Source organism: uncultured Mobiluncus sp. (assembly GCF_947087965.1).
Lineage (GTDB): Bacteria > Actinomycetota > Actinomycetes > Actinomycetales > Actinomycetaceae > Mobiluncus.
Genome location: NZ_CAMUES010000002.1, coordinates 1 through 57671 on the forward strand (window position 1 = coordinate 1; position 57671 = coordinate 57671).

A 57671-nucleotide genomic window follows, 5' to 3' on the forward strand; every position below is an offset into this window, starting at 1 on the left:
CCCGTATAAGAAGCGGAACAAAACCTGGGACACTTCAAAACAGACACACAATTTGACCGACCCCAAAGTTCAGCCAAACCAACTATCAACCCGACTTTAAAGCTCTACCACAACGAAAAACCCGGATAAAAAACACACAATTTGTCCTTTACCCCTCATTCTCGCTTCGCTCGATGCCGTCGCGCAATTTGTTCGATTCCCGTTGGGGGGCATATTTGCGGAGCGGGCGACGGAGTTTTTTTAGGGTATTCCGGCTAAAACGGCACATCGGTGCCGTTTTTTAACGCCTTCACCGTTTTACTCAGCGGCTCATGCGACTGCGTCGCTGCCGTTTTTCTGTTTGGTGTTTCGGTGGCGCAATGCCCACTGGGCATTGCTTTTATGCCGCCTTCACCGTTTTCGCGACGGCTCATTCTCGCTACGCTCTATGCCGTCGCGCAACCCAGTTCGATTCCCGACGTAGTCCGCTAAATGTTGAAGATGCCGAGCAAAAGCTCGGCATCTTCAACAGAGCGGGCGACGGGAATCGAACCCGCGTAATCAGCTTGGAAGGCTGGGGCTCTACCATTGAGCTACGCCCGCGTGTAAATGAGTCTACCGGGTCTGATGGGTTTCCTCCAACTCGAACTTTCCGGTACTATGAACTGTACCTTTCCGGGGTGTAGCGCAGCTTGGTAGCGCGCCTGCTTTGGGAGCAGGATGTCGCAGGTTCAAATCCTGTCACCCCGACGAGCGAGCGCCACATGAAAGTTTACTTTCATGTGGCGCGAGCGAGGAGGGGTATGCAAGGCGAGCGGAGCGAGTCCTTGCTAATCCCCCGACGAGTTGGTGTTGAGTGGTGGGGGGGCAAGGCGAGCGGAGCGAGTCCTTGCTAATCCCCCGACGAGTTGGTGTTGAGTGGTGGGGGGGCAAGGCGAGCGGAGCGAGTCCTTGCTAATCCCCCGACGAATTGGTGTTGAGTGGTGGGGGCAAGGCGAGCGGAGCGAGTCCTTGCTAATCCCCCGACGAAATCGTTTTGAGTGGCGTGTAAGTTTCCTTTCATGTGGCGCGAGCGAGGAGGGGTATGCACGGTGAGCTCAGCGAGTCCGTAACTAAGCCCTAATTCCCCTCTGGCCGCGGCAAAATAAACCATCCGGCTCTAGGCACGCATTCCAAGTTGACCGTCCCGTATCCCAAGCGTTCCCCATCGGCAATAGGAACCAACCCTTCCATCTCTAAGCTGACTTGGCGAGCCTCGTGAAAAGTCACCCCGGGAGCGCCGGCAAATTTCCCCCTCTTGGCAGCCAACAAGGGGCGAAGCACCTTCCGGCGGGGCATTGAGCTCAACGTCGCTATTGAGAAAACCCCGTCGTAGCTGGAGGCTTGCGGAGCCACTACCACGCCGCCGCCGTAGCATTTTCCATTGGCTACGGCGCATAAAGTCAGGTGGTCCTCGCCCCAAACTACCCCGTCGAGACTGAGACGAACCGGGCGGGGACGGAACTTCGCCAGAATAATTAACAAGGACAAGATGTAGCGCAGGGACCCGTGCGGCCAGCGCATTTCCTGGGTTTTATCCGCCACCATTTGGTCAAAGCCTACGCAGGTTATGGTGGACCACCAGCGCTGGCGTTCTTCGCCGTGCAAATCGGTAAAAGTCGCGAGTCCCAGGTCGGTTTGACTAACGAAACCATCCGCGATGATGCCCGCGGATTTACGCGGATTCAGCGGAATCCCATAGTGGCGGGCGTGGTCGTTGCCAGAACCTGCCGGAATAATCCCCAAAGGCTTGTCCGAACCAACCTGCTCCTGCAGGACCAGCGAAAGAATCCCGTCTCCACCGGAAACGACGATGGCGTCCACCGTGGAATCAGCCACAGCCCGGCGGGCTGATTCCCGGGCTTGTGCCGCTGTATCACTTGGAAAATCAACAATCTCCAGACCGCGTTGCTCCAGTACTTTCCGGGCAATGCGAGCAGTTTTGCGGGCGTGGCCTTTGGCGGAGGCCGGGTTCAAAATGAAGGCAATACGGCGGATGTTACGAGTTTCTTGCCGATAGTGCCCCTCCGAGGGCGCGGTTTCGGGACCGTCCAGAGGCCGGTCTTCCGCGTTCGCGCTGTCTGGAGGCCGGTGTTCTGACATGGCTTACTCGCAATTCGGCGTCTTTACCGGAAAATCACGGTGCGGTTGCCGTTCATCAACACGCGATGCTCGGCGTGCCACTTCACAGCTTGAGCCAAGACTCGACGTTCCACGTCCTGACCTTGTTTACGCATATCGATGGCGGTAAACGTGTGATCCACTCGGGAAACGTCCTGTTCAATGATGGGACCTTCATCCAAATCCGCCGTGACATAGTGCGCGGTCGCCCCAATGAGTTTCACGCCCCGGTCGTGGGCCTGGTCGTAAGGCTTTGCACCCTTGAACGACGGCAGGAACGAGTGGTGAATGTTGATGATGCGCCCGCTCATCTCCCGGCACAGTTTGTCGGAAAGAATCTGCATATAGCGCGCCAGCACCACCAGCTCGACCTTTTCCGCGGCGACCAAGTCCAGCAGTTGGCGTTCCGCTTCGGGTTTATTGTCTTTCGTAACCGGCACCAAAATAAACGGCACTTGATAGAACGTTGCGATGGGAGCCAAATCGGGGTGGTTGCCCACGACCGCTTTCGCATCGATTGGAATCGAATGATCACGCACGCGATAGAGCAGGTCGGACAGGCAATGTCCCTCTTTGGAAACCATAATGACGGTGCGTAGCGCCCGCCCAATCTGGTCCAAGTCCCAAGCCATCTGAAAATCGGCAGCTAAAGCCTCCACCCGGGCGTTAATATCGTGAACGCTGGGAACATCCATCTCCACTCGCATAAAGAACAGTCCCGTGTCGGTGTCTGCGAACTGGGCCGATTGGATGATATTGCCCCCCGCGCCGGCTACCATGCCGGATACGGCGTGAACAATTCCGGGTCGGTCGGGGCAGGAGAGGGTGAGCACCAGTTTTATGGTTTCGCTCGACTTCGTTTCCGTCATGGTTCTTAGCATACCTTTTCCGCACGGTTTCGTTTAGGACTGAGCCGACAAGAGGTGTGCTTCAGCGGGCCTTTCACAAGGGTCTGCGGTGAGGCTGGTTTTTCGATTGGTTGTTAAGTTGCCTCTGCCTAAGTGATACCGGTGGCCTTAGACGATAACGGTAGTGAGGTCCAGGGCGGAGACTGGCGAAAAATCTGCCCGGCTGGGGGAATTCGTATCTGCAATTGCCGCTGTGATGGCGGCAATCTGCGCGCCGTTGTCGGTACAGAACTTCAGCGGGGGAATCCGCAGGGTGACGCCAGCACGCGCGCATTCCTCCGTCAGCCATTCGCGCAGTCGGGAATTCGCGGAATATCCACCGCCCACCACCAGGGTTTTTGCATCGAAATCGGTTAGCGCCCGCATAGTCTTGCTGACCAGGGAATCGTTTACGGATTCCGAAAAACCGCGGCAAATATCCGCTACCGGCAACCACGGTTTGCCCTCGCGAGCGGGGGCGAAATCCTCGGTAAAGTCCGGGCGGCTACGAACTTCCGGGGCAGCTTCAATCTGACCCACATAGCGAGCCACCGCAGTTTTCAGCCCGGAGAAAGAAAAATCATAAGGGTGAGTTTTCGCGTATTTTGCTCCGGCCAGACCGCGCGGAAAGTCAATCGCTCCCAGGCTGCCTTCGCGGGCCTGGCGATCCACGTGCGGACCTCCCGGATAGGGCAGTCCCAGCACTCGCCCGACCTTGTCAAAGGCTTCCCCCGAAGCATCGTCAAGGGTGCCGCCCAGTTCCTTGATTCCACCTTCAGCTGCAAAATCAGTGATGAGCAATAGGTTTGTGTGTCCACCGCTGACGACCAGTCCCACCGCCGGTAGTTCCAGTTCGCCGTTGACCAGCTGGTCTACCGCTAGGTGACCGATGACGTGATTGACCCCATAAAGTGGCTTACCAGTAGCGATGGCCAGGGCTTTTGCTCCGGCGATTCCCACTGCCAGCGAACCAATCAACCCCGGACCAGCGGACACGCCAATCTGGTCAATGTCCGCGAGCTTCACGCCCGCCTCGTCTAATGCCTCACTGACCACGGGCAGGAACGACTCCAGATGCGCCCGCGAAGCAATCTCGGGAATGATCCCGCCATAGCGGGCATATTCATCCATCGAGGTCGCGACCACATTAGCCATCAGCTGGGTTTTGCCCGCTACAATGGCGGCTCCAGTTTCATCGCAGGTAGATTCGATTCCTAAAGTCAGTTTTGCACCGTTAAACACGCCTACATTTTAGTTGGTTTTTCCTGGCGTCTAAATTTCCGTGCAGCGCCGACACAGAATAGCCCGGTGCCGGCTCCCCAAGCGCGTGGCGATTAGCGTCAAATCCTCGCCATTCTTCTCGGTTGTGGTTAGCAGTTTTCGGCGCAGCTGGGCGGGGGACACGTCGGCTCCGCGTTTCTTAATTTCCAAAGACCTAAGTGGTCGCGTTTTTAGCGCTGTGCGAATCTTCTTTTCGTCCAAAGGTAGGACTTCCAGAACCTTGAACCAGCCACCTAGTTTCATTTCAGCTACTTCTGGTGCAGAAGTCCTGGTCAGATAGGCGATTTGTCTCGATACCGTTTTCGTGTATGATTTATCTGCAACTTGAGCCAGTAGTCCCGCCCGGATGATTGCGTCATCAGGTTCAAAAATCCATTCCCCCAGTTCGTCTTCGGTCGCGATAGTCTCGCTCAACTTGGCAGGCGCGTTGCACGGGGCAGCGGTTTCATCGTGCAGCACAGTCACAGTCTTGCCGTGTTTATCCATCAACAGAGCCGAGCGTCCCTGTTGGCGAATCAAGTCGCCCAGCCAGATTCCTGCCTCCACAAGCTCGCCTCCCACAGATATCCACTGGGTTTCGCTCTGCGCGGGCAGGGCTTGATAGTTGATTCCGGGCGCAATCTTAACGCCAAGGTTTCCGTGCGGAATCTCGTCTTGCCAAGCGAGAATGCGGGAAAGTGGGGGTTTCCAGGACTCCGGCTGCAGTCGCCTACCTGAGGCATCGCGCCGGGCAGGATCTGCAAACGCGCCGTCCACCCCTTCGGTACGCAACTGCTCCCAATCCAGCTCCAAAATATCTGCCTGCGTGACTTGGGCTTCGGGATAGGCGCGAAGGTTCATCAGAGCCGCCGCCGCGGTGGCTTCATCGAGTTCAAACGCTGTTACCAGCAGCCCCAAACCGGCCAATGCCAAGGACTCAGTCCCTAACCCGCAACCCAAATCAGCGACCTTGTGACAACCGGCGTCCCGAAAACGTCCGGCGTGTACGGCAGCCACCGGTAAACGCGTGGCCTGCTCCAAACCGTCTCGGGTGAACAGCATGCCTTGCGCAAAATCCCCGAATTTGACCCGCGCTGCCTCGCGCAGCTCCAGCTGGGTCAAAATGGCTGCCACCAGTTCCGGCGCGACACCGCGTTTCCGTAAACCGGCGCTCAATTGGTCTGCGAGCGCCGGCGTATAGGGTCCCAGGGTTCCCAAGGATTCCAGCAATTGGAATCCGTCTTTGCTTAACACGGGCACCAGCGAATTTACAGCCATAGTTCAATCCTAAGGGTGATCAGAGCTAAAGCGGGAACCTCACGGGACGGCGCCAAAATAGTGCGACACGAAAGCGACTTAGCACTCGGGTTGCGAGAGTGCTAAATGCGGCATAAAATACAAATCGACTGGCAGGGTGCCACCCGCGACGGCGCTCGGTTGGTGAAATATCATCAGGAACTTAGAGAAAGGGCAATCGCAGTGTCGGTTTGCATTAAACCTTTGGAAGATCGGGTTGTTATCAAGCAGCTGGAAGCGGAAACGGTTACCGCTTCGGGGCTGGTCATCCCGGATATGGCAAAAGAAAAGCCGCAGGAAGGCACCGTCGTGGCGGTAGGCCCCGGTCGCGTTGACGACAAGGGCGTGCGTGTGCCGATGGATGTCAAGGAAGGCGACAAGGTCATTTACGCCAAGTACGGCGGCACCGAAGTCAAGTACCAGGGTGAGGAATACGTTATTCTCTCCGCTCGCGACTTGCTCGCTGTAGTTGAGTAATCGATACACGCTCTTTGAAAAGGCCGGACGTATGTCCGGTCTTTTCTGTTAAGTTATAGATTCACCCGTCCCGGTCCTCCCCAGCGCAGCGACGCCGAAACCGTAGGAATATGAGGGGCACCGGGAGTACCTGTAACGCTTGCTAAACAGCCCAGTTATCTCAGCGCGAAAATCCCTTGACGGGTTTCCGGACCACTACTACGCTGGAAGGTATGACTAGGAAATTAGCATTAGTTCGTCGCCCCAGCCCCAAAATGGCTGATGGCATTGTGACACACATTGAAAAGTCTGCCGTCTCTTATGATCTGGGTTTGCGCCAGTGGGAAGGCTACGTCAAGGCACTCAATGATAACGGGTGGGAAACCGTCGAGGTCGAGCCCGCTCCGGATTGCCCTGATTCGGTATTCATTGAGGATCCTGTTTTCGTCTATGGGGATCTCGCTATCATCACTCGCTCTGGAGCTCCGGAGCGTCGCGCTGAGGTTGCGGGAGTTGAAAAGGCTGTCCGGGACGCTGGGTACCGCGTGGCTTACATCAAAGAACCCGGCACCGTAGACGGGGGAGATATCCTGAAGTTTGACGGTAAAGTCTGGGTCGGGCAAACTCCCGGTGGCCGCACCAACGAAGAAGGGGTGCGCCAGCTTGCCGAGTACTTGAAGGAATTCGATGCGGAAGTCATCCCCGTGGAAATGACCAAAGTGCTCCACCTCAAGAGCGGCGTCACCGCCTTGTACGACGGCACCGTAGTCGGCTACAAACCGCTGGTGGACGACCCGACCGTGTGGGACAAGTTCATGGAAGTTCCCGAAGAACCCGGTTCGCACGTCGTTCTGCTCGAGGATAACAAGATTCTGATGTCCGCTGCCGCGCCCAAGTCCAAGGAACTCTTTGAGAGCATGGGCTACGAGGTGGTCGCGGTAGACATCGGCGAGTACGAAAAGCTCGAAGGTTGTGTGACCTGCCTGTCCGTGCGTCTGCGCGGTGACGTGGGCTAACGGGAAAACTGAACTTTTCGCCACAATCCGGCGCGTCCGAAATATAACGTTTCGGCGGGGCGGGCCAGGCGATTAGGTTTACGGTTATATAGACATTTTGGGGGCTGAGCCAGTGGCTCAGCCCCCAAAATATATGCAATTTCTAGCGGCGGATTCGCCCCCGCCCGGGCTCTACAGGTTTTAAGCGGATTTAGCCTCCCGTTCCTTCCAGTAAGCGGCGCGTTCCTCCTCAGTCATGCCACCCCAGATGCCGTAAGGTTCATGGGCATTCAGAGCGTAACTGCGGCACTGTTCCAATACCGGACAAGTCGCGCAAATCGCTTTGGCCTGCGCGGCACGCCGCCGCCGGGTTCCCCCGCGTTCACCGTCTGGATGGAAGAAAGCCGCCGTCCCCAAATCCTTACAGGCAGCTTCATCCTGCCATTCCCAAGATTCAATAGTCGGAGCGGGGAGATACGTTACATTACTCATTTTCTTCCTTTCCCTCGCGGTGTTTTCTTACTCTTCAAGACTAGGGGGTGTGTCGGCAATCCAGCGTCCTACCACAGGACGATTTAGACTCGCCAGACCGTCCTTCAGTAGTAGTGAACCAACTCCAGAACCCAATCCGAGCGGATCACTGGCAAACCCAACTTGAACTGCGATTCCCACCCTGTCAGCACCGTTAGCGTGAGAGCGTTAGAATAAACATCAACATCGGAAGATTTATTCCCAGGTATTTAAGGAAGGCATATGAGCGAAATCACGAATCCCTTGCAAGACCTTGAAAATGGTGTTGAACCGCGGTTTTTGACCGGTTTGACCTACGATGACGTGCTGTTATTGCCAGAGGTTACAGATGTGATTCCCGCCGAAGTGGACACGTCCACTCGCTTTTCCAAAGAAATCAAGCTGCATATCCCCCTGATTTCCGCCGCTATGGACACCGTGACTGAATCTCGGATGGCGATTGCTATGGCGCGTCAGGGCGGCATCGGGATCTTGCACCGTAACCTTTCCATCGAGAGCCAAGCCCAACAGGTGCGTCAAGTGAAACGCTCCGAGTCGGGCATGGTGACTGATCCTGTAACCATCGGACCCAACGCCACCATTGAACAGCTCGACGAACTGTGCGCCAAGTATCGGGTATCGGGCTTGCCCGTTGTGACTGACGACTACGAATTGCTGGGTATCATTACCAATCGTGACCTGCGTTTCGTGCCCACCACCCAGTGGGGCACCAAGACAGTACAGGAATGCATGACGCCGATGCCGCTGATTACCGGACGTACCGGCATTTCTCGCGAAGAAGCGATGAAGCTGCTGGCGGAAAATCGTATAGAGAAACTGCCTTTGATTGATGAAAACGGTAAGCTAACCGGCCTCATTACGGTCAAAGACTTTGTGAAAACCGAGCAGTTCCCGCACGCTACCAAAGATTCCCAAGGTCGTTTGGTGGTGGGCGCTGCAATCGGCTACTGGGGAGACGCGTGGGAACGCGCTCAGGCCCTGGCCGAGGCAGGCGTCGATGCCCTGATTGTGGATACCGCAAACGGCGGGGCCAAGCTAGCTCTAGAGATGATTACGCGAATCAAGAACGATTCGGGGTTCTCAGGGGTGCAAGTTGTGGGCGGTAACGTCGCCACCAGGGAGGGCGCACAAGCCTTGATTGATGCGGGCGTTGACGGTGTCAAGGTCGGTGTTGGTCCGGGGTCTATTTGTACCACTCGCGTGGTGGCTGGGGTGGGGGTGCCTCAGATTACCGCCATTATGATGGCTGCAGAAGCGTGTGCCCGCGCGGATGTGCCGCTCATTGCCGACGGTGGTTTGCAGTATTCCGGCGATATTGCCAAAGCCTTGGTTGCCGGCGCTCAGACGGTGATGCTGGGTTCCCTGTTGGCTGGCTGCGAGGAATCCCCAGGTGAACTCGTGTTCATGAATGGTAAACAGTGGAAGCACTACCGCGGGATGGGTTCGCTCGGAGCCATGAGTTCGCGCGGGCGCAAGTCCTACTCAAAGGATCGTTATTTCCAAGCCGATGTCTCGAGTGACGACAAGATTGTTCCCGAAGGCATCGAAGGCCAGGTTCCCTACCAAGGTACCCTCGGCTCAGTGGTGTATCAGCTGGTGGGAGGGCTGCACCAGTCGATGTTCTATACCGGGGCGCACACCATTGAGGAGCTGCGCCACCGGGGTCGTTTTGTGCGTATCACCCAGGCAGGCTTGCGGGAATCTCATCCTCATGATGTTGAAGTCACCGTGGAAGCCCCGAACTATCAACGTCACTGAGGTCACAGATTTTCGCCTCTGGGGTGCGTGAGAGACTTTGGCTATGCATGAAATGAACCACATGAATACCCCCTGGCTTCATCAGGAAGTCTTGGGATTCGACACGGAAACGACCGGTGTCTTTACGTCTCGCGACCGTATCGCCACAGTGTCGCTGATACGCAGGATAAACGGCGAGGATTCGCCGCTTTACTGGGTTATCAATCCTGGCGTTCCCATGCCTCCCGCTGCCGGTCGGGTTAATGGTCTGACTGATGAATACTTGCAGGCTAACGGGGTTGAGCCGCGAGTTGGACTCGAGGAAGTTGCGGGTATTATCGCGGAAACTATGCGGCGTGGAGTGCCCGTAGTGGGCTTCAACGTCACCTTTGATTTCGCGATTCTGGAAGCGGAACTGAAACGTCACGGCTTGCAAACCTTGCGCCAGCGCCTGGATGGACAGTTAGAGCCGATAGTTGATCCCTTGGTGTTGGATCGAATCCTGGATCGTTATCGGAAGGGGAAACGTAACTTGGCCTCCGTCTGCACCGCTTACGATTTGCCTTTGCGTGACGATTTTCACAACGCACAAGCCGATGTTGCCGCGACTTTGGATTTGCTTGGTGCTATGTCTGAGCGGTTCCCGGAGTTATTGGAAATGGGTCCGGGGGAGATAATGCAGTTCCAGGCGGAGGGTCACAGCCAATGGGCTCAGAGTTTCAACGAGTTTATGTCGGCGCGGAAACCAGATTTCCGCCCGGTGTCACTGCGCTGGCCACAGTTTTAACGTTGCCGGTTGCTACGTCAGATTAATAGTAAGGGAGAATGAACAGTGAAATCGGTCGAAAGCTCTGTGCCATCGACCTCTCGTCCAGTGGTCAACTTCGTGGCTATGGGCAAGGGACGTTTTTTTGATATTTTCATGACCTTGTTTGTCGCACTGCTGCTAATTTCTAATATTTCCGCGACCAAGCTCATTGGTGGACCCCTGGGGCTGATTTTTGATGGGGGAGCAGTCATGTTCCCCTTCACCTACATCTTGGGAGATATCCTCTCGGAAGTCTATGGATTTCGCGGGGCTCGCCGTGCGGTGCTGACTGGATTCGGGATTTCTATCTTGGCTTCTGGACTGTTTTTCCTGGTCGCTAAAGCACCGCCCGCCAGTGGGGACTTCATTACTCCCGCTTTTTCTCAAGTTTTTGGGTTCGTCCCGCGTATCGTGGCAGCTTCCCTGGTGGGGTATGTACTGGGGCAGTTGCTAAATGCTCTGGTCCTGGTGCGGATCAAGGGCCACACGGGGGAGCGTTTTCTCTGGGTCCGTATGATTGCTTCTACCTTGGTCGGTGAATTGGTAGATACCGTGGCATTTTGCACCATCGCTTTTGCCGGTTTGATTTCAGGTCCGGAATTCCTCAACTACGTATTGACTGGCTACGTGTACAAGTGCGCGTTGGAGATTGTCATGTCGCCAATCAGTATTCAGGTCATAGGATTGGTGAAGCGGGGCGAGAAAAATTATGTACCGATCGATACAGAAACTCTCGCGCAGCGTCCCCTGGTGACAAATAGTTGACCAATCGGTACAGAAACTGTTTCGACTAAATGTTCCTAACCTGGGGTGATGTTTGAATGGGTGAATGCTTTGAGGTTGTGGCTCGTCTGGGTCATTTGGGGCGAGCCGGGGTTATCCACACTCCCCACGGCGATATTCCCACCCCAGCTTTTGTACCTGTTGGTACAAAAGCGACTGTGAAAGCGCTGATTCCAGAGATGATTCGCGAGCTTGGTGCGTCGGCAGTACTGGCAAACGCCTACCATCTGTATTTGCAGCCGGGACCGGAATTGGTCGATAAAGCCGGGGGGCTGGCAGCTTTTATGCATTGGGATGGTCCCACATTCACTGATTCGGGGGGATTCCAAGTCCTCAGCCTGGGGGCGGGATACAAGAAAGTCCTCAGTCAAGAATTTGCCGCTTCGTCTCGAGAGCGTACGGCTTCGCGCGAACACGGCAACCATGAGCGCTCCGGGGATAAACGCAAACTTTTGGAGCAGGCGGAAGAATCCGCCGAGCTAGCCCCTCCCGATAAACGTCAAGCTCACCCCGGTTTAGCGCGGGTTGATGACGACGGCGTTAATTTTCGCTCACACCTGGATGGAACCAAACACCGGTTTACCCCGGAAATCTCGATGCAAATTCAGCACCACCTGGGCGCCGATATTATTTTCGCTTTTGATGAGCTCACCTCCCTGCTGCATTCCTACGACTACCAGGTAGTTTCCCTGGAACGGACCCGAAAATGGGCGGAGCGCTGTCTGGCGGAACACGAGCGGCTCACCATAGAGCGCGCCGACAAGCCTTACCAGATGCTGTTCGGAGTTATCCAAGGAGCACAATGGGAGGATTTGCGCCGCCGCGCCGCACGCGACCTTGGGGGAATGGAAATCTCGGGGCGCCGCTTTGACGGATTTGGCATTGGAGGGGCCTTGGAAAAGGAAAACCTCGGCGTGATTTGTTCCTGGGTGTGTCAGGAGCTGCCCGAGGACCGCCCGCGTCACCTGCTGGGAATCTCCGAACCGGAAGATTTCTTTGCAGGCATTGAAAACGGAGCTGACACTTTTGACTGCGTCTCTCCCTCTCGTGTGGCCCGCACCGGAGCTGCATATTTACCCACCGGCAGGACGAATGTGGCACGGGCAGCTTTCCGAGAGGACTTTGGCCCTCTCCAGGAGGGCTGCGGCTGCTATACCTGCACAAACTACTCTCGTGCCTACCTCCACCACCTGCTAAAGGCCAAGGAAATGCTGGCTTCGACACTGCTGACCATCCACAACGAGTACTACACCGTTCACCTGGTCCACAGCATCCGTCAGGCTATCATCGCTGGTGAGGATGCGTATCGGGACTTTAAACACCGGACGTTAAGCCAGCTGGGGCGGGAGTAATTGTTGCGGCAGGGGAACGCCAGGAACAGGTCTCTGGCGCTGCCAGCCGCCCCCACTCGAGGTGCATTTTGGTAGGCTGAATCCATGAATGAAGAAGTCCAGATTGGGCGCGGTAAGCGGGGACGTCGAGCCTATTCTTTCGATCAAATCGCGGTGGTTCCCTCGCGCCGCACGCGAGATCCTCGCGATGTCTCGCTAGCTTGGCAATTTGACGCTTATTACATGAAAGTTCCGGTCATGGGAGCGCCGATGGATTCGGTGATGAGCCCGCAAAATGCCATCGCCTTGGGAAAGATGGGCGGAGTCGGAGTCCTGGACTTGGAGGGGCTGTGGACCCGATACGTTGACCCTCTGCCCCTATACGAAGAACTGGCAGAACTCGACGAAGGTGGAGCGAAAGCCACCGCTAAGCTGCAGGAAATTTACAACGAGCCCATCAAGCCGGAGTTAATGCGGGCCAGGTTAGAGGAAATCAAAGCTGCTGACGTCATCGTGGCCGGAGCTATGAGCCCGGCCGGCACCCAAAAATTGTGGGAACATGTGGCGGATTCGGAGCTTGATCTGTTCGTGGTACGCGGTTCTACCGTGTCCGCGGATCATGTTTCCTCCCAAGCAGAACCGCTGAATCTCAAGCAATTCGTGCATCAGGTGGACATTCCGGTTATTGTCGGGGGTGTTGCCACCTATACCGGAGCGCTACACCTGATGCGTACTGGTGCGGCCGGAGTGCTGGTGGGATTCGGCGGGGGAGCCGCCTCCACCACTCGCCGCACCATGGGTATCCACGTGCCGATGGCGACGGCGGTAGCGGATGTAGCGGCGGCACGACGGGACTTCTTGGATGAATCCGGTGGCAGGTATGTCCACGTTATCGCTGATGGCGGCATCGGCTTTGCGGGAGACGTGGTGAAAGCCATTGCTTGCGGGGCTGATGCGGTCATGTTGGGTAGCGCTTTGGCCAGGGCTCACGAGGCGCCCGGGCACGGCTGGCACTGGGGAAGTGAGGCGCACCACTCGACCTTGCCGCGCGGTTCCCGGGTCAAAGTCGGCACAGTCGGCACCTTGGAACAGGTTATGTTCGGTCCTGCCGACAACGCCGAAGGGACCCTTAACATGATGGGAGCCCTGCGTCGTACGATGTCCACGACAGGTTATACCGACGTCAAGGAACTCCAGCGAGTCGAAGTGGTCACCAGCTATTGAGCACCTCCCACGTAGTCCCAAAAAAGACAGGTAAACCCCAGTTTGCTACGCTGCAAACTGACGCGGGACGCCGCGCTAATCGCGTGGTGCTCGGGCTGTTTTGGCTCATGACCCTTGGCATGATTACGGTGTTTGTTTCGGCGGGGCAGATTTTGGATTCCTACCTACACCCCGAATGGTCTTTTCCGGCCACCCTTTACTGGGTGCTCGCAATTGTGGGCATCGTCCTGGTATTTGGGGCACACTTTTCGTTGTCACGGCGCTCGACGCGGTCCCAGATATGTGAGGAAAACCACGTCCGAAAAGTTCTTTTGACCCAGAGTTTTCGCACCGGACCCGCGCGGATGAATCAGGAAAGCGCTGGAAGAGTCGTGGCGTTGGCGACCGAATCAGCCGAAAAGTTTACCCGGTATCGTCAAGGGTTCCTGCCCCAGGTGCAAGGCTCTTTCAGCGCACCGGTGCTGATAGTGGCGGCGATGGGGATTTTTGTGCACCCGTTCCTGGCACTGTTACTAGCACTGTGCCTGCCGTTGGCAGCTGGGACGGTGTGGCTGTTTCAAAAACTCTTTCGGCGTTCCTCGGCGAAATCTGCACGGGCACGGGCAGCTTTAGCAGCAAACTACCTGGAAGTATTGCAGGGACTCACAACCCTGCAGCTACTGGGGGTAGCAGACCGGACAGGGGACAAACTGGAGAAGGTGGGCGAAGATAATCGGCGAGCCACCATGAGCCTGCTGCGTTCCAATCAAGTCATTATTTTTGTACTCGATACAGTGTTTTCGCTGTTCGTCATCACGTCTGTGGCTGCTTTGTCAATGTACTTGGTGTCTCTCGGAGAGATGACCTTGGGCAAAATGGTGATGGCGCTGGGTCTGGCGATGTTGCTGTTGGAACCGATTGACCACTTCGGGGCGTTTTTCTATGTAGCGATGGGCGGACGGGGAGCCGGGCGGGCCATCTTAGGATTCATGCACTCGCGGGCCAGCCATTCGGATGCCAGCTGCGAGGATGCCTCCGTAGCTCTTCACGGTTATGCTGAAGTTGCGGGTGAGGACCTTCCCGCGGGAGATGCTGAGATTCCCGCGGCGTATCTGGAAAATGTGGGAGTGCGCTACGGGAATCAGCAGGTCCTCCAAGGGGTGAACCTCAGAGTGTCTCCTGGCGAACGCGTGGCGATTGTGGGGGATTCTGGACAGGGCAAAACCACCTTATTGAACGTAATGAAGGGATTTTTGACTCCATGTGAGGGCCGGGTAGAGGTCGCCGGGAATACCGTTGAATTGGCGCAACGCTCGGCGCTGGTCAGCCAAAATACCTGGTTGTTTACCGGCACCGTGCGGGAAAACCTCCAGATGGCAGCCCCGCAGGCGTCTGATACCGAATTGTGGGATGCTTTGCGAGCGGCGCATCTTGACGCCGAAATCCAACAGATGCCGCTGGGGTTGGACACTGCCTTAGGCGAGAACGGGATGGGGCTTTCGAGCGGACAGAAACAGCGTCTCAGCTTGGCACGGGCCATCGGGAGTGGTCGAAAAATTTTGTTGCTGGATGAAGCGACTTCCCAAGTTGATTTGAATTCTGAGCGAAAAATTTTGGAGGCCCTCCAAGCACTGGGACATGACTATACGCTCATCATGGTGTCACACCGCGGGGCTCTGACCGCGCTGGCAGACCGTGTTTTGCGGGTAGAATGCGGAAGGTTGGTGGAGCGGTGACACCCCTGAACAACGCATCAGACTCAGAGAACGTCGCGCCCTCTCTCACGGCGGAGAACAGGGGCGGTTCCCCGTCCGTAACGCGTCCTTCCGCACCAGCCACGGCGGGACTGCGGACAGTTATTCGCTGGCTGCTATCCGCGACTCGCACAGTGTTGGGGCCGGTAGCCGCTTCCACCCTTGCCAGGCTGGTCGATCAAATCCTGGGCATAGTTCTGTTCACCATACCGGCAGTATTGGTTACGAACCTGGTGATGAGCAGTCTAGACTGCGGTTGTGTCCGCAGCGTGTCCGCCAATGTGGGGGGACTGCTCACGGTGATGGCGGGGACCGCGCTTCTGAAAGGTTTGGCTCGGTATCTGGAACAATACTGGGGCCACTTGGTTGCCTTCAAGGCCTTGGAACTGTTGCGTAGCCAAGCCTACCGTGCCATTTATCCCCAAGCTCCCGCCATCGTGACTGATAATCACAGCGGAGACCTCTTGGCACGGCTCACGAAAGATATAGATCGTATCGAAGTATTCTTTGCCCACACTTTCGCACCCGCGATAACGGCATTTCTGGTTCCCGGCATTGTTACCGCGGTGACATTTGCAGTTACACCCTGGCAATTTGGCGTAGCCGTGGCAGGAATTCTCATCGTAGGACTTCTGATACCTTGGTGCGGTATATTTTCTGGGCACGTGGCGGCGCGCAATAAACTCGCAGCTCGCGGCCATGTCGCTGCGGATGTCACTGACTCGCTGGGAGGTTTGGCGGAAGTCGTGGGATACGGCCTGTGTGAAGCGCGTCTCTCCGGCAGTGAAAAGTTGGGCGAGGAACTGGTTCGAGCCAGCCTGCGCGAGACCAACAAGTCAGCATTCCGCGGCGCGTTCCTCTCCGCGTGGCGAATGGCTGCAGTGCTGATTTTGCTGGCGGTGGGGGTTGTGCTGTATCAGGCAGGCTCACTGGAAATGGCCACCTGGATAGCGATACTGTTTGCGGTTTTGCGTTGCTGGGACGGGTTTAAAGCTGTGGTGGATTTTGGAACCGAACTGAATACCTCCCTGGCTGCGGCGCGACGTGTCTACCAGCTGACCCATGCCGGACTGGAGTTATGTGAGGGGCAGGAAAACGTGCGGCAAACCACCCCTTTGGCCGTGGAATTTTGCCAGGTTAGCTTTCGCTATTCCGAACCAACCAACGCAGCCCCACGGCTTGACGCAGCACCGGGGACCATCGAACAAGTCAACCTCAAGTTAACGCCTGGCTCGTGGACCGCCCTGGTGGGGGCGACAGGCGGCGGAAAGTCGACCCTGGCGCGACTGTTGCTACGTTTCTACGATCCTGATGCGGGAACAATCCTTCTGGACGGGCACAGTTTGAGCGATTATCGACTCGAGTCCCTGCGTAAAGCGGTGTCTCTAGTCAGCGCTGAGTCAACAATTTTCGATATGACTATCGCGGAAAACTTACGTCTGGCTAGCCCGCACGCCAGTGAAAGCCAACTGTGGTGGGCTTTGGCGATGGTAGGAATGGATGCGGAAGTGAAAGCAATGCCGGGGGGACTGCAGCATCGCGTTTCTTCACGAGGGGTGGCACTCAGTGGGGGGCAAGGCCAGCGGCTTTCCCTGGCTCGTGCCCTCCTGCGCCAATCCCCAATCCTCATCTTGGACGAACATACGGCGCACCTGCCTGCACCTTTAGCTTCCCGTATCAACGACAATCTACGCGGCCTCACACCCCGTCCCACCATTTTGGAGATTACGCACAACCTGGATCAGATTGCCCAAGCTGATTGGGTTGCGGTGCTGGATTTGGGCCACATTGTAGAACAGGGGAAACCGCAGATTCTCCTGGCGAATCGGGATTCGGCACTGTGCCGCCTGCGAGGTCAAAGAATGCCGTAACTCTCCGCTCACCCACGCCATTCCAGACCCGGCTGGCGCAGAGAGACCTATTGGGCTAATCCCCCAGGCTAATGCTTCCGAAAGCAATTACTTGATAGGCGCCGGCATTTACGATGTGACCGGAGCTATTGCGGAGAATGATGCTTTCGGATACGCCTCGCACAAAGAGATGAAAGGTCTGCAGCAACGTGATGATTGGCATCACCCACTCGCACGTGGCGCGGGGCGAGGCTAGGCCTCCGAGCTGGGCCAGTGGCGCAGGGAATCGGGCAGGTGTGGGCGGGACTTGATTGGCAGACGTGAGACCACGTTCAGGTAAGATTCCTGAACCAGCACTTTCAACAGTTCCAGGTCGACTTCCGCGCCGGGGTACACGCTGATCCAGCGGTTTTTGTTCATATGCCAGCCGGGGGTGATTTCCGCGTAACGCTGGGTCAGCGCCAAGCCGTCCTCCGGCAGCACGGCCAAGTTCACGACCGGGGTGCCGTGGGCCTCCACCATCACCACGAACCACTTCCCACACACTTTTACGGCCTCCCACTGCGGGGAATACACCCACGGCTCAGCGCCGGGCAGTTCCAACGCCGCTGCCCGAGCCTGATCCCACAACTCCTCGGTTTTCATACGTCCCCCTCGTGACTGGTAGTTGGACTTCAATCTGACGTGCCCAGATGTTTGTCTGGCAGAATGTTCACTCTAAACTGTAGCGTTTTCACAAGTTTTGTGGGTTTCTCTGGCTGGTGAGTGAATTGTTCCAGAGGCCTAACCGGGCGTGGCTACGGGCCGGTTCGTGCAGTAATACCTATTGAAAAACGATATATAAGTATCGATAATCGATATATGAAGTTTTCTCGAGCTTACGTAATTTTGTCGCAAGTTGCCTTGATTGCAGCTCTTCCCGGGGTGTTGTTACTCCAGTTGTTTTGCGTATATGCGGCATGGGAAACGGGAGAGGAATTCCCCGAGGTCCGCCACCTGGTTGTACCCTACGCACTGGCGGCAGTAGCGGCGCTCATTTGTGTGCAGGTACTGATTGTGGCGTTGATGATGCTGGTAAGGGCAGTTAGCAAAGGAGCTTTTTTTACTGCTAAGACCATGAAATGGATTAATTTAGCGCGTCTCATGGTTGCTGTCGGTCCCGGTATCGTCGCGCTAACCGGGGGGCACATGAGCATTTTTGCACCGGCAACCAGACCGGAGCCGCCACTTTTATTCCTCGGCGGAATAGTTTTGGGAGTGGGGCTATTCTCCTTGGTCAGCCTGGCTAAGAGTATTTTTCAAGCCGCACTGGACGATGTAGCAGAATTAGCGGAGGTCATCTAAGTGATTACGGTAAATCTGTCGGTGTTGCTGGCCCAGCGGGGTATGTCGGTTCAGGACTTTGCCCAGGCTGTAGACATTACCGCGGCGAATGTTTCGATATTGAAAAATGGTCACGCCAAGGCAATCCGTTTTTCCACCTTGGACAAAATCTGCCAAGTTTTGGAGTGCCAGCCAGGAGACATTTTGAGCTATACCCCGCAGGGAAAGAATCCGTCCTGACCGTTGGGCTTTTTGAACCTCGGGCAAAACAGTCACCTTGTTTGAGTCCAGAGTAAAAACTGGATAGAGTGGAGTCCGCGTTGAACCGGTCCGGGCTGTTGGGTCCGGGTATCGCCGGGGAGCTTCGGAAAGAACGGTTGCGTGCCGTGCACGCGACTCATTAGACTCCGACGGGCAGGCCCGTAACAGCTGTATTGAGCGGCTCACTTGGCCAACTCAATAGTCTGGCCGCACCGATTGTCGGTACCTTGACTATTGCGGGACCACGTGAGCAAGCGAGGTGGTACCGCGCCCACCGACAGAGTGTCGCAGGCGTCCTCGTGAATGAACGATTCGCGATAAGGACGAAGATGAGCGAGAAAAAACGCGGGTTCTATCCCAAACACCGGGATACTTCCCTGGACGCCAGCCCGAATTTTCCGAGCCTTGAAACTGAAACTCTGGCATTTTGGGCTACGGATCATACTTTCCAGGCTTCTGTAGATGCCCGTCCCGCTGGTCAAGACGGCAGTAACGAGTTCGTGTTCTACGATGGACCGCCCTTTGCCAATGGCTTGCCGCACTATGGCCACCTGTTAACCGGCTACGTGAAAGACATCGTGGGGCGTTACCAGACCATGCGCGGCCACCGCGTGGAGCGGCGCTTTGGGTGGGACACGCACGGTCTGCCCGCCGAGCTGGAAGCGGAACGTATTCTCGGTATCGAGGACAAGGAACAAATCGATGGCCCGGGCGGAATGGGGATTGAGGCCTTTAACCAGGCCTGTCGTGAGTCGGTACTGAAATATACCAAAGAGTGGGAAGAATATGTGACGCGCCAGGCGCGCTGGGTCGACTTTGGAAATGACTACAAGACCCTCGACCCCACTTTTATGGAATCGGTCATTTGGGCGTTTAAGACCCTGTATGACAAGGGGCTCATCTACGAAGGCTTTAAGGTGCTGCCTTACTGCTGGCACGACGGAACGCCCCTGTCGAACCACGAACTTAAGATGGATGACGACATCTATCAAAACCGCACCGACCAAACAGTCACGGTGGGGCTGCGTCTGCGTGACACCGACGAGATGGTGCTGATTTGGACCACGACCCCGTGGACGTTGCCCAGCAACCTAGCGGTCGCCGTTGGGGAGGACATCGACTACGTGCGCGTCACGCCGACCCAGGGGGAACTGCAGGGACAAACCGTCATCCTAGCCCAGGCTCGCTTGGCGGCTTATGAAAAAGAACTTGGGGAAAACCCGCAGGTATCCGCAGCTTTCAAAGGCTCCGAACTGGTCGGCCTGGGGTACTATCCCATTTTTGATTACTTTGAAGATGTGAAAGCCGCCGCCATCGCCGATGGCACGGCAGACCAACCGGGACACGTGGGACCGGGGTCGAAAGCCTGGACCATCATCGGCGCAGACTTCGTGTCCACCGAGGACGGCACCGGGCTGGTGCACCTCGCCCCGGCCTTTGGTGAGGACGATATGAACGTTTGCGCTACCCAGCAAATCGGGGTGGTCATGCCGGTAGACGGAAACGGAGTCATCACCGCGGAAGTTCCAGATTACGCGGGAAAGAACGTTTTTGAGGCAAACCGCTACATCATCGCCGACCTGCGCGACGAAACCGGCCCGGTGGCGACCCGTGAGGCGCGCCAGCGTCCCTACCTGGTGAAGGTCGCCTCTTACGAACATTCCTACCCGCACTGCTGGCGTTGCCGCCAACCGCTCATCTACAAGGCAGTGTCCTCGTGGTTCGTGCGCGTTACTGAGTTCCGCGACCGCATGGTGGAATTGAATCAGCAAATCACCTGGACACCGGAGCATACCAAGAACGGTATCTTTGGTAACTGGCTGGCCGGGGCGCGCGACTGGTCGATTTCGCGCAACCGTTTCTGGGGTTCCCCAATTCCGGTATGGAAGTCGGACAATCCCGCCTATCCGCGCATTGATGTCTACGGCTCTTTTGCGGAACTGGAACGGGACTTTGGGGTCAAGATCGATAACCTCCACCGTCCGTTCATTGACGGGCTAACCCGCCCGAATCCCGATGATCCCAGCGGAAAATCCACGATGCGCCGCGTCCCGGAAGTGTTGGACTGCTGGTTTGAATCCGGGTCTATGCCCTACGCCCAGGTCCACTATCCCTTTGAAAATCGGGAATGGTTCGAGACACATTACCCCGGCGACTTCATCGTGGAGTACATCGGCCAGACCCGTGGCTGGTTCTATACCCTGCACGTATTGGCGACCGCACTGTTCGACCGGCCGGCGTTCTTGAACTGTATCTCGCACGGTATCGTCCTGGGTGATGACGGGCGCAAGATGAGTAAATCGCTGCGCAACTACCCGGACGTTAACGAAGTTTTCGACAAGTACGGTGCGGACGCGATGCGTTGGTTCCTGATGAGCTCCCCGGTGGTCAGCGGGGGCAACCTGATTGTGACCGATAAGGGTATTCGCGACACGGTGCGGCAAACGATTCTGCCGGTGTGGAACGCCTACTACTTCTTTACCCTCTATGCCGGCACCTGTCAGCAGGGCGCGGGCTACGAGGCGAAGCCCGTGGACGTGGATGATGCCGCGAGCGTCAACGCGCTGCCGATGATGGACCGTTATCTGCTGTCTGCCGCGCGCCAGCTGTTCCACGATTTGCGCACGGAGTTGGATAACTTCCACATCCCGGAGGCTTGTGAACACGTCCGCCAATTCACCGAGGTGTTGAACAATTGGTACATTCGCATTTCCCGCCAGCGTTTTTGGGACGAGGACCCGGCTGCCTTTGACGTGCTCTACACCGTGTTAGAGGCGCTGATGCGGGCGATGGCTCCGCTGCTGCCTTTGATTTCAGAAGAAGTCTGGCGGGGGCTGACCGGTGGTCGTTCCGTACACCTGATGGACTACCCGAACTGGGACGATGCTGTCTACGATGGCGCGCTCGTGGACGCTATGAACGAGGTGCGCGATGTGGTGTCCTGCGCTCACGCCTTGCGCAAGGGCGCTAACCTGCGGGTGCGTTTGCCGCTGAGCCGCCTCCAGGTGGTCGCCGCGGATCCGGAGGCTCTGCGTGACTACACGGCGCTCATTGCCTCCGAGGTCAACGTCAAGTCCGTGGAGGTGCTCGGCGTTGCCGAGTCCGGATTGCAATCAAGCCAGGAACTGACGCTCAACCCCAAGGCTTTTGCCCCCGAGGTGCGCAAACTCACTTCTGCGTTGTTCCAGGCGCAAAAGTCCGGTCAGTGGCGCTTGGACGGTGACGCGGTGGTGTTCGACGGGGTGGAACTCGGTGGACAGCCGGTGCGCCTCACGGGTGAACAGTTCGGGCTGGTGACAAAGGTTGCAGCCGAGCCGGGAACCGTCGCCGATGTGCTGGATAGCGGCACTTTTGTGGTGCTGGACACCGAAGTGACCGAGGAACTGGAAGCGGAAGGTTACGCCCGCGATGCGATTCGCGCGGTGCAAGACGCGCGTAAGAACGCGGGTCTGGACGTGGCTGATCGCATTGACCTGACGCTTGGTGTGCCCGCCGATTACCTCGAATGGGTGAAGACTCACGAAGCTCTCATCGCCGGGGAAACCCTGGCCGTGTCCGTGAGGGTCAACTCTTCAAGCGGTAAGGAACTGGAAATCGTGGTCGCCAAACACGTTTAAAAATCTTTTCAGAAAATTTCATAGCGAAGGGCGATAATCTTCCGGATTACCGCCCTTCGACCTATTTACGATTCATTTTCCCTCGTGGTGTCTTGTCTCTTAGGTTAATGTGGGGTAGCGCGGCAACAAGACAGAAATAATACTGAGATGGGTACTGCGGTAAGCCCTACCGACAGTGAGAGTTTCACCGCTCTTTCCGTCTATACTCCAAACGCCACGAAGTCAAGTGTTTGTAAAAAACGCTGAGAATCTGATAGAAATGGATGTAAGAGGAGCCTCATCTAGGTGGAGGCCGGGTCAGAGGAATTCCGGCATTCTGTCTAAAATCCCGAGAGAACGAGGCGAAAACACGCGAAAGTGGCGGAGAGATGCGCAAACTTTTTATACTTTACGGTCCGCAGGGGGCCGGTAAGACGACGTTTGTGCAGGAAAATAAGCTCGATGAGTTTTCCGTCAATGCTGATGAAGTGCGCCGCATGTTTTCCCGCTATGTTCCTGCTCTCGATGGCGACAAGGTCTTAATAGCCGGGGAGCATTTGCAGCGTTTGACTCGCCGCATTGTGCAAGAACAAGCTGATAACCTGATGTTTCTGGGCTCTCCGGTCATTATTGATGCTGTCAACGCCTCGCCCCGCTCACGTTCGCAGTGGGAAGCACTGGCGGATTCGCACGGTTACGATGTCTTAGCGGTGGACTTTACCCAGGTTAGTCGCGAAGAATTGCTGTCCCGTAACCTCAAACGCGGGGGAGACCGGATTCCTGATATCGAGTCATTCTTGGATCGATTCGATTCCGTTCCGCCGCCGCAGACCATCACCCCGGCACAGATGCAGGATTGTTTTAAAACTTGCCAGGTTGACCTGGGAAATCGGCCGGTACGAGTGGTTGGAGATGTACAGTCCTGCGGGGGCGCCTTAGAACAGGCCGTGGCGGAACTGGGCACTCCGGACGCCAAGTGGATTTTCGTGGGCGACCTTTTTGACCGCGGTCCCGATGCCGGAAAAGTCTGGAAAATCCTGCGCTCCGTAGACAACGTGGTGATTACCGGAAACCACGAGAAATCCCTTTTGAACGCCTTGAAAGGACGAGGCACAAAGAGCGCCACCGAGGAATCCATGAAACAATTGCTGACCGCTGGTGCGACCCGCCAACAACTCGAAGATTGGTATCGTTCCACCGTGCCGTTCTATGACTTCCGAGTCGGGGGGACGCCCGCCACGCCCTCAGTTTCCGAGGCTCAGGGAACGAAATCTGGACCGGAGAAACGCCCGGGGGCTCGCGAATATTTTGTATCCCACGGCGGGGTATATCCAGAAACCATCAGAGAAATCCGCCGCACCGGCTACTGTGATTTACCTGATGATTACTTTATCTTCGGAGTGGGGACGCGCGCCAACACCTACCGGCGGCGCTATGAGTTTAAGAACTTCCCCGAAATGGGGGATCGCGAAATCGTCCAACTGCACGGGCACCGCAACGAAAGCCGAGAAAACTTTGTGAACCCCGGGGTCATCGACCTCGAATCCGGCGTAGAAAAGGACGGTTGGCTTTCGGTTTACGCTATCGATGGCGTTACTGGTGAGGGCCAGATTCACAAGTACCACGAGCCGCGGGATCGATGACCGCAACACGTTGGTGATGCCAGTCAAAAGCCCGAGAAACGTTTATTTCGCGCCGTTTACGTGGTCGGGGTGCGATCCGGTGCGGCCCGCCTCGCCCCGATCTAAACTGTCGAGAGCCGCTCGCGCGGGCGCATCAAGTGCAAACTCCAGCACGGCAAAGTTTTCCCGCATCCGCTCAACATGATTCGACTTTGGGATGACCACGTCGCCGCGCTCTAATGCCCAACGCAACACAACTTGAGCCGGTGTCCGCCCCAGACGTTTGGCGGTCTCAATCAAAACCGGGGTGTCAAAGAACCGGCCCCGTGCCAGGGGAGACCAGGCCTCAATGACCCCGCCATGCGCTTTGGTGAATTCCCTAACCGTGTTATTGGCAAACCACGGGTGTACTTCAACCTGGTTGACCTGCGGAAAAATCCCCGTCTCAGTTATTAGTCGCTGCAGATGCGAAACTTCAAAGTTCGACACTCCCACGTGACGGGCTCTCCCATCAGCCACGAACTCCTGCAACACCCGCCACAAACCGGGATAGTCCCCGCCGTAAGCCTCGGGCATCGGCCAGTGAATGAGGAACAAATCCACGTAATCAGTTTGCAGACGCTGCAATGATTCGGCGAAAGCGCGGCGGGCCACATCGGGCTCATGATGGGGATTGTTTAGTTTAGTGGTTATGAAGAACTCGCTGCGCGTGATTCCCGATGCTCGCAGAGCTGCGCCAACTTCCGCTTCGTTGCCATACATTTGCGCGGTGTCAATGTGCCGATATCCCACTTCCACAGCGTTTTCTACGATTTCTTGGGCATTTTCGGGAGCAATTTTATAAGTGCCGAAACCCAGCTGTGGAATTCTCGCCATCGGAGAACCTGACCTGTCCTCCCCGCCTCCGAGGGGAAGCAACGGAACCCCAAAACTATCCACTATGGCTTGTGACTGCGTCATTTTTCCTCCATTCTGGCGGCGGGGCCGCCTGAGGGTATCAAGCCGATTATTCTACGGATTTCACCTTGAAAATCATCGCCCCGCCGATAAGGAACATTACGGCCATAACGCTAAACAGGACTGTGTAACCCACGGAATAGCTGGCTATGAGGGTAATGACCGGAACCCCAAAGATGGGGGCTAACACCTGCGGGACAGTTGCAGAAATATTGAAAACACCTAGGTCACGGCCGGAATCGTCGGTGGGAGGAAGGACTCGGGTGGTGATTGCAAAGCTCACCGCGATGAAAATACCGTGGCCAATCCCAATAAAGATTGCCGCTAAAATCGTCCAGCTCCAAGTTTGCACGAACGCGAGGATGAGGCTGCCAATCGCCATGATGACCGAGGAAATAAAGATGAGCCGGCGGTACTTCATCAGATAATCGGCGACAAAACCGATGATGAAGGCGCAAATCATGGTGAGCACCGCGTAAATCGTGGACAAAATCAGCACGCCGGTGGTTGGACTCGGGTAATGCAACACATCTCCGAGGTAATACAGCAGGTAAAGCGCTATCGTCATGAAAGGCGTGAACATCAGGAGGCGGGAAAGCCAAGTCCAGATGAAATCCGGGTATTTGCGCGGCGGAATCCAGAATCGCTGGAAAAACCTTTTGATCGTGATGGGTTCTCGGCGAGCGCCGAGGAAACGGTCATTAGAGTTCCACAAATAGGGAGCCACACAGATGGTCAGCAGCAACGCTAGAGCGACATAAGCTACCACGATACCCATGTAGTCGTCGATTATGTTCGTACACAGGGTCGCCAAGCCAACCCCTAGCAAAGCACCCAGGTTTTGTCCGGCTCCCAACCAGCCGCCCATTTCTCCGCGGTACTCAACCCTGACTGAATCGTTCGGAATGGCGTTGGTGGCGATAAATGCGGCGTTTAGTGCCGCCTGGGTCAAAACCCATGTTCCCGCCAAAGACGCGGGACACCACGCCAAAGTCAAACCTGCGAGCGCGAAAACTCCACATAAAACCCCGCCCAAAACCCAAGGCGCCCGACGTCCGTATTTTGAGTAAGTCCGGTCAGATAGCGCTCCAAAAATGGGGGTGGCAATCATCGCCATAAATGCCCCGCAGCCGGTGACCACAGAGAGAACAATCTCTTTGTGGTCGTGAGCAATCATCGAGGCTTGCAGGCCGATGAGGAGCTGAATGGGGGCAAATAAACAAGCATAAATCCCGACTTGGGTGAGCAAGAGGGAAAATTTCCACTTGGTTTTGGGGACTTCCAGCGGTTCAATCGTTTCCTTCTTGGCGTGAAAAATGCCGGGTGACCAGGAACGCGGCCACCGACGTGGTCCTTGCGTTGCGGGAGTCAAATCCGAAATATTCACGGGTTAAGCCTAACGTTAAAACAGCTGAATACAGTGCGATTTCGATTAATGCGGGGGTAAAGTTGGCAAATTTTTCAGGGTCAGGAGGTATAACCCCACGGACGCGAGCTGCGAAATGACGGAAACGGTAACCATCGCGGGGATATTGATGTCATAGAGGGCTCCTATCAGCCAAGACCCGAGGAACCAAGCAATTCCGAAGCCGGTTTCAAAAATCCCGAACCCGGTGGCGCGCCAATCCTTGGGTATAATTTTGGCTACCGCGGCTTTCATGATGCTTTCTTGGGCGCCCATTCCCAGCCCCCACAGCACGATGCCAAAGCTGATGAACCAAGGGTTTCCGCTCAGGAATACGAATGCTGAAAACGGTGCCGTCAGAAGGGTTGAGATAATTAGCGCCCGCAAGCCAATACGGTCGAACCAGGTTCCAAAAATGAGCGCGGCGATGGCGTCGACCGCCATTGCCCCCGCGTAGAGCAGCGCTAATGCCGCTTTCGGGAATGCCGCAGTTTTTGCAGCATGCAGAGTAATCAGCGTGAAGTCCGCGAAACCGAAAGCGAACAAGCAGATAGCGGCCATATAGAGGGCAAAAGTTCGGTTGAAACGAAAACCGGGGGTGACAGCGGAAACGGAGGGCAACGCGCTTGTGGGGGTGCCGTTCGTAAGGGTCTCGCCGGTCGGGTCGGGCGCACAAGGTTCTCGGGGCGGGTCAGTCGGGACGTGGGTGTTTTCCGGGAGGGTGGCGGGTTGGTCAAAATTTTCGGGGTGCGGATAGAAGCGCCAAGCTAACACGGTGAACGCGATGGTGATGAGTGCGGGAATGCCCAGGGTGAGAAAGCCGAGGCGGTAAGTCCCGAACAGGTCTTGCGTGCCGATAATCAGACCGACGAGGAACAGCAGCAGGGGACCCAGGAATGCGCCGAGTTGGTCGAGGAATTCCTGCAGCGCGAAGCCCTTACCAGTACCGATTTCGTCCGCCGCAAAGCTGACCAGGGTGTTTTTTGCGGGTTTCTTAATAGCTTTGCCCACGCGTTCCAAAACCACCAGGCTGCAGGCAAAAATCCAGCCATTGTCGGGAACGAGCGCGAGAGCAGGAATGGCCAACACCTGGATGGTGTAGCCAAAAATAATCAAGCCCCAGTAGTGCCTGGTCTTGTCAGCCCAAAAGCCTGAGAGCAGGCGCAACGAGTAGCCGCACAGTTCCCCGAAACCAGAGACAAAACCGATGGCTGCTGCCGATGCCCCGGTCAGGTTCAGATACTCACCCAAAACCGAGCGAGCGCCCTCGTGAGTCATATCCGAGAACATGGACACGATACCCATCAGGACAATAAACGTGAACGCTCCGCGCGAAATAGTCCGCGACCAGCGAGGATTGTTTTGTTGCTCCGAATCCGAGGACACCGCGGTTTCTATGCTAGTAGTTCAGGGGTAATCACGCCCATAGGTTAGACGGGCGTTCAGGGTATAGGTTTCAAAATAGAGTCAGCAGGTAGCCATCGATTAGGGCGATGGCAAAGTACATGATGAACGCCCTGATGAAAGCGGAGATGTGCTTTCGTGGGTCCTGGTAGAGAGCGGGTTGGGGGAGCTTTGAGAATCTGATGCGCGGGGTACGTCGCCACCACAGCAAATCAATGACAATTAGGTCGAAAACGTTCAAGGTTTGTCCGAGAATCAGCAGGGAGAGGAAATTTTGCGCAAAGTTGCTCTGGCGGATAAATATCCCGAAAACAAATAATATGACTAGGAAGAGGAGAAAATTGGCGGTAAAGGTTAGGAAAGGATTCTTATCCTGGAACCGGTGTTGGTATTCCGGGATAGCACGGATCCGGCTTTGCACCGCATCGGGGTAAGAACTGTAGTTCTGTAAGTTTTTAGCATCGGTGCCAGTTCCTAAAATGCAGAGCATGAACAATACCGCGCACAAAACGGCCGTTTCTATAAACAACATACGATTTACTCCCAATCATTTTCGGCCTGAGTGGTAGTTGTCTGGACTTATCCTCCCATAGAGCTTGTTATGTGGCTCAATCACTACCTTGACAGCAATACCAAAGTTTCGAGGTGTGAGGTATGTGGGAACATGTCTACCAGTTTGGCTGCGGTAATTCGGTAGGAACGCATTCGGCGTAGGTCCTCCACCAGGGTTTCCTGGAAACAGGAGGAATAGATGAGGTGGGGGATACCGGAGTGCTCCAGCCAGGAGGATAATTCGGGCCCGAGCCCGCGCCGCGGCGGGTTCACCACCACCAAATCTGGCGGTACAAGTTTTTGATTAGTAGCCCACTTAGTCGCATCGGCGGTAATGAAATGCGGCCTAGCCACAGCGTCACCGCGAGAGATCGCAAGTGTGTTCTCAACGCCCTGCCCCACCGAACCAGCCGCCGTCACACCCGCCATTTCGGCTACGGCCTTCTGCGCGCCAATAATAGCCGGTCCCACGACTTCCACGCCCGTCACCTGCGCAACCCCGGCGGAACTCAGTGCAAAGGCAAATCCGCCGACACCGCAATACAAATCCCAAGCGGTTTTCGGGTGGAGTTCGCGTGCCCAAGCAGCAGCTTGTGTATACATAGCCTGAGATGCGGCGGTATTTGTCTGGAAAAACGCCCCCGGCGCCAGCCATAAATCCGTGCCGATACCGGGCATCGAAATAAACTTTTCCTCCGAAAGGATGATTTCCTCCCGGCCTTCAATGACGGTGGTATGTTCGGGCTGAATATTTACCGAAAACACCCGCAGGTCGGGCAACTCGGCCTGAAGCTCGGACCACGTATTTTCAATCCGATGTAGGGCAGCTTTAGATCGCAACACCAAGCGAACCATCAATTCGCCCGCAGGATTGGCGCTTACCAGCACATATTTGACTTCGCCCTTAGCGGTGGCGATATTGTAGGGGCGAGCTCCGAGGCGCTGTAGCCAAGTCCGAATAGGCGCGAAAGCGGCGCGAATTGCCGGTGCATACAGCGGACACGACTCTAAATCGACGCCAGCGGGAAAATCCTTAGTGGGGGCCAGTCCGAGCACAATCGACTTCTTGGACCCCGACACCACCATCTTTGCCTTATTGCGAAATTCTTTCTGGGGACTGCGGAAGGTTGGCAGCCACTCGCACTGCGACTTCGCAGCGAGTGGCTGAGCGGGATTTCGCCGTGAGGAGGGACGGTCCAGAGAGGCCAAAGCTCGGCGTGAGGCCCGTTCCTTGTCCCGCACCTGCTGGCTGTAAGGCACCCCCATGAGGGGACACGACCGGCAGACCCGCGCCTCAAAGTATTCGCAAAACATGTCTTCAAGTCTAAGGCCAAGCCAAGCTGGTGGCATTAAGCTGAAACACATGAGTGATGAAGTGAAACTGTTGCCGGGACTGAAACTACGTGACATTACTTTGCAAGTGCCGCTGGACCATCTCAATCCAGCCGCGGGAATGATAGAAATATTTGCACGAGTCGTCACCGGTAAGGACGGGGAAAAGCGACCCTACCTGCTGTTCCTACAAGGCGGACCCGGACATGAGGCGGCCCGGCCCGCGTTGTACCCCTCGCCGCAGCCGACCTGGCTGCCCCGCGCTCTGGAGGACTATCAAGTCGTTATGCTCGATCAGCGCGGTACCGGGCGGTCCACTCCGGTTTCGGCAGATCCGGATTTCGGCCCGCTGGCGGGTCTGACCCCATCTGAACAGGCAGAATACCTGACTCACTTGCGTGCCGATGAGATAGTTCGAGATGCCGAAGCCCTGCGCGCTTACCTGGGCGGAAAACGCTGGACGCTGCTGGGGCAGTCATTTGGGGGCTTTACTTCCGTGCGTTATCTCAGCTCCCACCCCGAAGGCCTGTCTGGAGCTATCCTGACCGGCGGACTGACGGCCGTAGGGCATCCTATTGAAGATGTTTACGCCGAAACTTGGCGAATCATGATGGATAAATCCGAAACCTATTATCGACAGTTCTCCGAGGATCGGGACCGAGTGCGCCAGATTTATAACCTGGCTCGGGAGGGGAAAATCATTACGCCCAACGGCGACAAGGTCGGTGCGGATCGTTGGCGCACCGTAGGGATTGTCTTGGGTGCACAAGGCGGGGGTATGAAGTTGCATGAACTGCTGGAAAATGATCCGTTCTCACCTGCATTTCGTCATGATTTAGCGGCGATGCTGCCATTTGAGGGCCGCAATCCGCTCTATGCCATCCTGCACGAGTCGTGTTACGCGGACGGAGTGGCAACACGCTGGGCGGCTAGCCGCACTATGCCCAGGGAAGTAAAACGTGACGGGACGCTGTTCGCGGGAGAGCATCTGCCTCGTGACCTGTTTGAGGAATCATCTGAATTGCGGCCTTTGCGTGAAGCTGCCGACATACTGGCCAATTTTGAATGGACGCAACTCTATTCGACTGAACGCCTGGCCAGTGCAGAAGTACCGGTTGCGGCGGCGGCCTACTATGAAGATGCCTACGTGCCGTTGAAGTTCTCGACCGAAACCGCTGGCATCTTAAAAGATTGCCGTCTGTGGGTTACCAGTGAATATGAACACAACGGTTTGCGTCAAGATGCACGGGTGCTGGATAGGTTAATCGGGCTGCTCAAAGGCCAGATTTTGCAGTAAATTAATATACAGCAGGGGGTATTATTTTTTCGCGAAGCACTTAGAGCACAATCCCGTCAGCTCCACCGTGTGGCTCAAAGCGGAGAACCCCATTTCCCGGCCCATTTCACTCAGGGTTTCCTCCAGCCCTTTCAGATGGAGCTCTTCGGTCTTTCCGCAGCTCCGACACACCAGGTGGTGATGATGCTCGGAACTCTCGCACTCTCGATACAGGGTAGTGCCATCGGTGGACTTGACCGTGTCCAAGACGCCGTCTTCCGCCAGTGCCGCGAGATTGCGGTAAACCGTCGCCAATCCTACGCGGGTGCCGTTTAACTGGAGTTTTGTAAAGATATCTGCTGCTGATTGAAAATCGGTCATTCCTCTGACCACGGAAAGTACCGCTTCTAATTGTCTCGTTTTGCGCTGTCGAGCGGGGCTTTGGGGTATCGATTTACCTGTGGTCATTGGTAGTTTCCCTCCCGTTTTCGCGCGCCTTGCCTAACATTGTGTCTCGTTTTGACAGCGTTTTCCAGTTGAGTGATAATGAGAACGATTCGCAATAAGAACAAAAACTATAACCCCTGAGGGGAAAGGACAATATGAAATTGAAGACTGTCGGCGCCTTGTTCGGTGCCGCCGCACTAGCCGTGAGTATGACCGCCTGCTCGACCGCAAACGACACCCAAAAGAAAGACGCGGCAGGGGACGCTGCTGCGGACAAACCCACGGTGTACGCCTCTACTGACGTATGGGCTTCCGTGGCAAAAGCCGTGGTGGGAGATAACGCAGACGTGATTACGTCCATCGACCAGCCGAACCTGGATCCGCATTCTTATGAAGCCAGCGTGAAAGATAAGAAGCTGGTGAACCAAGCCTCCGTGGTAATAGTGAACGGCGGGGGTTACGACGATTGGGCGCTGCAGCTGGCCAAGTCAGCGGACAACAAACCCACTGTGCTAAATGCGGTGGAGTTGGCTGGTATTGACTGTGGCGACGCGGAAGGTCACGACCACGAGGACGGCCATGAACATGAGGATGCGCATGAACACGAGGACGGCCATGAGCATGAACACGAGGATGCGCATGAAGGCGAGCAGGGACATGAGGGGCACCATCATCACCATTGCTCCGTCAATGAGCACGTGTTCTACGATTTGCACGCGGTGAGCGAAGTCGCCAAGGCAGTTGCTAATACGATGAGCCAGGCTGACGGCGATAATGCTGCGGCTTACCAGGATGCTGCAAAGGCATTCCAAGGCAAGTTGGATGAATTGGAATCGCAGGCAGAGAACATTAAGGCGCGGGGCGAAAAGCATTCCCTGGCGACCGAACCTTTGGCGAACTACCTGTTGGAGGACGCCGGTATCCATGATCTGACTCCTGAAGAATACGTGGAACAGTCCGAAACGGAATCCGGGCCCAGCGTAAAGACGCAGGCTGACACCAAGGCCCTGATTACGGAGGGTAAAGTCGATGTACTTCTGGTTAACTCCCAGACGGAAGACCCGGTGTCCCAGGCGCTGCAGGATGCCGCTGAGACTAAAGGCATTCCGGTGGTGACACTGACCGAGACCTTGGCGGGGGCCAGCGACTATGTCAGCTGGATTGGCGCTGCCTTAGACCAGATAGATAAGGCTTTGAAGTAATACAGGATTAGGGTATATAAAAGTCCGGGCTTCAGAATAGAGCGCAGCTCCTGGAGCCCGGACGAAATCCGTTAAGGTAGATGAAACCAGGAAGTGAACCGGGGGACTGGGGAAGGAATCAGATGGGCGAAGAACCGCTGTTAGAGATGCGGGACCTGACGCTAAAATACGGGACACGACAGGTATTTTCCGGCTTGAACCTGCGGGTTAAACCAGGACAAGTCGTGGGGATTTTGGGACAAAACGGAGCCGGAAAAACGACCCTGTTAAAGTCGGTACTCGGTGACGTGAAACCCGCCGCGGGAACCATTTTTCGACGGGACTCGGCAAAAATTTCTTACCTTCCTCAACACGGGCGTTTCCCGAAATCTGTGCAGATTCGCGGACGAGACGTGGTCTACCTGGGGCTTGACGGAGCGAAACTGGGGTTTTGGACTTCCCCCGGGGCGCGCGAAAAGGTCGAACGCGCGATAGCTCTAGTGGGGGCGCAGAGTTACGCAGATACGCCGATTAGCGGACTGTCCGGGGGAGAGCTGCAGCGTTTACGTATCGCGGCGGCCATTGTGCAACGTCCCGATTTACTGCTGGTCGACGAACCGTTGGCGTCCCTCGACCTCAAGCACCAAACCGACATTGTTAAGATTTTTGGCAATCTGGCAGCGCAGGGCACCGCCATCCTGCTGGTGACGCACGAGTTAAACCCCGTGGATAAACTGCTGGACACCGTGGTGTATATTGCCCTCGGACGGGCCGCGGTGGGTTCGGTGTCAGAAGTCATGTCCAGCGAAACATTGTCAGCTCTCTATGGCGAGGAAGTCCGTGTCGTGAACCTGGGAGGAACGTATTTTGTGGTGGGAGCCCAGAACGGGTCCGAATCCGGCTTTGTGGAGGAAGCCCTGCACGGTCACCATCACGCCAGCCATTTTGAATCAGCAGAGTCACCGCACAATCCCAAGGAGGCGGGACACTAATGGAGGCAATCATCAACTTCCAGGATTTTTGGCAACTGGTACCGCTGGTTCGGGAATCACTGGTCGCCGCGGCAATTCTGGCTGTCGTTTCAGGGATTCTAAGCCCGCTGGTGCAGCTGCGGGACGCGGCTTTTGCGGTTCACGGAACGTCCGAACTGTCTTTCGCAGGAGCATCGGTGGCGTTGTTTCTCGGGGCCAGCGTTACCGGCGGAGCCATCGCGGGATCAATCGTGGCGGCGCTATTGATGTCCGCGACCTACACGCGGCGCTGGGGTACAAATGCTCTCATCGGCGTGCTGCTGCCGTTCGGCTTGGGTATCGGGGTGCTGTTCCTGGCGCTTTACAAAGGGCGTTCCGCCAACAAATTCGGCCTGTTGACGGGTCAAATTGTTTCTGTTGATGAGAACCAACTGGCCGTGTTCGCCGTGGTTGGAACGATGGTTTTGGCCGCCATAGCCCTGTTTGGGCGTCGACTGTATTACGCTGCGGTCGATCCGGTGGTGGCGCTGTCCAAAGGGGTCTCCCCACGAGTGATGAATTTGTGGTTCATGCTTATCCTCGGTTTGGTTGTGGCGCTGGCTGTGCAGATGGTGGGCGCGCTGCTGGTTTTGTCGTTACTGATTACTCCGGGAGCGGCTGCCGCTCGCATTTCTGCCAATCCCTTACGTCAGCACGCCTGGGCGGTGCTGTTCGCGCTGATTGCCGCCGAGGGCGGTATTCTGCTCTCTCTCGGACCCGGATTGCCGATTTCGCCCTATATCACCACAATTTCTTTCCTGATATTCCTGATTTGCTGGGCTGTTGGGGCAGTGCGCAGCCAAACCACCTGGTCAAAGCGGGAACAGGGCCTCTCCTGAACTGTCGAGACGTACTTCAAAACGGTATCGAAACCGAAAGGCACGCCCCCCAACCCTGGTGCGGTGGTGGAAAATAACGTGGGAACCTAAGCCACCACGGGCTCGGCGGGAGCAGACGTCGGGGTATAGTCCGGAGCTACCTCGGTGACAGAGGTCGACGCATCTCGGAACGCTTGAATCTGAGCCTGAGCGATGGCTTGGTCAGGGTGTTCACCCATCTGGACCAGGTGCATCTGATGAATCCAGAACTGGCTTTCTTCGATGCGCTTAGCCCACATCTCAGCTTCCGCTTTCTTGCGTTTTTGCGTGGCCTTATCAGCTTCGCGCAGGTGCATCCACCCTTCTGAAACTTTCTTTTGCGCGATTTCCAGACGCTTACGCTTCGCTTCGGCGGCAGCTTCGCGGGCTTTTTCCATGGCCTTGCGCCGTTCGATTCGTTCCCGGCCTTCTCGCTCAATCTTTTCCTTGCGCTTTTCGGCTTCCTGTCGGCCTAGCTCAGCGGCCTTGGCATACATCTTGTTGGCGTCGCTCACGGCCTGGCGTGCCTTGGCTTCATAGCTCCGCGCGGCTGCATCATCGCCTATTTCCGCGGCGGCACGAGCCCGCATTGTATATGCCACCGCATCGGCCTCATAGCTGCGTGCCAAACGTTTTGCGTGCGCGGAATCAGAGGCAAAACCAATCGACGTGCCCGTCCCGCCTAAGGGGCCGAGACTCTTTGATTTCGCTTTGTTCTGCTTTGCCATCGCGCGGATGCGCGCCTGATCCATCTCAAACCTGTCGAGGGCGTCCAGAGCTCTCTTGTTCTCTTCAGTGAGGGTGCCATTTTCCTTGGCGAAAGAGCGAATTGCGGCGCGCTGAGCCATTCCGGGAACGTACAGACTACGCATCCCGAAATTACGCATGGCAAGCATAGTGGCCATTTCGCCCTCCGTGGCTCATAGACTCCTGTCGCCTTCCTAGCGACAGCCTCCATATCGGCAATTGGTTTAAGAACTTTAGGGAATCGCATGCTGTGTGAGGTTTCTCACACAGGTACTTTTAGTAAAAGAATCGTCAAAAGTTCGGGTTTGCAAAGGGGGCGCCCGTTTTGTCATGTCTTGGTGAGGTGGAAGTGAAGCGAGCAAAAGCGGGTGTAGTGGGGAATTTTTGTGGACGGTCGGCGTGTCGGATGATTCGAACGCATGTTCGATATAGTGTTTTCCACAGATGAGTCGAAAAAGGGCTTTTCCACAAGTAGAGAAACTTTCGATTTTTCGCTTCCGGGGTGGGGCGTAAGTTCATCTTGAGAGCTTCGGAGAGGAGCTCAACAATGACACCCGAACTATTGGGGCGGCGGAGAGCCGCGCAGATGAAAGGAATACGCAATGGCAAAAGACGAGCGCGCGAAAGCGCTACAAACTGCACTAGGTCAGATTGATAAGCAGTTTGGCAAAGGTTCCGTGATGCGGTTGGGCGACTCGGCCGTGAACACGAATGTTTCGGTCATTCCTACAGGGTCAGTAGCCCTGGACGTGGCTTTGGGGATTGGGGGACTCCCACGGGGCCGCATTATTGAGATTTACGGTCCAGAATCTTCCGGTAAGACCACCGTGGCTCTGCACGCGGTGGCGAACGCTCAGAAACAGGGCGGGAACGCGGCTTTCATCGACGCGGAACATGCTCTCGATCCGGTTTACGCACAGAAACTTGGCGTTGATATTGACAATCTGCTGGTCAGCCAGCCCGATACCGGAGAACAGGCGCTAGAGATCGCGGATATGTTGATTCGCAGCGGCGGCCTGGACATCATCGTTATTGACTCGGTCGCGGCTCTGGTACCGAAGGCTGAAATCGAAGGGGACATGGGGGATTCCCACGTGGGTTTGCAGGCTCGGTTGATGAGCCAAGCGCTACGAAAGATTACCGGAGCGCTGTCCGCCACCGGCACCACCGCAATCTTTATTAACCAGCTGCGTGAAAAGATTGGGGTGTTCTTTGGCTCTCCCGAAACCACGACCGGTGGCAAAGCATTGAAGTTCTACGCTTCGGTGCGCATTGACGTGCGCCGGATTGAGACGTTGAAAGAAAACGGAGAAGCCATCGGTAACCGGACTCGTGCCAAGATTGTTAAGAATAAGATGGCACCGCCTTTCCGGCAGGCGGAATTCGACATCATGTACGGTCAGGGCATTTCCCGGGAGGGCGGACTCATTGACCTTGGTGTGGAAGCGGGCATCGTGACGAAGTCGGGTTCTTGGTTTACCTACGGCGAACTGCAGTTGGGTCAGGGTAAAGAGAACGTACGGAAGTTCTTGGTGGATAACCCCGAGCTCAGCGCCGAAATCGAAGATAAGATTCTCATCGCTTTGGGTGTGCGTGAGGACCCGAACGCGGCAGCGCAGCCCGAAACTGGCGAGGGTACGAAACTCGCTGTCGTGATGGATGACGATTCCACAGATGAGGGTGCGTCCGCCAAGAAGGTTCAAAAAGCCTCATGAGTTTGCGAGTAGTGGATGCGACGGCGGATGCCGCCGCGGAAGCTGGTTTGTCCCTGCTGGATCGGCGGGCTGTTACCGAGTCTCAGATGCGTGACTACCTGGCTGAAAAGGGATTCGGTGACGCGGCTGTCGATGATGTGGTGGCGGCTTTCGCCGCTCGCGGCTGGCTGAATGACCGAGACTACACCGTAGAGTTTTTGCGTCAGCGCTGCCAGCGCCCCGGAATGTCCCGAGCCAAATTGGCCGCGGATATGGAAAAGCGTGGGTTGGATACCCAGTCCATATCCGTGGGCCTAGCGGCCCTGGATGCTGAGGATCCAGACTGGGAAACGGACAACGCCCGAACTCTTCTAGAGAGCAAACTTGCGGCGGCGCGCCGCGGCTTGGATTTGAGCAACTTTGACGATTGCCGCAAATTGAAAGCCAAGCTGTGGCGCTATGTAGCGACACGCGGGTTTTCCTCAGCTCTGGCCACCACAGTAGTTAATACCGTGATGGATGAACTGAAACTGGACGATTAAAGCTAGCGTGGGGACGAAACGGGGATGGAAGAACCGATGAGTGACGCCGTATCGACTGATGAATTAGCCGCCAGAGCGCTGGGGAAACTGAGCGAGCGGGGACGATCGATTTCTTGCGCGGAATCGCTGACCGGGGGTCTGCTGGCAGATGCTTTTGTCAGAATCCCCGGAGCTTCCCAAACATTTCGCGGCGGAGTCGTGACGTATACCGATGCGGTGAAAACCGCGGTGCTGGGAGTGAGTCCACAGCTGCTGCAAACGAACACCGCCTATGACCCTCAGGTTGCGGTACAGATGAGTATTGCGGTACGAGAGATATTTCACTCGGATTATGCGCTGGCTACCACCGGAGTTGCGGGTCCCGGCCCGGATGAAGGCGTGGCGCCGGGGAAAGGGTATGTCAGCCTAGCCACTTCACAAGGCACAGAAGTGCGGGAGGTCAACCAGCCAGGCACTCGCCCAGAAGTTCGCGCGGTATTTGTGCGGGCGGCTTTGGAGTTGCTGGTGTCTCACTTGGGCTGAGAATCCCGGACGCAGCGTCCCGGTTGGCGGCCGAGGCGAAAGTGACGGCATCAGCGGCATGACATAAAATGAGCCAGTGATGGAAACTCCCCGAACTTACCTGGTGAAAACGCTTGGCTGCCAGATGAACGAACACGACTCGGAACGCATGGCTGGCTTGCTTGACGCGGCCGGTTGGGTGCCGGTTGAGGAGGTTCCACAAAAAGCTGCACGGGCTACCAACGCCGGAGATGGCGGGGCTGACCTGGTAGTTTTGAATACTTGCTCGGTGCGTGAGGCTGCCGGAACAAAACTCTACGGCCATTTGGGACAGCTGGCAGATGTGAAACGAAGCCGCCCCGGAATGATGATCGCCGTGGGAGGATGCTTCGCCCAGCAGGAGGGCACGAAAATCCTCGACCGGGCTCCGTGGGTAGACGCAGTGTTCGGGACGCATAACATCGACGCCCTCCCGGTGTTGTTGAAGCGTGCCGAACACAACCAAGAAGCGGCGGTGGAAATCGAGGAAAGCCTGAAAGTCTTTCCCTCCGTCCTGCCGGCGCACCGGCAATCCCCGGCTTCAGCCTGGGTATCCATCTCGGTGGGGTGCAACAACACCTGTACGTTTTGTATCGTGCCTTCCCTGCGCGGTCGGGAACGGGATCGAAATCCCGCCGACATTCTGGCGGAGGTGCAGGCGGTAGTCGACGCGGGAGCTGTGGAAGTGACCTTGCTGGGGCAAAACGTGAACAGCTACGGAATGAGCTTCGGAAGGCGCGGCGCTTTTGCCGATTTGCTGCGAGATGTAGGAAAAACACCGGGACTGGAACGCCTACGTTTCACCTCGCCCCACCCCGCGGCTTTTACTGAAGATGTCATCGCCGCAATGGCACAGACCCCGACGGTGATGCCCTCGTTGCATTTTCCGCTGCAATCTGGCTCGGACCGGATTTTGCGGCAGATGCGGCGTTCATACCGGTCGGAACGGTTTTTAAGGATTCTGCGAGAAGTCAGGTCAGCGATACCGGAAGCAGCTATAACCACGGATGTTATCGTCGGATTTCCCGGCGAGACTGAAGCTGACTTCCAAGATACCCTCGATGTGCTGCGCGAAGCTCGGTTCCAAGCAGCGTTCACGTTCATTTATTCCCGCCGCCCCGGAACTCCCGCCGCCGATCGAGACGACCAGGTGGACCCGGAAGTCGTGGCGCAGCGCTACCAAAGACTCTTGGAACTACAAGAAAAAATCACCTTGGAGGAAAACGAAAAGTTAGAGGGGCAGACGGTGGAAGTCCTGGTCACCGCGGGCGGCCGTAAAGACGAAGCCACCGCGCGAATGAGCGGACGTGCCCGGGATAATCGTTTGGTTCACTTTGCGGTTCCCCAAGGCACTAAAATCCGCCCCGGAGACTTCGTAACAGTGGCGGTGACCCACGGTGCGCCGCACCACCTCGTGGCGGATTCCGCCCTTACTCCGGGCGGCGTATTCACCGTTCGCCCCACTCGCGCCGGCGACCTGTGGGAAGTAGCGCACCTCGAAAAGCCTCGCGGCACCCTCTTGGGAATGCCCGGACTCAAGCCGGGACCAACGAAATAGGGACTAAACCGTGATTGTTGCGATTGTGGGGCCGACCGCTACGGGAAAAAGCAACCTGGGGCTGGACTTCGCGCAGAGAGTGTCCCGCGACCCGGAGCTTAACGCTAGGTTTCCGGGCGGGGTAGAAATTATCAGCGCGGACGCCTTCCAGCTCTATCGGGGCATGGACGTGGGTACCGCGAAAACCCCGGAATCTGAACGTCAGGGAATTCCACATCATCAGATTGACGTGCTGTGGCCCGATGCAGAAGCCTCGGTGGCGGCTTATCAGAAACATGCCCGTTCTGACGTGAAGGCGATTCAAACACGTGGTGCTTTGCCCCTGGTAGTGGGGGGTAGCGGGCTGTACGTGCGGGCGATGCTGGATGTATTGGAGTTCCCTCCCACCGACCCCGCGGTTCGCGCCCGGTGGGAGGCGCAGGCGGAGCAACTCGGAGCGGCACAACTACACGAAATCTTGCAGCGCAAAGACCCGAAAGCAGCGGAGACCATCGAGACGATGAACGCGCGTCGCCTGGTCAGAGCTCTGGAAGTCATGGAAATTACCGGACGCCCATTTTCCGCGACTTTGCCGCGTGGAGAATACTGGCAGCCGGACACCCATGTGTTTTACCTGACGCGAAACCTCGATGAACTGGACGAACGCATCAATGCCCGGTCACGCGAAATGTATAGCCAAGGACTGCTTGAGGAAACGGCGCAACTCGCTGCCGACCGAGCTCACCCCTTGGGCATTACCGCGCAAAAGGCCACCGGATACAGTCAAGCGCTGGCAGTGCTGCGCGGGGAGATGACGGTGGAGAACGGTATTGCGGCCACCGCTTTGGCGACCCGGCAGCTGTCCCGGCGACAAATCAAGTGGTTCCGTCGCGACAAACGAGCGGTGGAAGTCGCCTGGAGCCACCCGAGCTTAGAGGAACAGGGTCGGAGCTTTTTTACGCAGGCTCGCAGCCAGATTCTGGGTCACTGACATTCCCGCCACGATTTCCGTGTCTAACTGACGTTCGCTCAGACCTTCACCCACGGAAACCAGGTAATCAAAACGCAGGTAGGGCTGGGTTCGCATCCCCAGAACAGAAGTCACGCCCAGGGCGTTGAAAGTATTTAACTCATTGATGGCATCGAACAAACTTTCGGCAGGAAACATCTGTCCCAGCTCAACCAGCATGGAGGTGGATAGCCAGGTGTCTTCCCCGAATAGCCGCAGAATCATCAAGTCGTCTGAATCGCGCAGGCGTAGTACCGTGCCGTCACGGTATACTCGCAGGTCGAGGCGGTCTGTGGCCTGGGCAACCGACTCCACACTGACCGGTGCGGTGAGCGCATTATCCGAAAACCCTGGAACAATCTGGACGATGTGCTGTTTGGGTAACAGGTCATGATGGGAAAAGTCCGTTTCCGCGTCCATTTCACAGGGGAAATCGGCTTCCACGCTGGAAAAGAATCGTTCAGCCATAATCACAGCCAGCAACAGATGGGCTTCCAACTGCTGGTCGCCCATACCGACAGTGACCTGGGCGTTCGTCTGGGCGCAGAGATGATAGTGATTGCCGTGCAGATAAGTCACCACTCTTGGACCGACAGCCTCGCGATTATGGTGCAGGACGTAAGGCAGCAGCCGAGAGCGTTCGTGGACGGAAACCGTAGCGCGCCAGACCGAGCGCACGCGCAAAACCCCCGTCACCAAGTCAATGTAACTGGTGGCGGTTGCGCCAGGCATCATCACCGTGCGCCTAGAGTCGTAAACGTCCACAACATAGCTGCGAGAAGCACCATCGAGAGCTTCGCAGACGCGTTCCAGTGTCACTACCCGCGGACGTTGAGCAGTCAACTGCGGCATGATTTAATGTTACGGGGCGGGCTCGTGCTTTGGGTGAAAACGGGGGGCCGAATAATTTACCCACCTCTAACGCCGCAGTTCACAAGGGAATCGGTCGTTTTGTCGGTGCCGCTCGCGGCGTTGTCGAAAGCCCGCGGTTTTGGTTCATCTGTCCAGAATGTTCGGGGTGCCCTCAGGAGGCGCTCCGGCGTAGCTGCAGCACTCGAAATCCTTTCGAGGAGGCAATTTTTTCGCCGGCCCAACCGTGCTCGTTTAGATATGCCAGGAACGGATCGGATCCGAGGTTGCGTCCTATCACCAGATAAGCGACCCCATCTGGCTTTAAACGAGTTCGCCAGCTCTCCCACATCGCGTGCAGTGCCGCTTTACCCACCCGTACCGGCGGGTTGGACCAGATGACATCCACAGAGTTTGGACCTAAGGCGGCCAAAGCGTCAGCTTCGCTCAGTGCCCGAATATTAGGCAGCCCGTTAGCGGCTGCGTTTACCCTGGTCAGCTCCAGAGCGCGGGTGTTTACGTCCACAGCGTAAACCTGGGCGGAGGGTCGCTCAGCGGCTAAAGTCAGCGCCAACGGCCCCCATCCGCAGCCCACATCAACCAAAACTCCTGAACCGCCCAACTCTGACACGGACGGTAGAGAGGGAACTTTACGCAATAACACCTCAGTGCCCTTGTCCAAACCGTGACCAGAAAAAACTCCGTGAGCCGTCGTGACACGAAAATCACGACCGGCTATAGAAACGGTCAGCTCCCGGGTGGAGCTGTCGGAATGTGGAGCGGCTGCGAAATATTGCTCGCCAGCAGGCTGTGGACTCAACTGGTCTCCTAACTTGTCTCAAAAAAGTTTAGCGACCACGTGACTGATTAACGAAGTGAGCACGCTGACAATCAGCCCCAGCAGGAACGCTCCCAAAATGCTGTGCGTAAAGAAAAATAAGCAAACGCCGGCGCCTAGAGCAGAAAGCACGAACTCAATCATCCACTCCAACAGTTGTGGAACTTTCACGCGGAGCGCCACGGTTTGTACCGCTTCGTCCAGAACGACTAAGACCACTGTGACCAGTAATGACAGGCCAAGGTAGGGCCAAAAGTCTTCAAAAATAATGGAGATTTCCTGCGGGCCCCAGCCAGAGAGTAGCAGCACGCACAGGGTGGGAATCGTCAGCACCAGCAGGTTTGCCAGCAACCGGACTCCGAGATTGGCGATTTCCACCGGCGAGTATGGGTAGGCTAATCCCGCAGGACGGTTTGACGGGGCGCGGTGCTCCACGTGCTGCGAAATAAGCTGTGAATGACCCTGAATGATGGTTTTTTGTGCCGTTTTTGTGGAGCGGTCGTCCGAAGAAGTGTCCGGTGCGTCCGCGGTTTTCCTCTTTTTCATCTCCGGGGGCGCTACCGAATCGCCGGAGGCTGGGGTTCCGGGCTGAGGATAGACCGTTTCGTCCTCGGTCATTTCCGTAGTTGCTGATGAAGTGGGATTTTCGGCAGCGGGTTGCGTCGGAGCTTCGATTTCGGCGGGTTGCGAGGGATTTGCGGTGGTTCTCTCGGGCTTGGAATCTATGACCTTCGGCTTGTTTCGGCGCAGTCGTTCGGGAACCATAATGGTGGAATCGAATTCGGCTGCTTCGAGGATGATTTCTTCCTCGGAGCGCCAGTCAGGCACGTTGAACAGGGCTTTGTGGCGATTTTTGAGGCGTTCATCAGCGGGACTGGGAACGGGGGCAGTACGGGGAAGCGACTGGCCAAACGGGGACGCGCGCCGCGCAGACGGAGCGTTAGAATTCTTGTCTCCGGGGTCCGTTGTATCCTTTAAAACCAAAGCTCAAACCTTTACTTGCATGGGCTAGGAGATACCCTAAATTCTAGGCGGAAGGAATGTAACTTGCAGGAAAACACGGAGGATTGCCCGAACTTGGGTGTCCTTTCGCCCGCTGCTGCTGTTGCGCCGCCGACGGGAGAGATACCCGCGCTGAACAATCTGCCCCGGTCTCAACATGATGCTGCTGAACAAGCCCAGCGGTGGGCCGATCGCTATGCCTTGGGGCGGGTAGAATCCATCGGTTCTGAACTGCAGGACATTAGTGAGGTTGAGTACCGTGAAGTACGGTTGGAAAAGGTCATTTTGGTGGGGATTTTCGCCGCCGACCGGGACGAGGCTGAATTGTCGCTACAAGAGCTTGCTGCCCTAGCGAAAACAGCGGGGGCTGTCGTACTGGCCGGGCTGTTGCAGCGACGCGAAAAACCGGACGTAGCAACTTTCCTGGGGCGGGGCAAAGCCCACGAACTGCAAGCTCAAGTTGCCGCTCTGGGGGCGGATACAGTCATCATCGATGACGAATTAGCCCCCAGTCAACGCCGTGCCCTCGAGGACGTAGTAAAGGTCAAGGTCATAGACCGTACCGCCCTCATTTTGGATATTTTTGCCCAGCATGCCACCTCGCGGGAAGGCAAAGCCCAAGTGGAACTGGCTCAGTTGGAATACCTGCTGCCGCGACTGCGTGGCTGGGGCGAATCGATGAGCCGGCAAGCCGGGGGGCGAGCTGCCGCCGGTGAGGGTATCGGCGCACGCGGACCTGGTGAAACCAAGATTGAACTCGATCGGCGCCGGATTCGTTCCCGGATGGCTCGGCTGCGGCGCACTATAAAATCTTTGGCTCCAACTCGTGAGGCGAAACGAGCCAGTCGTAGAGCTGGGGGGGTACCCGCGGTAGCGATTGTGGGATATACCAACGCCGGCAAGTCCTCGCTATTGAATCGGTTGGCGGGAGCCAATCTGTTGGTGCATGATGCCCTGTTTGCCACCCTTGACCCCAGCGTGCGCCGGACCCATACTCCGGAAGGACGGGAATACACCCTGACGGATACGGTTGGGTTCGTGCGGCGCCTGCCGACTGAGCTGGTGGAGGCTTTTCGTTCCACTTTGGAAGAAACCGCTATGGCTGATTTGATTTTGCACGTTGTGGATGGTTCCAACCCCAACCCGCTGGCTCAAGTCGCGGCGGTGGATGCCACTCTGGAGGCTGTGGAGGACATCGAGGATGTCCCGGTCATGATGGTGGTAAACAAAATCGATCAGGCTACTGCTCCTGCCCTCGCGCTGCTGCGTCATTCCCTACCGGAGGCATACTACGTTTCGGCCCGAACCGGGGAAGGCGTCGCGGCGCTACAGGATGCCATTGCCGACCGTCTGCCCTGGCCGGGACAACGAGTGCGAGTCGTGGTGAAGTGGGAAAACACGGGTCTGCTGGAACGGATTTATCGTGACGGCAAACTCTTGACCCGCCAGAATCGTGAGGACGGCACGTTTGTAGATGCCTGGGTACCCCCGGCTTTGGGGGCAAAACTGCTTGATCAGGCTATGGAAGATAATCATGAAACGGGCGAGGGAGCCGACAGTGTCACAAACGATTGATGATAGCGCCGTGGTCAAACCCGCTGCTGGGGAGGGCGCTTTTGCGGACTATGTTCCCAGTTCAGAGCTGCAGAAGGTCCTGACTGAGGCGGTTTCTTTATTGGGCGGCAGCGAGCGTCCCGGTCAGGTGGCGATGGCGGCTGCGGTGGAACAGACGTTGCACTCAGATGGCAAATTAGCAGTTCAGGCGGGGACTGGAACCGGGAAATCCTTGGGATACTTACTGCCGGCGCTGCTGTATTGCCTGCACGAGGATGCCCGAGTGGTCATTTCAACCGCAACTTTGGCTCTGCAAAACCAAATCATCACAAAGGATGCCCCCCTGGCGGTGGAAGCGGTGAAAAACGTGACCGGTTCCGAGCTGCGCGTGGAGGTTCTCAAAGGCTGGCAAAACTATGTCTGCCTGCACAAATTGAACGGCGGTTACGAAGGTAGCGAGGACGATTTGTTCTCCGCTATGGAAGATTCCCTGAGTCCCGCAGCCGACGGGAGTGGCGAGGCCGTATCGGGACCGGGGGTGAAAGCCGCGCGGAAAATGCGGGGATTTGCTGCGGAAACGAAGAAACTCTACGAGTGGGCTCGAGAAACTCCGACCGGGGATCGGGACGAAGCCCCGCGCGGTATCGGCTCTCGTGCGTGGCGGCAAGTTTCCCTCTCCAGCTTGGAATGTGTCGGGGAAAAATGCCCGTCCCGTTCCGAGTGCTTCCAGGTCTCGGCTCGCGACAAGGCAGCGCAGGCGCAGGTGGTAGTGACAAACCACGCCATGATTGGGCTAGAAGCTGCCGGGAAACAGAATCCGTTGCCCCAGTGTGAGGCCATCATCATTGATGAGGCTCATGAACTGGCCGAACGGGTGCGTTCTCAGGCGTCTACTGAGTTCAGCGCCAATATGTTGGCAAATTGTGCCAAAGCGGCTGGCAGCTTGGGGGTTTCCGGTAGCGAGGAACTCGCCCAGCAAGCTATCTCACTGGGTGTGGCACTACAGAATCTGGAAGATGGCCGTTTCACACAAATGCCTGAGGCGGTGGCGGAATGCCGGTTGCTGTCCCTGCCGCCTTTGAAAGCTGCCCTCACGGAGTTGAGCGCGAAGGGTGGGGCCGATGCGGGTTCGGACGGCGAAAAAACAGCGGACGCCGCGAGGACTGCCGTCGCGAAAGCCATTCTGACCAGCCTGTTAGATACGCTTGAGACGATGACCCCGGAATCGGTCGCGAACGGTGAAATGATTCTATGGCTGAGTCGGGGACGCGATGCGGACCAGGAACCCCGGCTTTATACCGCTCCGCTGGATGTGGCGGGAAAGCTTGCGAATCGATTGTGGAGCGAACATGCCATTGTCGCTACCTCGGCCACGCTCAAGTTGGGGGGCACGTTTGCGCCGCTCATGCACAAGATGGGTTTGCAGTTGGATGAACCGCAGCCGGAAACCTTAGATGTCGGCTCCCCGTTTCGCCACGATCGGCAGGGCATTTTGTATCTGGCTCGGGACTTGCCCGCGCCCACTCGCGGAGAGCACCCCGAAGTGTTTTGGAATCGGCTGGTGGAGCTGGTTGAGGCCTCGGGAGGCGGGGCACTGGGGCTGTTCTCCTCGCGCAAGATGGCCGAGCGCGCGGGGGAAATTCTTCGAGAACGCACCGATTTGCCCATCATGGTCCAAGGTGAAGATTCTATGGCATCCTTGGTCCAAGATATGCGCGAGGACACTTCCGCTTGTCTGATGGGGACTCTCTCGCTGTGGCAGGGGGTGGATTTACCGGGGAATACTTGCCGTTTGGTGCTGATTGACCGAATTCCTTTCCCGGTTCCCAGCGATCCGGTCATCGAGGCCCGCTGTGCCGCGGTCAAACGTGCCGGAGGCAGCGACTTCATGGAAGTCTCCCTGACACATGCCGCCCTGTTGCTGGCACAGGGAACCGGGCGGCTGTTGCGTTCCGCCGCGGATCGCGGGGTGGTGGCGGTGTTGGATTCACGTCTGGCGACCGCGCGGTATGGAGGATTTTTGCGAGCCTCCCTGCCGCCCTTGTGGCCCACGGAGGACGCACAGGTGGTGCTGGACGCTTTGCGGCGACTGTACCAGCAAGTTCCCTAGAAGCGGGCGTACCCCAAACGTTACAGGGAACGGATTACGGTGACGACCTTTCCTAAAATGGTGGCGGTATCACCGGGAATGGGCGCGTAGTTATCGTTGTGGGGCAGCAGCCAAACGTGCCCGTCGGCGCGGGAAAACTCTTTCACCGTGGCCTCGCCGTCAATCATCGCAGCCACGATTTCACCGTTGCGCGCTTCACTCTGATGGCGCACTACAACCCAATCCCCGTCTAAAATGCCTCCGTCCTGCATGGATTCGCCTCTCACTGCGAGCATGAACAGCTCGCCGGAACCGGTAAAGCGGCGGGGCAGGGCGAATGTGTCCTCGACCATTTCCTCGGCGGTGATGGGGGTGCCTGCTGCAATCTGTCCAACTAGAGGGACGGCTGTTTCCGCCGCGGTGTCGGCGATACCCACCGGAATGGTGGCGACGGTGGCAGACGGTGTCACGCCGGATGCCGATTCCGGCTGGGGAGTTTCCATTCCCTCCGGGAGTTTCACAAATTCCAAGGCGCGCGGCGTGTTGGGAGCCCGGCGCAGGTAGCCCTTGTTGGTCAGCACATCGAGGTGGTGTTTGACCGAGGAAGGAGAGGATAGACCCATGGCCTCTGCGAGTTCGCGTACCGAAGGAGGGTAGGCGAGCTTTTGGCTGAGTTGGTACAAAGTCGTCAAAACTTCCTGTTGTCGTTTGGTCAGGTCGCTCACTGCTGCTCCTTTATCTGGTACTTTGCGCGAGTTAGCGGGAAAAAAGCCGTCTCCAGGAACTGCCGGATTTTCGTCTCCGGGGTCCATGTCAGACTGGCAATTGTCAGGTTAACTGCGGTCAAAATTAATATTCGCACAAATGTTCGATTTTGACTCGACAACGCGCCGGCAATGGTTTATATTATACGTACAGATGTTCGAACGAACAAATGTTCGAATGGATGGAGGGATTACCATGACAGCAGTTTTGGCACCGAGCTTTGAGATTAGCGAGTTGGCTCCGAACCACCCGGCGGTGCGTGCTTTCAGAGCTCGGCAGTCGTCGCGTCCGACTTACCTGCGTTTGGTTTCGAGGGCGCCGGAGTCCACGGCTGTGGCTGCCCGCCCGGTTTTGCCGTGGGATGTCGTGGCTTTGCGCGTGGGAATCTTTATTCTGGCTTCCCTGGTGATGGTGTTCCTGGGCATGGTGTTGGGGCTGGGACTCAGCCCTGAGTTCATTCCGACAGATTTTACGCTGCACACGGTCGTACCGGGGGACACACTGTGGAACATTGCCGCTGCTAATGCCACCGGTGTGCCAACTGACGAGGTTATGGCGGATATGATGGACGCAAATGCCTTAGACTCGGGCTCAGTGCTGAAAACTGGGCAAACGCTGTTAGTTCCGGTTTATTGAAATGATTGTCATTAGCCCTGCATTCCAGCTTGCGAAAACTTCAGTTTGCACTTACGGTGAAACCTGTAGTCTTGCAGCGGTGAAGGAGGGCGACGTGCACTGTCCGTTTTGTCATCACGAAGATTCCCGCGTGATTGATTCACGTACTTCTGACGACGGTGCCTCCATTCGGCGGCGTCGTGAATGCCCCAGTTGCGGCCGGCGTTTCACCACTTTGGAAACCACACTGCTGCTGATTAAGAAACGTTCCGGAGCAACCGAGCCGTTCCGGCGTAGCAAGGTTATTGCCGGTTTGGCCAAAGCCACCCAAGGCCGTCCCATCAGCCCAGACCAACTCGCACTTATGGCACAAGGTATTGAGGAAACCCTGCGGGCTTCCGGGAAAGCCATTATCAACTCCGAAGAAGTCGGCAAAGCCATTTTGGAACCATTGAAGGAATTGGACGAAGTTGCCTACCTGCGTTTCGCTTCGGTTTACTCTGATTTCAACTCTTTGGAGGACTTTGAGGATGCTATCGCCTCACTAAAGAGCCACTCGCAGAGTTAACCGCAGGTTACCATGAAGCGAGCTTGCGGCACTTTCCGAGCTGCTAACCCTTACATACGGAAACCTTCAGAGAGTCGTTCCAGGACGGATTGACGCACTATGCGGCGTTGAATCTTGCCAAGTTCGTTATGCGCCAGCTGCTCCGGGAAAGAAACCGAACGTGGAATCGCGTAACGGGGGAGGGAATCTGCAACCCAAGCCCGAATCTTGTCCAAGGTCAGGCTCGCTCCCGGATTTAGAACCACCGCCGCGTGTACCTGTTCACCCCGGGCGGGGTCAGTCTGATCGGGAATGCCGACCACGGCGACTTCCGCCACCTGGGGCATCGTGGCGATTGCGGCCTCCACCACCGAGGGATAGACATTGAAACCAGAGATAATGATGAGCTCTTTGCGCCGGTCACTCATCCGCAAGAAACCCTCGTGTTCCTCGACCAAATCGCCGGTGCGCAACCAATGATCGGGAGTAAACAGCAAATCGGTTTCGACCTGATCTCGCCAATAACCAGGAGAACACCCCGGTCCCTTCACCACGAGTTCCCCCACCTCGCCGGGCTCGACATCAACCAGAGTATCCGGATCGATGACCCGCACTTGGATAGAAGGGAACACGATGCCCATGTAGCCAAGTTTACGTTCGGGGCTCATGGGGGAGCCCAGTACCGTCGGTGAGGTCTCCGTCATGCCGTAGCCTTCGATGATGTAGCCGGAAGTGGCTTTTTCCCAGCGTTTTGCGACTTCCTGAGTCAGCGGCATAGCTCCGGAAATGGCGTATTTAAACGTTGATAAATCTATTTTCGGGTTTTCTTCGGCGGCTTTCGCTAGGCGGTCAAAAATGGGAGGCACTCCCACAATGAAAGTGCCCGGACGCCGGCGTTGAGCAGCCAGGGCGGCTCGGGTGCTGAATTTCGGGAATAACACCGCGGTGGCTCCCAAACCAATCGCCCCGTTCAGGGACAGCGTCAGGCCAAAAGCGTGAAAGAACGGCAGAACGCAGAACCAGGTTTCTTTGCCGGGACGCAGCTTGGTCACCCAGGTCACATTGGCAAACAAGTTAGACACCAAGTTCCGATTGGTCAAAATGACGGCTTTCGGCTTGCCGGTAGTTCCCCCCGTGTGGAGCATCACGGCCGGAACATCCGGGTCGACGCGCACGATGCGGTTATGCGGTTTCTGTTTTTCCAGCAGCGTATCGTAATCGGGCAAATCTTTGGCCTGCGGGTCGCAAAGCTGTTGGTGTAACTCCTTCGCTTTCTTAATCGGCAGGTGCAAAGCGAAACGCAGCCGCCGGGGCAAAGCCGCAGAAACATCGAGGGAAATAACTTCGGTGTCCATGTCGCGCACCAGCTCAGTGACGCTTAAGGCGGTCTTTTGCCACACAAAAACCAGTTTGGATTCCGCATTTTCGATTTGCCACTTCAGCTCTGCCGGGGCCGCCAGGGGGTTGTGCAACACGCACACCACCCCGAGTTGCAGGCAGGAATAGAGCAGATAGACGAACTGCGGGCAGTTCGGGGCCACAACGGAAACCCGGTCGCCACGCTTGACGCCGTGTTCAAGCAGGAGCGCCGATGTGCGCTGCACATTTTCGCCCAGCTGCCGGTATGTAGTGGTGGCGCCGAAAAAATCCAAGGCTACACGGCGCGGATATTTATTGGACTGAGTGCGCAAAACGTCAATCATCAGCTGATCGGTGACGGGAATTTGGTCGGGAACGTCGGGATTATAAAGCAGACGCATTCGTTTGGTCAGCTCTGAATCTTGCTCGGGGGGAGTATGCACGTATCTGGGCAGATGAATCCCCGCAGCGGGAGCGAGTTCCAACAAATCCACTGTTTCAGTCATACCTCAACCCTAACGCAAACTGGCCGGTCAAATCCTTTTCATCAGGATATTGTCCGGTAAAACCCGGCGCTCCCGGCGACGGGAAGCTCAGCGAAAAGCGGGACAAAATCGACGAAAACCCGACAAAACGTCCGGCGCGACGAAACTTCTGCCAGCTAAACGTATCTTGACCCGATGCGCAGTCTCCTCACAGAGGCGCCGACCATCCGGCCTTTTCGGTTCGTCAGGGGAGTTAGTTAACCGCAGTTTCTTCGTCCCGAACGAAGCCCTCTATCGGAATGCAACGCAGGGACAGCGTGGATTCAAATTTAGAGATTTCATCGAGCGCCGCCTTGGGCATCTCGGAGGAAATATCGCCGATAACGTAACCGACTTCACCGTTGGTACCCAGGACCTGACCTTCGATGTTCACTCCGGCATCAGAGAATAATTGGTTGATTTTCGCCATCACGCCGGGGATATTCTTGTGAATTAAAGTGATGCGGTACTTGGTATTGCCAGTCGGTTCCAGGCTCAAGTTCGGCATGTTTACGCTCATCACGGTTTCACCGGACTGCAGGTAGGTGCAGAGTTTCCCGGCCACGAACCAGCCGATGTCCTCCTGAGCCTCCAGCGTAGACCCGCCGATGTGCGGGGTGAGAATGGTGTTTTCTTTGCCCATAATCGGGGAGTGGAACTCCTCGCCATTCTTGCGCGGTTCATCGGGGAACACGTCAATGGCGCAACCCCCAATTTGGCCCGAATCCAAAGCCTCGGCCAAGTCGTCGAGGTTGACGACAAAACCGCGGGACAAGTTCAACAGTTTCGCTCCGGGCTTCATCTGAGCCATTTGTACCCTGGTGAACATGTTTTCGTTAGAGGCGCGTCCGTCCACGTGCAGCGACACGAAATCAGCGCCCTGCAGGGCTTCCTCCAGAGAGTTGCACTGTTTTGCGTTGCCAATGGGCAGCTTCTTTGCCAAGTCGTAGAACTGGACTTTCATGCCCATGGCCTCAGCCAGGATGGACAGTTGGGTACCGGTTGAAGAATAGCCGATAATCCCCAGGGTCTTGCCGCGCACCTCGTGGGAGCCTTTGGCGGTCTTTTGCCAGTCGGCGTTTTGCAGGTGAAAGTTACGCACCGGCAGCTGACGGGCCAGCGCGATAATCTCGGCGATGGCCAGTTCCGCCACGGAACGCGTGTTGGAGTAAGGGGCGTTGAATACTGCCACTCCGTGTTTTGCCGCTTCTGGCAGGTCGATTTGGTTCGTGCCAATCGTGAAAGTCCCGGCGCAGACCAGGTCCGGGCATTCATCGAAAACTCGCTTGCTCAGGTTCGTCTTGGAGCGAATCCCGACCATCTGATAGCCCTGCAGAGCCTTAATCAGGTCATTTTCGTCCAGAGCGCCGTCTACCCGGTCGACTTGGACATTTGCGTCGCTAAATACTTTGTCGGCGACTTCGTGGGGGTTTTCAAGCAGCAGTATCTTTGTCATAGCACCACTCTAGACCAAAAGTGTGCGGTGCTGAAATCCCATGTCAGGGGTAGTCTCACGGGTTGGCGTCAATCCTCGGTAGCGGGTAAGTCCATTCCCGCGGGTAAATCGCTGGCCAAGACATGCATCCGTTTCGTGCAGCGCGTCATCGCCACGTAGAGGTCTCCGGCTGACTGGTTGGCGATAACGGCGGGTTCCACCAAGATGACCGTGTCGAACTCGAGCCCTTTTGCTGCCCGCGAATCCAGGCAACACACCTGTTCAGCTATGACATCGGCGGTTTCTAAGCCCAAGGCTGAAGCGAGGTACGAACGCGCCGCGGTGGGGACGATAATCGCTAGCTTGCCGGTCCCCTCACCGACTTCCGCTTCCAAACGTGCCGTTTCTGCCTGGAGAGTGTCTCTGAGAACGGGCACAAGGTTCCCCGCCCCGGACACCGGTTCCTCCAGGTTGGCCCGTGGTTCGCCCTTCAGCCGGGTAAAGGCCAGGGCTCCCGCCACATCCCGGGCCGACTGCAGCGGCACTACCGCGCTCTCAGGACTGGCCGCCAGCACCTTTTGCGCCAGATCCATCACCGCACGAGGGGTGCGGTAGTTGATGGTGAGCTGCTCCATCACCGGAGCGGCGCGCATGGCTGGACCTAAGAGGTCGGACCACGATGGTGTGTTCGACCAGCTTTGCGATGCTTGGTTGACGTCCCCAACCACGGTGAACGACCGGGAAGGACACCGGCGCAGCAGCAGATGCCAGTCCATCGGCGAAAGCTCTTGTGCCTCGTCCACAACGACATGCCCGTAAGCCCAGGAACGGTCCGCCCGGGCGCGTTGAGCTAGGGGAGAGAGGCTCACCTCACCGCGGGTTGACCGCGCCAGCATCCGCGCGTTGATGAGCCCTCCGCCCAAATCCATCGCTTCAATAGCCTCCGCCGCCCGCTCGATTTCGCGCTGTTCGCGGGTGTGGCGTTGTGCCGCGGAATCCGTCATTCCCGGTAGCGGCCCCAGCAGCTCAGCCAGTTCATCCAAAATCGGCACATCCGCATCCGTGAAGGGGCTGGTCTTGGGGCGTTGCAACGCGGCGATTTCCTCCGCGGTGAAAATTCCCGAGGCGATACGCTGCAAATAATCCGGATAAGCATAGAGCCGCGCCAACAAATCAGGGGCAGCCGCGGGCAGGTAACAGCGGTTGACCGCCCGGCGCACCTCCGCCGAGCCGCGGATTTCCTCGGTCATCCACTCCATGTCCTCTTTGGTGGGGGTCTGGCCGGCATAGAGCTTGGTCAACTCGCGGACCAGGAATTTGGCGTAGGCAGCCCAATGCTGATTGTGGGTGGAGCCACCGTGCGAACCGGCTTCCATTGCCTCACGCACCAAAGCGGCGCTTAGATTCAGCTGGACGTGGTCTAACTGCAGGATTTGGTCCTCGCGAGGAGGACGCTTCAAATCGGCCACGGCCGCGGCGGCGACTTTAATCCAGCGGGTATCACCTTTCAAAGCGCGCAGTTCTGGACGTTCCGCCACGGCGTGTACGCCGGGGAAGCATTCCCCGATAGTCAGGCTGACCACTCCGGTCTCGCCTAAGGCGGGAAGCACCCGCTCAATGTAGCGCAAAAATGTGTGGTTGGGACCAATGACCAAAACCCCCTGGGAATCCAGCTGATCCCGGTGGGCATAGAGCAGATAAGCAGCCCGATGCAGCGCCACCGCCGTCTTGCCGGTGCCCGGTCCGCCCTGCACCACCAAAAAAGCGTTCAGGTCGGAACGAATCACCCGGTCTTGCTCGGCCTGAATCGTCGAGACAATGTCGGACATCTGGCCGCTGCGCGCTCGGGAGAGGGCAGCCATCAAAGCACCCTCACCCTGCAGTGACGCCGTCTGGGCGGCGTCGGTTTCGGCACCGGAAGCTAACAGCTCATCCTCCACGCCCACCACTTCGCGCAAACTGGTGGCAACGTGTCGCCGCTTCCACACCCCCATCGGGGCTACTGCCGTGGCTTGATAGAACGGTTGGGCGACTTTCGCTCGCCAATCCACCAACAGTTGGCGAGACACGCCTTCACCAGGTTTTTCCTCAAGTTTTTCCAACGCGGCCGGTGTTTCCAGAGGGTTGTCGGAAGGGTTCTCGGTGGGAGAAAGTGCCGGAGTACCGAGAGCCGGTGCCTCGGCATCGGTCGCATCAAAGTCTCGCAAACCTACGCGGCCAATGTGGAAACTGGTTCCGTCCTCCAGGTCTAAACCGCCAAAGACCAGGCGATTTTCCACGCTTTCTAGGCGGGTGGCTTCGTCTCCGTAATGCGCCGCCAAGGCGTCGCGGTCGGCCCTGGCAGAGGGGTTAGAACTCATTTCCGCAGCGACCTCGTCCTGTCGTCGACGGTAATAGACCCGCAGTTCATCGAGGGTTTTATAGGCGCGGTCAACGAAAGCTTGCTCTTTGGCAATCTCGGATTGCCAGGACGACGGCACCGTTGCGTCAGCCAATTTATCTCTCCTCGGGGCATTAAAAGGGTAATCAATTATGCCCCAAAAGATTTACCGGGAGCGAATTGGGGAAAAGTCTTGATAACATTTAGGGGTTGAACTTTTCGAGGGAAAAATGGACGCAGACAAATTTGATACCTTATTAGCGCCCGGCGCGGACCTGAGCGGCCACGCCGACGTTATGCTACATCACCTCAACGGGGCGATGGACGCCGGGCATTCCGGGCGGGGTATGCTAGAGAACCTGATGGAAGCTCTCCCACATCAGACTATTGCGACATTTAACTCCGATAAATTGGTGGATTTTCGTTCCCATCGACCCTGGCTGAGTTTTTCAGACTGGAAGTTTACCGAAGTGGAGATGCCCGAAATTCGTCTGGAATTGCTCAGCGACGACAACGACCGGAATTTCTTGGTATTGCACGGACCGGAACCGGATGCCCAATGGAATCTGTTCTTGGACACCATCCGAGAAATTGTCCGACGCTTGGGAGTGCGCCAGACGGTAGGCGTGACCGGAATGCCGGCGGGGGTGCCTCACACGCGGCCCACTCCGGTGCATATGCACGGGTCGCGTTCGGAGAGCTTGCCCAAACAGCCCAAGATGGTTGGCGAAATGCTGCTGCCGGCAGGGATGGATCAGCTCATCGAATTCACCCTGGGACAAACCGGTCTGGACGCGGGAGGTATCATTGCGGCGGTACCGTATTACTTGGCAGAAGGGGACTACCCGCCGGCGGCCGCGGCGCTGATGTCAGCGGTGGCAGCCAAGACCGGCTTGGCACTGCCGGTGGGAGACATCGAAGCCGCTTCCACCCTCACTTTGGGACAAATCAACCAGATGGTGGAACAGTCTGAGGAAGCCGAACACATCGTCGAGATACTGGAACAGCATTTTGACGAAGCCGAACCGATGGCGATTATTGAGACTCCCGAAGAACCGCTGCCCACCGCCGAGGAATTAGGAGCTCGCCTCGAAGAATTTTTGAAGCGCACAGACCGGCTGAATCGCGGGGCGAAACTCTCAAATCTTGACGAAGAATTACCTCCAGTGGGCGATGCTTCCGGGATTTCGTCCCTGCGCGACACACCTTACGAAAAACGCAACATCGAACAGTTGCGTCCCCGCCGGGGTCGGCATCGCCGCGACACCCCGGAGGATTAAACCTGCCGATAAACCCTTAGAATGCCGGATAATTAGCGAGTCCAGCTCCCCAGTGGCTGATCACCGGAAGGGGCTTCGTAAACCGGGAACATAATGTTGGGATTGATAAAGCCGAGCCATGCTACAGTCATCCCGGCCACTAAAGCAACGCAGAGCCAACCGATGCCTGGTCCAATCAGGTTCGAGCGATTCCCCGGATCCGTGCCGATTCCCACCAGGTTTACCCGCGAGGGGTTCATCGGGTAGTACCACGCTTGGGGACCCTGGGCGGCGACCTCATCGAGACTGTTCTCTTCGCTACCGAGTTCCGCCCGGTTAGCTTCCTCAATCCGGGCTCGTGCCGTGGCACGTTCAAAGGCTTCGCGTTGCGCCAACAGTTCCGCCTCACGCTTCAGACGGGCTTTTTCCGCCGCTGCGCGCACTTTCGGAGGGCGCGGGTCGAAGCGAGGATCGTTTGCTGGCAGGGCGGTGATTTTCACCGTCGTGGGTCCTTCGGGAGTGTGCAGTTCGGAAACTGCGGTGTGAGGTTGAGTCTGGTCCTGCGGGACTCCCGGGGTGACGCGCCACACTCCTTTCGATTCTTCCTCCAGTTGGTTTCGCACCAGTTTTTGCAGCAGCAGGATGGTGCGGCGCTGGAAGCCGGGAATCCGCACTTTTCCGTACTGTGCGGGCATTCCCAGGGGAGCCCACATGAGCGACACTTCGAAACCACCGGGGTGACCGGCATGGCTGTTGATGCGTCGGATTCCGCTGATAGATGCCGGTGCGGTGGCTGGGTCGGAGGCCACGCGTACCCACACCCTGGCAGCTTGTCCGAAACGCAGGAACCCGTAGAGGGTAGCAAAGGCAAAGAACAGTATCGTGGGCGGGAACAGGAGTACGAAATAGGGGTCTGAATTCGTGATGAGTTCCATGTTGAACAGGCAGGTGCCCGTCATGATGAACTGTGCGACCAGGAGCAAGACCGCGTTGATGATGGTATCCGTGTTCCAAGAGTGAGAGTTCTCGAAACGTATGTCACGCGGATCAACAGCAGAAACCCACGCTGGCAGCGGAAGATGGTAGCGGGCGCAGGTCCGAGCCCGACCGATGTGGAGGTCTTCCGGGTTCAAGGTCAGGTAGTAGTACGTGTTGGCTTCGTTGGGATCCAAAAAAGGCAACAGCACGGTGACCTCGTAAGGCAGGGTGCGCATGGTATCATTCTCGGTGAGAGGCTCAACTTCTTTGATATACGCTTGAATGCGGTAGTACTCCACGCTGCTCTGAGGGCGCGCTCTATAAATGAGGACCACAGCAATCACTAGTGCCACAATCCACCACAGGCCGATAATCAACGCTTGCATAACCCAATTAAACCAGTAAAAAGTTCTGTTTATCGAGTTTCGAAGAACTCGTGCACAGACCCATGTGGCGCGATGAGGGTAAAAGCAGGTAAACTAGTTTGTGTTAACACGTCCGTTTTGGTTTTGGGGTGCGTTCCTCGGCCGCGCATTGAAAGGACATGGTCATGGCATTGTCGGACTATGAAAAGCAAGTCCTGGCGCAGATGGAGGCCCAGCTCCACAACGAAGATCCCAAGATGGCCGATAGAATGCGCCAGACCTCCACAAAGGTCGGTGAATCCACGGCGAGCCGTTCTCGTCAGGTTGCTTTCGGGGTCGTTCTGGTTTTGATTGGGGCAGTAGTTCTGGTCGGAGGACTCATCGCCACGCCCTACTTGAAAGGTATGGAATTCTTGGGTACCGCTATCGGGGTACTGGGGTTCGTGGTTATCGTCCTGGGGTTTTTAAAAATCTTCGGGCTTGGCTCAAAATCTCCCGCGTCGAAACCGACTCCTCACGGACAGCCCGCTGGTGCGCCCGCCTCGCGAGGGTCCTTTATGGATCGTCAAAATGAGCGGTGGGAACGCCGTCAGCACGGCGAGTAGTCCGTTTCGATTCCCGATTCCGAGTCTCTGACTCACCTGTCTCATCCGGTTACCGATTTTCGGTAACCGGTTTTTTGTTTCTCGTTAGCGCTTTCGTCAGCTCTGGAAGCCGCTCATTGTAAAATCTTCCTCCACTTAAGAATTCTCTGAATTTCCAATAAATAATTTGCTAAAAATGCAAAATT

At 56.7% G+C, this 57671-nt stretch carries 50 protein-coding genes and 2 tRNA genes; 29 read left to right on the forward strand and 23 right to left on the reverse strand.

Features of this window, described 5'->3' with window-relative positions; genetic code table 11:
* Positions 1-254: 254 nt before the first annotated feature.
* Both Q0V70_RS02075 and Q0V70_RS02080 read right to left on the reverse strand, forming a co-directional pair.
* Complete coding sequence (locus Q0V70_RS02075) at positions 255-413, reverse strand: hypothetical protein (RefSeq protein WP_297587834.1); 159 nt, start codon at positions 411-413, stop codon at positions 255-257.
* Positions 414-511: 98 nt separating this feature from the next.
* A tRNA-Gly gene (locus Q0V70_RS02080) sits at positions 512-582 on the reverse strand.
* Between the two features lie 73 nt (positions 583-655).
* Here Q0V70_RS02080 and Q0V70_RS02085 point away from each other — a divergent pair.
* Positions 656-729, forward strand: a tRNA-Pro gene (locus Q0V70_RS02085).
* Positions 730-1098: 369 nt separating this feature from the next.
* On the opposite strand, the gene Q0V70_RS02090 is transcribed toward Q0V70_RS02085, so the two are convergent.
* The 4 genes from Q0V70_RS02090 to Q0V70_RS02105 all read right to left on the reverse strand — a co-directional run bounded on the left by Q0V70_RS02090 (position 1099) and on the right by Q0V70_RS02105 (position 5564).
* Positions 1099-2121, reverse strand: coding sequence for a diacylglycerol kinase family protein (locus tag Q0V70_RS02090; RefSeq protein WP_297587836.1), 1023 nt, complete (start codon positions 2119-2121; stop codon positions 1099-1101).
* A 23-nt stretch (positions 2122-2144) separates the two neighbouring features.
* A complete protein-coding gene (gene purU, locus Q0V70_RS02095; protein WP_297587839.1) occupies positions 2145-3008 on the reverse strand; it encodes a formyltetrahydrofolate deformylase in 864 nt (287 codons plus the stop codon).
* A 147-nt stretch (positions 3009-3155) separates the two neighbouring features.
* Positions 3156-4268 (reverse strand): tRNA (adenosine(37)-N6)-threonylcarbamoyltransferase complex transferase subunit TsaD, encoded by a 1113-nt coding sequence (tsaD, locus tag Q0V70_RS02100; protein ID WP_297587842.1) that lies wholly within the window; start codon positions 4266-4268, stop codon positions 3156-3158.
* Between the two features lie 30 nt (positions 4269-4298).
* Complete coding sequence (locus Q0V70_RS02105; protein ID WP_297587845.1) at positions 4299-5564, reverse strand: class I SAM-dependent methyltransferase; 1266 nt, start codon at positions 5562-5564, stop codon at positions 4299-4301.
* 201 nt (positions 5565-5765) lie between these two features.
* On the opposite strand from Q0V70_RS02105, the gene groES reads away from it, so the two are divergent.
* Entirely contained in the window at positions 5766-6059 is a 294-nt protein-coding gene (gene groES, locus Q0V70_RS02110) for a co-chaperone GroES (RefSeq protein WP_036324231.1), read from the forward strand.
* Positions 6060-6271: 212 nt separating this feature from the next.
* Entirely contained in the window at positions 6272-7054 is a 783-nt protein-coding gene (ddaH, locus tag Q0V70_RS02115) for a dimethylargininase (protein WP_295026814.1), read from the forward strand.
* Positions 7055-7234: 180 nt separating this feature from the next.
* Here ddaH and Q0V70_RS02120 read toward each other — a convergent pair whose 3' ends face one another.
* On the reverse strand, positions 7235-7525 hold the full coding sequence (locus Q0V70_RS02120) for a WhiB family transcriptional regulator (protein ID WP_279107354.1): 291 nt from the start codon (positions 7523-7525) through the stop codon (positions 7235-7237).
* A gap of 261 nt (positions 7526-7786) precedes the next feature.
* Between Q0V70_RS02120 and guaB the strand changes: the two genes are divergently transcribed.
* From guaB to Q0V70_RS02155, 7 genes are all read left to right on the forward strand, one after another.
* On the forward strand, positions 7787-9322 hold the full coding sequence (guaB, locus tag Q0V70_RS02125) for an IMP dehydrogenase (RefSeq protein ID WP_297587847.1): 1536 nt from the start codon (positions 7787-7789) through the stop codon (positions 9320-9322).
* Between the two features lie 43 nt (positions 9323-9365).
* Entirely contained in the window at positions 9366-10088 is a 723-nt protein-coding gene (locus Q0V70_RS02130; RefSeq protein WP_297587850.1) for an exonuclease domain-containing protein, read from the forward strand.
* 45 nt (positions 10089-10133) lie between these two features.
* Complete coding sequence (locus tag Q0V70_RS02135) at positions 10134-10874, forward strand: queuosine precursor transporter (protein ID WP_297587852.1); 741 nt, start codon at positions 10134-10136, stop codon at positions 10872-10874.
* A gap of 56 nt (positions 10875-10930) precedes the next feature.
* On the forward strand, positions 10931-12244 hold the full coding sequence (tgt, locus tag Q0V70_RS02140) for a tRNA guanosine(34) transglycosylase Tgt (protein WP_297587855.1): 1314 nt from the start codon (positions 10931-10933) through the stop codon (positions 12242-12244).
* Positions 12245-12328: 84 nt separating this feature from the next.
* Complete coding sequence (locus tag Q0V70_RS02145) at positions 12329-13447, forward strand: GuaB3 family IMP dehydrogenase-related protein (RefSeq protein ID WP_297587857.1); 1119 nt, start codon at positions 12329-12331, stop codon at positions 13445-13447.
* Positions 13444-15162: an ATP-binding cassette domain-containing protein gene (locus Q0V70_RS02150; RefSeq protein WP_297587860.1), complete on the forward strand. Its 1719-nt coding sequence runs from the start codon at positions 13444-13446 to the stop codon at positions 15160-15162. The genes Q0V70_RS02145 and Q0V70_RS02150 overlap by 4 nt, the downstream gene beginning before the upstream one ends.
* Positions 15159-17051: an ABC transporter ATP-binding protein gene (locus Q0V70_RS02155; RefSeq protein WP_297587862.1), complete on the forward strand. Its 1893-nt coding sequence runs from the start codon at positions 15159-15161 to the stop codon at positions 17049-17051. Before Q0V70_RS02150 ends, Q0V70_RS02155 begins: the two co-directional genes overlap by 4 nt.
* A 231-nt stretch (positions 17052-17282) precedes the next feature.
* On the opposite strand, the gene Q0V70_RS02160 is transcribed toward Q0V70_RS02155, so the two are convergent.
* Entirely contained in the window at positions 17283-17675 is a 393-nt protein-coding gene (locus Q0V70_RS02160; RefSeq protein ID WP_297587864.1) for an MmcQ/YjbR family DNA-binding protein, read from the reverse strand.
* A gap of 216 nt (positions 17676-17891) precedes the next feature.
* Here Q0V70_RS02160 and Q0V70_RS02165 point away from each other — a divergent pair, with 216 nt between their 5' ends.
* The 4 genes from Q0V70_RS02165 (at position 17892) to Q0V70_RS02180 (ending at position 23853) form a co-directional block, all read left to right on the forward strand.
* The gene (locus Q0V70_RS02165; RefSeq protein WP_297587866.1) at positions 17892-18374 is read left to right on the forward strand and encodes a DUF2975 domain-containing protein; all 483 of its coding nucleotides are present in this window, start codon (positions 17892-17894) and stop codon (positions 18372-18374) included.
* The gene (locus Q0V70_RS02170; RefSeq protein WP_296180560.1) at positions 18375-18593 is read left to right on the forward strand and encodes a helix-turn-helix transcriptional regulator; all 219 of its coding nucleotides are present in this window, start codon (positions 18375-18377) and stop codon (positions 18591-18593) included.
* A 350-nt stretch (positions 18594-18943) separates the two neighbouring features.
* Entirely contained in the window at positions 18944-22231 is a 3288-nt protein-coding gene (gene ileS, locus Q0V70_RS02175; RefSeq protein WP_297587868.1) for an isoleucine--tRNA ligase, read from the forward strand.
* 368 nt (positions 22232-22599) lie between these two features.
* On the forward strand, positions 22600-23853 hold the full coding sequence (locus Q0V70_RS02180) for an AAA family ATPase (protein ID WP_297587870.1): 1254 nt from the start codon (positions 22600-22602) through the stop codon (positions 23851-23853).
* 42 nt (positions 23854-23895) lie between these two features.
* On the opposite strand, the gene Q0V70_RS02185 is transcribed toward Q0V70_RS02180, so the two are convergent.
* From Q0V70_RS02185 to rlmC, 5 genes are all read right to left on the reverse strand, one after another.
* Positions 23896-24792, reverse strand: coding sequence for an aldo/keto reductase (locus Q0V70_RS02185; protein WP_297587873.1), 897 nt, complete (start codon positions 24790-24792; stop codon positions 23896-23898).
* A 46-nt stretch (positions 24793-24838) separates the two neighbouring features.
* The gene (locus Q0V70_RS02190; protein ID WP_297587875.1) at positions 24839-26176 is read right to left on the reverse strand and encodes an MFS transporter; all 1338 of its coding nucleotides are present in this window, start codon (positions 26174-26176) and stop codon (positions 24839-24841) included.
* 45 nt (positions 26177-26221) lie between these two features.
* Positions 26222-27580, reverse strand: coding sequence for an MFS transporter (locus tag Q0V70_RS02195; RefSeq protein ID WP_297587878.1), 1359 nt, complete (start codon positions 27578-27580; stop codon positions 26222-26224).
* Positions 27581-27650: 70 nt separating this feature from the next.
* Positions 27651-28130, reverse strand: a complete 480-nt coding sequence (locus tag Q0V70_RS02200; protein WP_297587881.1) for an ABC transporter permease — start codon at positions 28128-28130, stop codon at positions 27651-27653.
* 83 nt (positions 28131-28213) lie between these two features.
* Positions 28214-29464 carry a 23S rRNA (uracil(747)-C(5))-methyltransferase RlmC gene (gene rlmC / locus Q0V70_RS02205; protein WP_297587882.1) on the reverse strand — a complete coding sequence of 417 codons (1251 nt, stop codon included), beginning with the start codon at positions 29462-29464 and terminating at the stop codon, positions 28214-28216.
* 49 nt (positions 29465-29513) lie between these two features.
* On the opposite strand from rlmC, the gene Q0V70_RS02210 reads away from it, so the two are divergent.
* A complete protein-coding gene (locus tag Q0V70_RS02210) occupies positions 29514-30779 on the forward strand; it encodes an alpha/beta fold hydrolase (protein ID WP_297587884.1) in 1266 nt (421 codons plus the stop codon).
* A 21-nt stretch (positions 30780-30800) separates the two neighbouring features.
* On the opposite strand, the gene Q0V70_RS02215 is transcribed toward Q0V70_RS02210, so the two are convergent.
* A complete protein-coding gene (locus tag Q0V70_RS02215) occupies positions 30801-31226 on the reverse strand; it encodes a Fur family transcriptional regulator (RefSeq protein WP_297587887.1) in 426 nt (141 codons plus the stop codon).
* 134 nt (positions 31227-31360) lie between these two features.
* On the opposite strand from Q0V70_RS02215, the gene Q0V70_RS02220 reads away from it, so the two are divergent.
* The 3 genes from Q0V70_RS02220 to Q0V70_RS02230 all read left to right on the forward strand — a co-directional run bounded on the left by Q0V70_RS02220 (position 31361) and on the right by Q0V70_RS02230 (position 34235).
* Positions 31361-32407: a metal ABC transporter solute-binding protein, Zn/Mn family gene (locus Q0V70_RS02220; RefSeq protein WP_297587890.1), complete on the forward strand. Its 1047-nt coding sequence runs from the start codon at positions 31361-31363 to the stop codon at positions 32405-32407.
* Between the two features lie 122 nt (positions 32408-32529).
* The gene (locus Q0V70_RS02225) at positions 32530-33378 is read left to right on the forward strand and encodes a metal ABC transporter ATP-binding protein (RefSeq protein ID WP_297587893.1); all 849 of its coding nucleotides are present in this window, start codon (positions 32530-32532) and stop codon (positions 33376-33378) included.
* Positions 33378-34235 (forward strand): metal ABC transporter permease, encoded by an 858-nt coding sequence (locus tag Q0V70_RS02230; protein ID WP_297346756.1) that lies wholly within the window; start codon positions 33378-33380, stop codon positions 34233-34235. The genes Q0V70_RS02225 and Q0V70_RS02230 overlap by 1 nt, the downstream gene beginning before the upstream one ends.
* Before the next feature lie 86 nt (positions 34236-34321).
* Here Q0V70_RS02230 and Q0V70_RS02235 read toward each other — a convergent pair whose 3' ends face one another.
* On the reverse strand, positions 34322-35158 hold the full coding sequence (locus Q0V70_RS02235) for an exopolyphosphatase (protein WP_297587895.1): 837 nt from the start codon (positions 35156-35158) through the stop codon (positions 34322-34324).
* Positions 35159-35602: 444 nt separating this feature from the next.
* Here Q0V70_RS02235 and recA point away from each other — a divergent pair, with 444 nt between their 5' ends.
* From recA to miaA, 5 genes are all read left to right on the forward strand, one after another.
* On the forward strand, positions 35603-36715 hold the full coding sequence (recA, locus tag Q0V70_RS02240) for a recombinase RecA (protein ID WP_297587897.1): 1113 nt from the start codon (positions 35603-35605) through the stop codon (positions 36713-36715).
* The gene (locus tag Q0V70_RS02245; protein ID WP_297587899.1) at positions 36712-37236 is read left to right on the forward strand and encodes a regulatory protein RecX; all 525 of its coding nucleotides are present in this window, start codon (positions 36712-36714) and stop codon (positions 37234-37236) included. The genes recA and Q0V70_RS02245 overlap by 4 nt, the downstream gene beginning before the upstream one ends.
* Before the next feature lie 36 nt (positions 37237-37272).
* Positions 37273-37758, forward strand: coding sequence for a CinA family protein (locus Q0V70_RS02250; protein ID WP_297587902.1), 486 nt, complete (start codon positions 37273-37275; stop codon positions 37756-37758).
* Between the two features lie 79 nt (positions 37759-37837).
* Entirely contained in the window at positions 37838-39334 is a 1497-nt protein-coding gene (miaB, locus tag Q0V70_RS02255; protein ID WP_297588592.1) for a tRNA (N6-isopentenyl adenosine(37)-C2)-methylthiotransferase MiaB, read from the forward strand.
* 10 nt (positions 39335-39344) lie between these two features.
* Positions 39345-40304, forward strand: a complete 960-nt coding sequence (gene miaA / locus Q0V70_RS02260; RefSeq protein ID WP_297587904.1) for a tRNA (adenosine(37)-N6)-dimethylallyltransferase MiaA — start codon at positions 39345-39347, stop codon at positions 40302-40304.
* On the opposite strand, the gene Q0V70_RS02265 is transcribed toward miaA, so the two are convergent.
* The 3 genes from Q0V70_RS02265 to Q0V70_RS02275 form a co-directional block, all read right to left on the reverse strand.
* Positions 40245-41174, reverse strand: a complete 930-nt coding sequence (locus Q0V70_RS02265; RefSeq protein ID WP_297587906.1) for a hypothetical protein — start codon at positions 41172-41174, stop codon at positions 40245-40247. The two genes, miaA and Q0V70_RS02265, sit on opposite strands and share 60 nt — an antisense overlap.
* Before the next feature lie 172 nt (positions 41175-41346).
* Complete coding sequence (locus Q0V70_RS02270; protein ID WP_297587909.1) at positions 41347-41991, reverse strand: class I SAM-dependent methyltransferase; 645 nt, start codon at positions 41989-41991, stop codon at positions 41347-41349.
* An 18-nt stretch (positions 41992-42009) separates the two neighbouring features.
* A complete protein-coding gene (locus tag Q0V70_RS02275) occupies positions 42010-42993 on the reverse strand; it encodes a hypothetical protein (protein WP_297587911.1) in 984 nt (327 codons plus the stop codon).
* A gap of 15 nt (positions 42994-43008) precedes the next feature.
* On the opposite strand from Q0V70_RS02275, the gene hflX reads away from it, so the two are divergent.
* Positions 43009-44586, forward strand: a complete 1578-nt coding sequence (gene hflX, locus Q0V70_RS02280; protein WP_297587915.1) for a GTPase HflX — start codon at positions 43009-43011, stop codon at positions 44584-44586.
* Positions 44540-46675, forward strand: coding sequence for an ATP-dependent DNA helicase (locus Q0V70_RS02285; RefSeq protein WP_297588594.1), 2136 nt, complete (start codon positions 44540-44542; stop codon positions 46673-46675). Before hflX ends, Q0V70_RS02285 begins: the two co-directional genes overlap by 47 nt.
* 20 nt (positions 46676-46695) lie before the next feature.
* On the opposite strand, the gene lexA is transcribed toward Q0V70_RS02285, so the two are convergent.
* Positions 46696-47379: a transcriptional repressor LexA gene (gene lexA / locus Q0V70_RS02290; RefSeq protein WP_297587916.1), complete on the reverse strand. Its 684-nt coding sequence runs from the start codon at positions 47377-47379 to the stop codon at positions 46696-46698.
* Positions 47380-47614: 235 nt separating this feature from the next.
* Between lexA and Q0V70_RS02295 the strand changes: the two genes are divergently transcribed.
* Positions 47615-48055 carry a LysM peptidoglycan-binding domain-containing protein gene (locus Q0V70_RS02295; protein WP_297587918.1) on the forward strand — a complete coding sequence of 147 codons (441 nt, stop codon included), beginning with the start codon at positions 47615-47617 and terminating at the stop codon, positions 48053-48055.
* 94 nt (positions 48056-48149) lie between these two features.
* Positions 48150-48602 carry a transcriptional regulator NrdR gene (nrdR, locus tag Q0V70_RS02300; RefSeq protein ID WP_297587920.1) on the forward strand — a complete coding sequence of 151 codons (453 nt, stop codon included), beginning with the start codon at positions 48150-48152 and terminating at the stop codon, positions 48600-48602.
* Positions 48603-48652: 50 nt separating this feature from the next.
* Here the strand turns inward: nrdR and Q0V70_RS02305 are convergent, their stop codons facing one another.
* The 3 genes from Q0V70_RS02305 to Q0V70_RS02315 form a co-directional block, all read right to left on the reverse strand.
* Positions 48653-50446 (reverse strand): AMP-binding protein, encoded by a 1794-nt coding sequence (locus Q0V70_RS02305; RefSeq protein WP_297587921.1) that lies wholly within the window; start codon positions 50444-50446, stop codon positions 48653-48655.
* 232 nt (positions 50447-50678) lie between these two features.
* Positions 50679-51920, reverse strand: coding sequence for a phosphoglycerate dehydrogenase (gene serA, locus Q0V70_RS02310; RefSeq protein ID WP_297587922.1), 1242 nt, complete (start codon positions 51918-51920; stop codon positions 50679-50681).
* Between the two features lie 68 nt (positions 51921-51988).
* Positions 51989-54394 (reverse strand): AAA family ATPase, encoded by a 2406-nt coding sequence (locus Q0V70_RS02315; RefSeq protein WP_297587924.1) that lies wholly within the window; start codon positions 54392-54394, stop codon positions 51989-51991.
* A 115-nt stretch (positions 54395-54509) separates the two neighbouring features.
* On the opposite strand from Q0V70_RS02315, the gene Q0V70_RS02320 reads away from it, so the two are divergent.
* Positions 54510-55559, forward strand: coding sequence for a PAC2 family protein (locus Q0V70_RS02320; protein ID WP_297587926.1), 1050 nt, complete (start codon positions 54510-54512; stop codon positions 55557-55559).
* A gap of 32 nt (positions 55560-55591) precedes the next feature.
* On the opposite strand, the gene Q0V70_RS02325 is transcribed toward Q0V70_RS02320, so the two are convergent.
* Complete coding sequence (locus Q0V70_RS02325) at positions 55592-56902, reverse strand: hypothetical protein (RefSeq protein WP_297587929.1); 1311 nt, start codon at positions 56900-56902, stop codon at positions 55592-55594.
* A gap of 164 nt (positions 56903-57066) precedes the next feature.
* On the opposite strand from Q0V70_RS02325, the gene Q0V70_RS02330 reads away from it, so the two are divergent.
* Entirely contained in the window at positions 57067-57486 is a 420-nt protein-coding gene (locus Q0V70_RS02330) for a DUF3040 domain-containing protein (protein ID WP_297587932.1), read from the forward strand.
* Positions 57487-57671: the final 185 nt, after the last annotated feature.

Excerpts from the sequence above, each read along its gene's own strand:
- Q0V70_RS02075 (WP_297587834.1), bottom strand. The coding sequence starts at position 413 with ATGAGCCGTCGCGAAAACGGTGAAGGCGGCATAAAAGCAATGCCCAGT.
- Q0V70_RS02090 (WP_297587836.1), bottom strand. The coding sequence starts at position 2,121 with ATGTCAGAACACCGGCCTCCAGACAGCGCGAACGCGGAAGACCGGCCT.
- purU (WP_297587839.1), bottom strand. The coding sequence starts at position 3,008 with ATGACGGAAACGAAGTCGAGCGAAACCATAAAACTGGTGCTCACCCTC.
- Q0V70_RS02105 (WP_297587845.1), bottom strand. The coding sequence starts at position 5,564 with ATGGCTGTAAATTCGCTGGTGCCCGTGTTAAGCAAAGACGGATTCCAA.
- ddaH (WP_295026814.1), top strand. The coding sequence starts at position 6,272 with ATGACTAGGAAATTAGCATTAGTTCGTCGCCCCAGCCCCAAAATGGCT.
- Q0V70_RS02120 (WP_279107354.1), bottom strand. The coding sequence starts at position 7,525 with ATGAGTAATGTAACGTATCTCCCCGCTCCGACTATTGAATCTTGGGAA.
- guaB (WP_297587847.1), top strand. The coding sequence starts at position 7,787 with ATGAGCGAAATCACGAATCCCTTGCAAGACCTTGAAAATGGTGTTGAA.
- Q0V70_RS02130 (WP_297587850.1), top strand. The coding sequence starts at position 9,366 with ATGCATGAAATGAACCACATGAATACCCCCTGGCTTCATCAGGAAGTC.
- tgt (WP_297587855.1), top strand. The coding sequence starts at position 10,931 with ATGGGTGAATGCTTTGAGGTTGTGGCTCGTCTGGGTCATTTGGGGCGA.
- Q0V70_RS02145 (WP_297587857.1), top strand. The coding sequence starts at position 12,329 with ATGAATGAAGAAGTCCAGATTGGGCGCGGTAAGCGGGGACGTCGAGCC.
- Q0V70_RS02160 (WP_297587864.1), bottom strand. The coding sequence starts at position 17,675 with ATGAAAACCGAGGAGTTGTGGGATCAGGCTCGGGCAGCGGCGTTGGAA.
- Q0V70_RS02165 (WP_297587866.1), top strand. The coding sequence starts at position 17,892 with ATGAAGTTTTCTCGAGCTTACGTAATTTTGTCGCAAGTTGCCTTGATT.
- ileS (WP_297587868.1), top strand. The coding sequence starts at position 18,944 with ATGAGCGAGAAAAAACGCGGGTTCTATCCCAAACACCGGGATACTTCC.
- Q0V70_RS02180 (WP_297587870.1), top strand. The coding sequence starts at position 22,600 with ATGCGCAAACTTTTTATACTTTACGGTCCGCAGGGGGCCGGTAAGACG.
- Q0V70_RS02185 (WP_297587873.1), bottom strand. The coding sequence starts at position 24,792 with ATGACGCAGTCACAAGCCATAGTGGATAGTTTTGGGGTTCCGTTGCTT.
- Q0V70_RS02200 (WP_297587881.1), bottom strand. The coding sequence starts at position 28,130 with ATGTTGTTTATAGAAACGGCCGTTTTGTGCGCGGTATTGTTCATGCTC.
- rlmC (WP_297587882.1), bottom strand. The coding sequence starts at position 29,464 with ATGTTTTGCGAATACTTTGAGGCGCGGGTCTGCCGGTCGTGTCCCCTC.
- Q0V70_RS02210 (WP_297587884.1), top strand. The coding sequence starts at position 29,514 with ATGAGTGATGAAGTGAAACTGTTGCCGGGACTGAAACTACGTGACATT.
- Q0V70_RS02215 (WP_297587887.1), bottom strand. The coding sequence starts at position 31,226 with ATGACCACAGGTAAATCGATACCCCAAAGCCCCGCTCGACAGCGCAAA.
- Q0V70_RS02220 (WP_297587890.1), top strand. The coding sequence starts at position 31,361 with ATGAAATTGAAGACTGTCGGCGCCTTGTTCGGTGCCGCCGCACTAGCC.
- Q0V70_RS02225 (WP_297587893.1), top strand. The coding sequence starts at position 32,530 with ATGGGCGAAGAACCGCTGTTAGAGATGCGGGACCTGACGCTAAAATAC.
- Q0V70_RS02230 (WP_297346756.1), top strand. The coding sequence starts at position 33,378 with ATGGAGGCAATCATCAACTTCCAGGATTTTTGGCAACTGGTACCGCTG.
- Q0V70_RS02235 (WP_297587895.1), bottom strand. The coding sequence starts at position 35,158 with ATGGCCACTATGCTTGCCATGCGTAATTTCGGGATGCGTAGTCTGTAC.
- recA (WP_297587897.1), top strand. The coding sequence starts at position 35,603 with ATGGCAAAAGACGAGCGCGCGAAAGCGCTACAAACTGCACTAGGTCAG.
- Q0V70_RS02245 (WP_297587899.1), top strand. The coding sequence starts at position 36,712 with ATGAGTTTGCGAGTAGTGGATGCGACGGCGGATGCCGCCGCGGAAGCT.
- Q0V70_RS02250 (WP_297587902.1), top strand. The coding sequence starts at position 37,273 with ATGAGTGACGCCGTATCGACTGATGAATTAGCCGCCAGAGCGCTGGGG.
- miaB (WP_297588592.1), top strand. The coding sequence starts at position 37,838 with ATGGAAACTCCCCGAACTTACCTGGTGAAAACGCTTGGCTGCCAGATG.
- Q0V70_RS02265 (WP_297587906.1), bottom strand. The coding sequence starts at position 41,174 with ATGCCGCAGTTGACTGCTCAACGTCCGCGGGTAGTGACACTGGAACGC.
- Q0V70_RS02295 (WP_297587918.1), top strand. The coding sequence starts at position 47,615 with ATGACAGCAGTTTTGGCACCGAGCTTTGAGATTAGCGAGTTGGCTCCG.
- Q0V70_RS02305 (WP_297587921.1), bottom strand. The coding sequence starts at position 50,446 with ATGACTGAAACAGTGGATTTGTTGGAACTCGCTCCCGCTGCGGGGATT.
- serA (WP_297587922.1), bottom strand. The coding sequence starts at position 51,920 with ATGACAAAGATACTGCTGCTTGAAAACCCCCACGAAGTCGCCGACAAA.
- Q0V70_RS02320 (WP_297587926.1), top strand. The coding sequence starts at position 54,510 with ATGGACGCAGACAAATTTGATACCTTATTAGCGCCCGGCGCGGACCTG.
- Q0V70_RS02325 (WP_297587929.1), bottom strand. The coding sequence starts at position 56,902 with ATGCAAGCGTTGATTATCGGCCTGTGGTGGATTGTGGCACTAGTGATT.
- Q0V70_RS02330 (WP_297587932.1), top strand. The coding sequence starts at position 57,067 with ATGGCATTGTCGGACTATGAAAAGCAAGTCCTGGCGCAGATGGAGGCC.